Below are 57,671 nucleotides of genomic sequence, written 5' to 3' on the forward strand. Positions count from 1 at the left end.
GAGTCCGGGATCGTCCAAGAGACGGAAGGATTCAAGGCCGACCGCGATCTGTTCCATTCTTCCGGACAACATTTCCAAAACGAGAGAACTTTCTTTTTCCGTAATGTCTTCCGAATCCTTGGACAACTTGGAAAGATGTTTTTGAAGAATTTCGGTGATCTCGGAAAGGACATTGGCGAATGCTCCTCGATCCAGTTTCAAAGATTTTTTGATCCTCTGAGGGCTGTAAAAATTTAAAGGCACTTCTCCGGAAAGGGAATTGAAAAAAACGGTAAGGGCTTCGCCGGCTTTGGAAACTAGATTTTTCAGCTCGTTCGATCCGATTTCACCTGCGATTCCGGTGTTTTTGGAAGGAAGCCAGATTTGTTGTAAAAGTTTTTGAATTTCTTGGGAACGGATTTCCTGACGAAAGGACGAGCCGATAATGTCCGGAAAGTTATGCGCCTCGTCCAAGATCACTCTGCTGAACTCGGGAAGAATGTTAAAATCGCTCGCGATATGCGCCGCGAGGAGATGATGATTAACGATCAGAATATTACAACGTTTCCACTTTTCCCTTTCTAAAAAATAATAAGAATGGGAGAAGTTCGGGCAATTTCTTCCCAAACAGTTGTCGGCTTCTCTTGTGACCTTATTCCAAAAATCGTATGATGCGGTTCCAGTAAATTCCTGTTTTCTTCCGGACTCCGTATTTCGAATCCATTGATTGAAAGAATCCAGATGAGGAATCATCTCCGGGCCGAAGGTTCCATCGCGCATAACGTGATTCATCTTTCGTTTGCAGACGTAGTTCGAAGCTCCCATCGCGACTTCGGCTCTTAAATCCACTCCGAGAATTTTCGAAACCATCGGAATGTCCTTTAACAAAAGCTGTTGTTGCAAAGACTTTGTTTCCGTGGAGATGATCACGGGTTCTTCTCTTTCCATAGAATTCAAAGCAGCCGGAATCAAATAAGCGAGGGATTTTCCCACGCCCGTTCCCGCTTCCGCGATCAGATGTTTTCCCGAAAAGAGGGCCTCTTCGATTCTTTGGGAGAGCTGGATCTGCCCGGATCTAGGTTCGAAATCGTCCCAGATCGTGGAAAGTTTTTCAAAATACTCAGATGTTCGGTTCAATGGTTTCTGGTTCTAAAAAGTTTATAAATACAAAAAAGGGAAAGTCCCGTAACTAAAAGTAAGGAAAGGGACATGATCAGAGTTCCCTGTAGATTTAGACCGGTCATTTGTGCAAAAAGAATCATTCGGCTTTCAACCTCCTTTCCTTATAGATCAAAGCGTAGTGAACGAGAAGAACGATCAAACTAAAGACGATCAGAATTCCGAAAAACACGGAACGAGAAATCAGCGCTCCCATTCTCGCGATTTCCGCGGACGTTCCTTTTGCGATCGCCTTTGCAACCATCGCGTCCACGCTCATTCTTTCAAAATAGCTTGGAAGATTCTGAAACAAAAACGCGACAAAGACGACGAGGAGAAACGCGGGGGTGATGTATTGAATCACAAACCAGAAGAATTTCGGGAGTTCCAGATGAGAACCTTCGTTGCCGTCTTCGAGTCCTTTTTTCGCGCCGACTTTCCAACCGAATAAGAAAATTTGAATGCTCGCAAGAATAAAAATCAAAACTGTGCCAATCCAAAAGTCTGCGAGTTCCAAGGCCTGAAAGTTTTGGTTGAAGTAGAGAATCGGAAAACAAAGACTTCCGGTAAATACAAAGAGGATGATACTCGAAACCTGTCTTCGTAGGCCGAAGGATTCTTCTAAAAAAATGATTCCCGGTTGAAGCATCGTTACCGAAGAAGTGATGGCCGCCAGAAAAAGGACAAAGAACCAGATCGCACCGAAAAACTGGCCACCGGGCATCATCGAAAAAACGGACGGAAGCGCGATAAATCCCATTCCAAACGTTCCGAACTCGCTGATCGAGCCGCCTAAGAAGAGATAGGCGACCGGAATCGTGATCATCCCGCCGATCGCGACTTCCACGAATTCGTTCAAGGAAGCCGCGGAAAGAGAAGAGAGAACTACGTCGTTATCCCGTTTGAGGTAGCTTGAAAAAACGAGAGCGATTCCAAAACCCGCAGAAAGTGTAAAAAAGATCTGGCCCGCCGCCGCGATCCAAACCTCGGATCGGAGAAGCGCGGACCAATCCGGATTCCACATTCTTCCGAGACCTAAATCAATGTTGTCTAACGTGAGAACGCGGACCAAAATTAAGGCTGAGGAAGCCAACATAAGTGGGACCGCTATCTTAGCAAAGGATTCGATTCCTTTAGAAATTCCCCGATAAACGAGGGCGAAGTTCAAAGCGAAACAAGTGAGAGTCGCATAAAAAATTTTACCGGAAATTGCGTCTCCATTTTCTCTGGCGCCCGTCAAATTTAGGAAATAACTTCCGGCGGCTTTGATGATTTCCGGTTGAGGAGTTTGACCGTTTGTGTTAAATTGAATCTGTCCGGTTAAAAACTCGAAAGAGTAGGCGAGGCACCAAGCCTCAATAAAAACGTAATATACATAGATGAGAATGGGAACCGTAACACCGATGGCGCCTACGATTCTTAATGGAAAACCTGATAAAAAACTTTTAAAAAGAAAAGGTGCGCTGTGACCGGTTCTGCCCCCCATTCTTCCCATAATCCATTCGGTGATACAGACCGGGATTCCGACAAGGATGAAACTGATGATGTAAGGAACCATAAAAGCTCCTCCTCCGTTTGCAACCGCTTGACCTGGAAAACGAATGAAATTTCCGAGACCGATCGCGCCGCTCGCTACGGTAAGAATCAGTCCGGTTCTGGATTTCCAGCTTTCTTTTGGGGGTTCCTTGCTCATGTTCTGGTTCTTGCAAAACGTACGCCAAACCCCTCATTGTCAAAAGAAAAGCGGAGATTCCGGGAAAAAAGGGGACATAAGGAGGAAGGAAAGAAGTCACTCAATTTTAAGCTCTCGAAAAGGAAACTTGATAAATGTCAATATGGCAGAAAAAGTTGAAATTTCTAAAAAGAACTCAGTCTAAAATGAAAAGAAGTGTAGAAAGGCCAATGCAGATTTTAACCCTATTCGGAAGTTTCCTGACTTTTAAGAGCCAATGGTCGGAAATACGACGAATCACCGTGAAAAGTCGCGCGCCCCACCCTGATCTTGGGTGGAGGGGTGGGTGGTGGAAAACTTCCGGAGACTTTCCTCTATCACAGAATTCTACTTTTTGCAGCGCAAAGTTTTTCAGTCGGAGTTCCTACAAAAATCCTTCCGGGTTATTTTCGCAGAGTCCACTTCTTTACTTGTAGAAAAGGAATATCCATTAGGAAGAATTCAATGAAATTAGATAAGCTAACGACAAAACTGAACGAAGCCCTTAGGGACGCGCAGTCCTTGACAGAAAATTCCGGAAATCCGGAAATCAGCGAAGAACATATCCTGCGAGAAGTGATCGGCCAACCCGACGGCTTGGCTCCACTTTTGATTTCGAAGCTGGGTCTGAACCCGACCTCATTTTTAAAAAAGACGGAAGAATATCTGCAAAAGCTTCCCAAGGTAGGCGGCGCCCAGGCGGACGTAGGATTTTCCAGATCTGCGGTTGCGCTCTTAAAGGCCGCAGACGACCTAAGAAAAGAACTCAAAGATGAATATTTATCCACGGATCATATTCTTCTCGGGCTTATGAAGAATGGGACCGGACCGCTCAAAGAGGAATTTATTCGTCTTGGTTTAGAATATTCTAAATTACTCAAAATCACGTTGGAAAATCGAAAAGGAAAAACTATCATGGACGATTCACCGGAAAGTAAAACGGACGCTCTTGCGAAATATGCAAAAAATCTAAATGAGTTATCCAAACAAGGAAAACTCGATCCAGTTATCGGAAGGGATGAGGAAATCAGAAGAACCATCCAGGTTCTTTCCAGAAGAACCAAAAACAATCCGGTTCTCATCGGAGAACCCGGCGTAGGTAAGACAGCGATCGTGGAAGGTCTTGCAAACAAGATCGTACAAGGAGAGGTTCCGGAAGGAATTCTAAACAAAATCATCTATACCCTCGATCTCGGCTCGATGATCGCCGGCGCCAAATACCGGGGAGAATTCGAGGATCGCCTAAAGGCGCTTCTCGACGAAGTCAAGGCGAGTGACGGTGAAGTGATTCTTTTTATAGACGAGATTCATACTCTCGTGGGAGCCGGCGCGACCGAAGGAGCATTAGATGCTTCTAATATGTTAAAGCCGATGCTCGCAAGAGGGGAACTTCGTTGTATCGGCGCGACCACTCTTAAGGAATATCAGAAATACATAGAAAAGGATGCGGCCCTCGAAAGAAGATTCCAACCCGTGATGGTAAAAGAACCTTCCGTGGAAGAGACGGTAACGATTCTTAGAGGACTCAAAGGTCGTTACGAACTTCATCACGGAATTCGGATTACGGATTCGGCTTTGATCGCGGCGGCAAATCTTTCCAACCGTTATATCACGGATCGTTTTCTACCGGACAAAGCTGTCGATCTCATCGACGAAGCCTCCTCTAAGATGAGAATCGAGATCGATTCTATGCCGGAGGAATTGGATCGTGCGAGTAAACGAATTCAATCCCTCAAGATCGAAAGAGAGGCTCTGAAAAAGGAACAGGACACGGCTTCCAAAGATCGTCTAAAGAATTTAGAGAAGGAACTCTCGGAACAAGAACAGAACTTCCAGACTTTGAAAGCGAGATGGGATTTGGAAAAAACCAAAATTTCCCGTTTGAAACAGATCAAGGAAGAGATCGAAAAATACAAAAACCTCGAGGCCGAAGCCGAAAGAAGAGGGGAGATCAACCGAGTCGCAGAGATTCGTTACGGAAAACTCGTAGATCTTCAAAAAGAATTCGAAGTCGCAAACGAAGAATTAAAAAAACAGTCCGCGACCTCCAGACTTCTCAAGGAAGAAGTCTCGGAAGAGGATATCGCAAACATCGTATCTCGCTGGACCGGAATTCCCGTTTCCAAGATGTTACAAGGAGAAAGGGCAAAACTCCTTTTGATGGAGGACGCACTCAAGTCAAAAGTGATCGGGCAGGACCACGCGCTGAAACTCGTCTCCGAAGCGGTACAAAGGTCAAGAGCCGGAATCGCGGACCCAAATCGTCCGATCGGAACCTTTTTGTTTCTCGGGCCTACGGGAGTCGGAAAAACGGAAACCGCGAAGGCCCTCGCCGAATTCATGTTCGACGATCCGAATGCGATGCATCGTATCGACATGAGTGAATACATGGAAGCGCATTCCGTTGCCAGATTGATAGGCGCCCCTCCAGGTTACGTGGGTTACGACGAAGGCGGACAACTCACGGAAGCGGTTCGGAGAAGACCTTATTCCTTGATTCTTTTTGACGAGATCGAAAAGGCGAATCCCGACGTTTTCAATATTTTCTTACAGATCTTGGACGAAGGACGGTTGACCGATGGAAAGGGGCGTAACGTGGACTTTAAAAATACGCTCATCATTCTTACTTCCAATATCGGATCGGATATCTTAGGTTCGACCGAATACACATCGGAAGAGAAAGAAAGGCTCGTCGAACAAAGATTGAAAAAACAATTCAAACCGGAGTTCTTAAACCGACTCGATGAAGTGATTCTGTTTCATTCGATTACCGATTCGGTAATCCATAAGATCGCTGAGATCCAGTTGGAAATTCTCAAACAAAAGGCAAAAGAAAACGGACTTGTCGTCGAGTTTACAAAAGCCTTGAAGGACTACGTCTCCAAGGCTGGCTTTGATCCCGAATACGGCGCAAGACCGCTGAAGAGACTCATCCAAAGAGAAGTCGGGAATGCGCTCAGCCGTTACATTCTGGACGGAAAATTCTCCGAAGGACAAAAGGTAAGCATAGATTACAAAGACTCAAAGGTAAGCGTAATCTAATCTAAAAGAATCGGATCTTAAGTCGTTCTTCTTTCTCCGATTTCGGGAATGAGGGTCGGCTTAGGGTCTTCTTTTTTTAGAACCAAGTTTCTCAAATCCTTGGGAGAATATCCCGTAAAACGAATACAAGCCCTATGGAATGGAGAATACGAATTGAAACCGCATTCCAAACCGATATCGATGAGATTTTTATTAGTCTCTTCCAAGATCAATCGTTTCGCCTCTTCAACTCGGTTTTGATTGATAAAATCCGTAAAGCTTGTGTTCCGATACTGATTCAGATACAAGGACGCTTGGTGCACCGAAATTCCCAAATAAGCGGATAAATCCGGAAGTCGTAGCTCTTCGTCTAAAAACCTTTTTTCGTCTAGAAAAGATTTCAATCGGTCTTCGATACGAGCTAAATCGTTTTCCTTAAGCAATCCTTTGTTTTCTGAAGAGGAATCTGTCCTTTTTCGATTCGTTTTTTCCTGAATCAGCGCTACACTTTCTTTTCTTCTCTGGAGTCTTCTTTCGATCGAAAGGGAACTCATCGTCTTCTTATCCGTGATAACTGGAGCGTAGATTTCAAGTAAATGGAAGTAAACCAACAAAAGTCCCGGAATCACGTTGGAAAGCAAATGAAAACGCAGATCGTTTTTGAAGATGGCTATCATATCTAGTATCAAAGCGAAAGTCATAAAAAAGGCGATCACGGTTAGATGATAATAGATTTTTGGAAGTCTTCTCGTATGGATGGAACTTGTGATTTCGACAAAAGTATAGGCAGTGATCGTTATACTCACAAAATTTCCGGCGATGTTAAAGGTGATTTCGTCCCGAAAAATAAACGAAAGAACGAAGTTGATCGCAAACGTAAATAGAAGATTGATCCCGGCGTCGTTATTTCTAATTTCCAAGCCGATCGATTTTCGCATGAGAGATCGGCACATAAAACAGGAATAGATGATCAAACCAAAGAAGATAAGAGATAAATCGTAGTGGCTCCCGCTTTGAGCCTGTAGAAGATAAAAATCGCTTTCTCCGCCAATATAGAGAAAGAGACTGATACAGATAAACGTAATTCCATAGAATACGTTCATTCTATTTTTTTTAAAACGATATAATCTCAAGAGGCCGATCGAAAAACCAAGGTAAATCCCGATCAGATGAAGGTGGCTGATTATTTTATCAAATTCAAAAGTCATAATTCTCCGTAAAAGCTATCTTTTTAGATTTCGCTTACTCCCTGAAGTTTTCAAAATTTCTAATTTCATTCGGTCTTTTCAAACAATCCTAGGGTAATTTTGCTTTTATAAAAAAGGATTAAATGGCCTCTTCTTGTAAGTTGAGTCTCAATTCCTATTTTTTAATTTTAAACAACTACTCGTAAAGGAATCTAATTTTGCAATTAACTTGCTATAAACTAGAAAAGCTGATTTATAATTTAGTCTATAAAATCATTACAACTATAGATCGGCAAATTTGCTTACTTGTAATATTTTTATCGTTTTAACGGTTTTGATTCAAAAGTATCGAGGTTTGCGTTAGAGTGCTTTTGACATATTCGTGTCTTTGAAAAAGGAAATAATTATTTTCAAACATAGAATCCGAAGTGCCTCTTTTGGACTTTGCGGTCGGATCTTTCGCGATTCCGAATGGATTGGATTGAAAGCTTTGTATAACAATTCTGCTGGGATTTTTTGTATAGATATTTTTTCCTTTTTATAATCCAAGAAGAATTATCTATAAATCTGATTTATTCTGGCTTCCATGAGAGATTGTATTTTGAAGTGGGATCGGAAAAATTATAAACTCAATCCTTTTCGAATTCTTGGGATCTTGCTTTTTCTTTTTTTTACCTCTTGTTTGAAAGATTCGAGCCAGGATAATTTTAAATTTTTTTATCTGCCCACTTCGATTTCTAATATTTCCAATCCCTTCGGATCTGCCGGTGCTCCGATCTCCAATCCCAGCAATCTTACTTTTGGGGGAGGGAAGAGCCTTTTTAACGGAGTCTATTATGCTTCGGTGATGTCTTCAGGAGATTTTGGGGTCAATATCATCCTCAATCTTTCAAATGTGACGTCGGGGTCCGAACTGAAAGTTTGTCTGAATGATCCAGGGTGCTTTGGTGTGGGAACTCCTCTCTACAGCACGACTTTGTCCTCTTCGGTTTCAAACTTAGAACTGAATCTTCCGTTTCCGGAAGGATATCCGGTGAATATCGGAGGGAATTCTTTGCATGTCTCCCTGGTCAAGGATTCGCAGATTCTGAGTCAAAAATCGGTTTCCTTGATCTATGACAATTCCGCCCCAAGCCTTAGCTTTTCGATCTCGGGAGGAACTTATACTTCGGCTCAGAGTGTAAATGTGACCTGCACGGATGCGGTTTCAGGGTGTAAGGATTTGATTTATACGGTGGACGGCACAGATCCATCTCTTTCTCTTCTCTCGGATTTTGATCCATTGTCGATTCTTTTTGGCTCCGTTTTTCCGACATCTTCTCTTGGAATCGGAAATGGAACCACCACGGTCAAAGTTCTCGCGTCCGATCGAGCCGGTAATCTTGTTGGGCCGGTTTCGGCAACTTATACGATAAATCTTCCGCTGACTCCGGCTCCAACCTTAACCCTCAATTCAATTCAGAATGGAATTACGAATGCGGGGAGTGCGACTTCGATCAACTGGACTTCGGATTCATCAGGAAATTATTATATCGTCACGGCCACTACGGGTTGCACAAGTATTACTCCCGGGGTTACGATCACGTCGGGAGTTTTGGGGAGCGCCGGAACTCAGGACACGACGGTTCCTAACGCGAGTTTTTCCGAAGGGTTGAATTCTTTCAAACTTTGTCTATTGGATAGTTCCGGACAGGCGGGAAGTTTTAATTTCAGTGTTACCTTGGATACCTCGGCGCCAATTCTTTCTTCCACATCTCCGAATACCGGTGCTGTTGATATCGACGTTTTCAATCGGGAGCTCCTTCTTACATTTAATGAAATTATGCAACCCGGGACAACCGTTGAATTGCATCTCTTCGTAACCTACGGGAGTGGCGGGACCGTTACGACCACGGAGTTGACGCTTCCTTCAAGTCTTATCGTCCAATGGATCTCTGGAACCGTAGTGAAGATCGATCTCGATTCGATTCTTCCGGAATTTACATCGATTCAGGTGAAGTTGTCGGCTTCTCATTTTAAAGACCTTGCCGGGAATTCTCTTGTCGGAGACGGGACCGGACATTTCTACATAAACTATTCAACGGGTGGAATGGTTTCTTTGAGAAACATCATCGATTCGAATCAACCGGGTTGTTTTGATGCAAGCGGAGGCGTGGTCCTTTGCACAGGAACGGGACAAGACGGCGCCTTCAGCGGGACGCCTGCTTTACAATCGATTTCGGCTCCTACCTTTTTGGGTGGATATACGGACGATCCTGTTAGCATAGATTTTACGAGCGGTTTAACCTGGAGAACTTGTGTGCAAGGAATGGAATGGAACGGGAGCACTTGTGCGGGAACGCCGACCGAAGTCAATTGGACCAACGCCTTATCTAGTTGTAATTCACTCAATGAAAGAAATACAAATTTAGGTTATGCCGGTTTGAAGGCTTGGAGACTTGCGACCCTTGACGACTTTCATTCTTTGATTACATTTCCCTCGTCAACTTCCGGTTATACGTTTATCGCTCCGGCGAGTTTTCCGAATTTTCCGAGCAACGCTTCCAATCAAAGGTTTTGGAGCGCGACTACGATTCGGACGAATACGGGGAACGCTTATGTGATTCGAAATTTCGGCGCGAGAATTTTTACTTACAATAAAAATAATTCGAACGATGGATATTCCTATTACGCATTTTGTGTAAATGGAAATCCCTGAAGGAGAAAAATAAAAAAATGAGAGCGAAAGTATTTTTGTTATCCATCTTCTTATCCACTCCGTTCTTGTTGATCGCTTATACGGGGCCGTTTACGGATGTGGGAAATGGAACAATTTTGGATCAGAAGAGCGGTTTGGTTTGGCAGAAATGTGCTTCTGGTCAGGGAAGTATAGGCGATTCTTATTCGGATTGTACGATCGGAGCGGCAGTCAGCTTGGATTGGATCAGTGCCTTGGCTTATTGCAATTCTCTAAATTTAGGAGGAGGTGCCGGCTGGAGGTTGCCCTCCGTAAAAGAGCTCGTTTCTCTTGTGGACTACTCTAAAGCGACTTCTCCATTTATAAATCAGGTCTTCTTCCCGAATGCCTCGAGTAATTATTGGGCTTCTACCACTCATCCATCCGGAAGCTATAAATTTCAAGCTTATCAAGTTCTTTTTGCCAACGGAACTTACGATACCTTTGATAAAACAACGGCCTTAGCGCGGGTACGTTGTGTTCGCTGAAAGAATCCGTACACAAAAAAGGGAAGCGAATGCTTCCCTTTCTCTTTAGGAATTTAACCCTTTTTTAATATTCAACTTTTTGCAGGAAGAGTTCTTCTTTTTTCATTTTCAGAGCTTTGGAAGCAAGGTTTTTAAAATCTTCAGGCGGTTCCAAAAGTCCGAGTTCCACTTTCGAAAGAAAAGGGGTGGAAACTTTTAGTTTTTTTGCCATATCGTATTGTTTGATTCCCAATTCTCTGCGTTTTGCCCAGAGACGATTGGTGAGCCCTTCGGTAAATTCAGGATATACATCCTCTACGACTTGCTCGTTAAACAATTTATCAAGAGTGGTTTTCAAATATTTTGCACAGGAAATTTTAAACTTTTCTGTAGGATCCTGGCTTCCTGTTTCGATTTTAGAAAGGTAGCTAGGAGAAACCCCAAGCGCTCTTGCCATATCGTATTGTTTTATACCTCGTTTTTTCCGAAGCATGTAGATGTGGTTTTTCATTCAATTCCCCTCTCAAAGAACCAACCTAATTTTCTAAGACAAAAATTCAAGAAAAAATTTCCAACACTCTTGCCACAGGAATTGTGAATCTGTGTTAATTAAGCCAAAAAGATTACTGTAACTAACTATAATTCAGGAGTAAGATACAGGATTCTGTGGTAATATCGGAAATAATTAATTTCCAATACTTGCTTTTGGAAACGTGTTTTAACAGATTATGGAATTATGATTTAGGAATTCGATATTGTAAAAGATTCTTTTTTGAGTGGAAGCAAAAGGGAGAGTTTAGAATCGGGAAAAATCCCGGTGAAAACACCGGGATACAAATTATTATTTTTAGATTTGTCCCGCTTTTAGACTTTCAGAGGCAATTTTGAATTCATTCTCCGATTTCAATTTGGAGAGATAGTCTTGGAAGACGGATTGTTTTTTGGATTCCACGAGTTCTTGTTTGATTCGATCTCTTACCTTTCCAAAATCTTCCGGAAGCCTTTCGTTCGGATTGGTTGGAGAAGGTTTGGAATAAGCGTAGAGTTTTCCAGCTTCATAGGTATCTCTGATTTCCTTTTCCGTCACGTCGATATTTGCATCCGTGGAACGGTTGCGAATCAACATAAAAAGCACCGATCTTCCGAGCAAAGGAAGTGTTTTTTTAAATTCTTTTGTATCCTTCAGGGCTTGCACTTCTTTCGACTCCGCTGAGATTCGAATCGGAAGGTAGATCTGAGTGTAAAAAGAAAGTTGGTCGTTTTTTTCTTCTTCCGGATTTGTTTTTCGTTTTTGAAGAATCGGCGCGATCTTATTGAATTCCACAAGGAGATCTTTGAAAAGAAATTTATTTCCTGTTTTGTCTTCGAAAAGGACCGTTTCAGGCTTTAATCCTTTGATAAATTCAGGAGTTAAGTCCACGATTTTAAGTCCGCTCTGGACGCGAAGTCCGTCCATTTCCTTTTTCCAGGCTTCTTTGAGAAAACGGTTTCCGTAGTGTTCGGCCGTTTGATTTGCTTTTTCGTTCACTGCCAATTCAGAGTAGAAAGCGGCTTCTCTTTTTTCCTCTTCGGTAATCCCTTCTTTGCTTACGTACTTCGTTGCGAGAGATTTGAGTTTGTCCAATTCGTTTTGAAAGAATTTATCGATTTTTTTCGGATAGATTTTTTCAATTCTTTCCACTCGGAGAATATAATAATTTCCTTGTGCTTCTTTGAGGATAAAGGTCCCCTTTTTATCGGAAGCTTCTTTCAAGATTGCGGTAAAAGGATCGTCTCCGCAGTTGATACAATGCGGTTCGAGTCTTCCTCCGACGGCCTTTCTCTGAACTTCGTGCGTATTCTTAGCGATGAATGCCGCGATCTCCTTATCGGATTTTATCGCTGAAATTTCTTGAAGAATGGAGTTGGCTTTCACCGCCGCGTCGGGCGCCGCTTTGATAAAAAGAATTCTTCCAAACGCCAACTCGAGCATTCCGGATGTCATTAGTTTTTCGGAGAATTGTTTTCTGTAGTCGTTAAAAAGAATCTGAGGCTCGACAAATCCCATAATTCTCGCGTATTCGTCTTTTGTGACCACGTTAGAAGTGTTGTTTTGGATTTCGGCGATTTTCTGAATTCCGAGTTCTTCTATGATTTTGGCTTGGGTCGCGATCGACGCGTTATTCGCATCGGGTTCGACGCCGCGGAGTTTATAATACGCTCTCAATTCCTCTCTGGTTACGGTACCATTTTTAAAAGAGGCGAGAACATCGGAGTCCCTGCTGCAATTGGCTGCGGAGAGTACGATCAGGGTAAGGATGGTTAGAGATAGGGTCTTTTTTTTCATGAAGTTGTGTCTTGAATCTTAGTATTTGTGAATTGTTTTACGGGTTGTTGAGGGTTGTCGATCCGGGATTTCCACGGAAATTTCCCGGGTCAGGTTCTTTTCTCGGGAGCTGTATAAATTTTTCATTTCAGCGGGTGATTTTCCGGAGTTCTTTACCAGGCCTGTTTTGCCGAGTTCTTCCTTTATCTTTAAAGAAAGAATCTCGTTTTTTCCGGATTCTAAATTTGCCATTTCTTTTTGAATGGAGTCCTTTAAAATTCCGGAATAGTCTCGGTCTGAGGAAATTCTCTCCTGAATTTTTCCCAATTCAAGTATGTCTCGGTCAACTTCTTCAATCTTACGAAAAAGATGTGCAACCTTAACCTTCATACTTCAATCCCATCGTTGATCTTTTTTGATTCTACGTCGGTTTGCAAGAATGAAAATACGAGAAAATACGAAAAATTCAAGATTCCTTGCGAAGGATGAACGAGCAAAATTGTGAGAATCAAAATAAGGAATAGAACGGTCTTTCCTCCCGATTCTCCGGAACGGAAGTAGAGGAAGCTCAGGACTAAACCGAGAATCCCCGCTTTGAGAACGTAGAAGAAGCCGAGTGGAATCCAGAATGGAAAGTCTCCTTGATCCCAGATTCTAAAACCTGCTATGAGAAGAAGTGAGAACGGAAGAATTTGTTTTCTGAGAATTCGAACCGATTCATTTTCTCGGAAGAGATTGCCGGGTTCTTCCTTTCTTTTGGGTCTTCTTTCTTCTTTGAGAGAGAGAATTCCTGCGCAATGAATGCAGATTAAGTCCAAAATGTCCCCGGGTGTCGATCCGTCTAAGCCGGAGATTGTGAGAAGGATCAGAGTAAGAATCCCCGAGAATTCCAAATTCTGGGGACCACCCGAGATTCCTTTTTTTCGATAAAAAAGGATCGCTAGCCCCAAAACAAAAGCGCCCGGGGAAAGGAAAGAATAAGATCTCAAAACCAGAAATAGAATTGCTAAGAGGTGAAAAACCATTTGTCGTAGGGGGGAAATGCTTATAGACTGTCTTTCCGAGCCACTATGATTCTGAACGAAATCATCATTTCTACGGAGAAAATCGACAACGTTCAGGTTATGAAGCTCCAAGGTTCCATCAACTCATTTACTGAAAAAAAGTTCCGAGATCAACTTTCCAATTCGATCCGGACCGGACCTGTGATTCTCGATTTGGAAGAGGTGAGTTTGATCTCTTCTCGCGGAATCCAATCTCTGAAAGAAATGAATCAGTTGAGTTTTACTTCCCGGAATAAATTGGTTCTGATCCATCCGACCGATTCCGTAAAGAATGCGATCAAGATGGCGGCTCTCAACGGTCTTTTTCTGATCGCTCCCGACGAAGAATCAGCCTTAAAAATGACGATGAAAAAATAGGTAGGAAACAAGTGACAAATTCGGTTCGATTCAACTATGCGCGTAAACTCTGGCATCTCCTCGGATTGATTGTTCCTGTTTGTTATTATCAGGACGTATTTCAGGGAGCATTCGGTCTTTTGAACGCAACTCGCGCGGTGATTTCGGTAACTCTTGTTGTTTGTCTGGGAATCATTCTTTTGCTCGAATTTCTCCGATTTCGTTTTCCCGGTTTTCAAAAATTCTTTCTCTCCGTTGCGGGAGTTTTGATGAAAGAAGAAGAGAAAACAAGGCTCAACGGGACTCTTCCATACTTTCTTTCTTGCGCGTTTGTCGTTTTTCTTTTTCCTCCCGAGATTTCGATCCTTTCCATGCTTTTTCTTGTTATCGGAGATCCGACTGCGGCTTGGGTCGGGACGTTTTACGGAAGGAGAAGATTTTCCAACGGGAAATCCGTGGAAGGAATTTTGGCATTTATCTTTGCCTGCGCGATAGTAGGTTTCCTTTTTATGTTTATTTCCGATACTTACGGAAAACAAAACTTTTTAAAAGCTGAAGGTTTCGTATTTTATAATAACATTCTATTCTTAATTCCCGCAATTTTGATTTCCGCAGTTACGGAACTCTATTGTGGTACGTATTGGAACGGACTGATCGATGATAACCTTTTGATCCCGACGGTTTCGGCAGTTGTCTTGGGATTGACCGCTTGGCTGGTTTTGGGTGTGGAGCCATCTACGATTTTTTTAAATCCTGCGGAATTGTTTTTGAGGCTCTGAGGAAGCAGGGTAATTTAGTCGGAACTCCTACGCTCCTCCGTAAAAGTCGCGGGCCCCACCCTGATCTTGGGTGGAGGGGAGCGGTGGCGGGAAAAAAACCGGTGGACTTTGCTATATCAGAGAATTCTAATTTTGCAAGAAGAAAAACCTGTGTAGGAACTACGACAAAATTCCGCTTCTCGGACACTTTTGTCGGAACTCCGACAGTCCTCCGTAAAAGTCGCGGGCCCCACCCTGATCTTGGGTGGAGGGGAGCGGTGGCGGGAAAAACCCCGTGGGCTTTGCTATATCACAGAATTCTAATTTTGCAAGGACAAACCCCCATGTGGGAACTCCTGCAAAATTCCTTTCACGTAGGACGAATCTCTTTGCAATCCCTCTCAACATGCGGGTGAAAGGTAATACTTTCAAGGGAATGAGGTTCGGACAAAACGAATCTCACCGGACTACAAAAAGTGAGGGACAAAAAGATCCGGACTTGGTTTTGCAAAGAGGGATCTCCTTTCTGCATTTCTTTTTTTGCTTCCGGAATCATCTTCGAGTTTGGAAAGAACGTCCTCCAATCCAGGGGAAAACGGATTCTTACAATGAAAAAAACTCAAAACAAAACAATCCTGGGAGGTGCGGAAGGTGTAGACAAAACGGCGAAAGGAAGATTCGATTTTTTGAGTTTGATTTTGAAAACATCCCGAGAACCCGACGGGAAGGTTTTTGAATCGCTTCCATGACAAATGTCAGTTTATAATTTTGAAATAACGGTTTGTTTTCGTGTCCGGTTTATCCTTTGTGGAATAGAATGGATTTGATTTGTTTTCGAGTTTGAAAAGGTGTGTGATTCATTGAAATGAACAAAGCATTGGTTTTTGTAAAATTGATTTGGTCTTCTCGCTGGGGAAGAATGACCTCGATCGGGGTTTTGACCATAATTCTCGGTTTGGGATCCTTTCTCGTATTTCGAGAAAAAAGAACGGAGGTATCCCCTCAAATAGGTCCGATCGTAGAACTTGTCTATTCTTTAGGAACGGTTAAATCGGATCGAGTCTATCACCTCAAACTCGGAGTTACATCTTCGATTCGAAAGATCTTCGTAAAGGAAGGAGAAGTTGTTCGGGAAGGACAGGAACTCTTGGTTTCGGATTCCGGAACCGGTTTTCGCGCGCCTTTTTCCGGCACTATAACTTCGATTCCGTTTCAAGAGGGGGAAGTTGTGATGCCTGGGGCTCCGGTTCTTACGATGATGGATTTAAAAAAAACTTATATTCTTTTGTCCTTGGATCAGGATTCGGTTTTGAGAATTCGTCCGGGTCAAAGAGCCGAGTTGAGTTTTGAAACGATTCGAGGGAATAAGGTTTTCGGAAAAGTCGAAAGGGTCTACCCGTCCGACGGACAATTTTACGTTAGAGTAAGCGTGGATTCTATGCCGGAAGGTACACTTCCGGAAATGACCGCAGACGTAGCCGTCGAAGTCGCCAGAAAAGAAAATGCCCTTTTGATTCCGGTGAAGGCGGTTGAAAAAGGAAAGATTCGCGTTAGACGAAACGGGAAAGTTTTCTACGTGGAAGCCAAGGTCGGCGCGGTCGACGGAGAATGGTGCGAAGTATTGGAGAATTCCGTCTTGGAAAGCGACACCGTTTTTTTAAACGGGGGACGTTAGTCCACTCCCATGTTTTTTTTAGCAATCAGACAACTGATCAGTAGACCGCAGCAGACGTTCCTTACGTTTTTGGGAATTCTTTTGGGAACGGCGGGTTATGTAGTCTTTTCCGGAATGATGCTCGGTTTTCAAGAATACATCACGGATCAACTCGTCAACAACGACGCTCAGATTCGGATTTCTCCCCGCGACGAGGTTCTAAAAGAAGAAAGTTTTAGAGGAGTTTTTTTCGATGGAAACTTCGTACGTTGGATCAAACCTCCCTCCGGTAAAACCGATTCGACACAGTTGACGAACGTAAAGGGTTGGTTTTTGAAATTGGATCAGGATGAAAGAGTCGAGGCCTACGCTCCGCAGCTCAATCGTCAGTTGATTTTCAAATTCGGAAAACAGACCCTTCCCGGAAAGTTGCAAGGGATCGATCCCGTAAGACAGATGAGAGTGACCACGATCGGAAAATACGTGGAGAAGGGAAATCTGAGAGACCTTGACCGAGGAGGAGATATCATCTTTGCGGGAGCAGGACTTTTAGAGCGTCTCGGAGCGGAAGCGGGTGATATCGTTCAAGTGGTTTCGCCTAACGGTACTATATCAAACGTAAAAGTCGGCGGGATTGTAAGAGTGGGAAACCGGATGATCGACGAAGTTTCGGTCTATGCCTCGCTCCGTACCGTACAAAGGATCACACAGGCGAACGGAATCGTTTCCGAAATTGCGATCCGTTTGAAGGACGTTTCCAAGGCCGCGGACGTCGCGACCGAGTGGTCTTTTTTTACAAGAGACAAGGTTCAGAGTTGGGATCAGGCGTATGAAAGTATTCTTTCAGTATTCAAAACTCAGAATATAGTTCGAGATACCACGACGTTCACGATCATTCTGGTAGTCGCGTTCGGTATCTACAACGTCCTAAACATGGTGGTGAACCACAAAAAGAAGGAGATCGCGATTTTGAGATCGGTGGGCTTTGACGAAGGAGATACGATTCGATTGTTTATCATCCAAGGTCTTCTCTTGGGTTTGATAGGGGCGATTTTCGGATTGATGATCGGGGCCTTAGCCTGCTATTCTCTGGACGGATATCCTTTGGGTGGGGCGAACCAAAAAGGTCCGATGATCAACGTGATGAAAATCTCCTGGAATTATACGATCTATATAAACGCGTTTCTCCTTTCCGTTGTAACAAGCGGGATTGCGGCTTATATACCGGCTCGTTCCGCTTCCAAGTTGTCTCCGGTGGAAATCATTCGAGGTAGCACGTGAATTCAAAACAACATTTAAAAACGAATCCTTCAGACGAAATAAATTCGAAAGAATCTTATGCTTTGACCTGCGAGTCTCTCGTAAAATCCTTTGGAGAACCGCCGACGCAAGTGGTCAGAGGAGTTTCGTTTCAACTCAAAAAGGGAGAATTCGTTTCCCTTACGGGGAGATCCGGTTCCGGTAAATCGACGCTTTTGTATATGCTGAGCGGATTGGATCGGCCCAGTTCCGGAAAAGTATTTTTAGACGGAAGGGATCTGTTCGAACTCGAGAGTAAAGAGACTCACTCGTTTCGAAATCAACACATCGGGTTTGTATTTCAGTTTCACTATCTTCTTCCGGAACTTACTGCGATCGAAAATATTCTTATGCCCGCGAGAAAAACAGGAGCGGAAGGGACCAAAAAAGAATATGCGAGAAATCTGTTGAATCAATTCGATTTGGAGCACTGTAGGGATAAGTATCCTTCTCAGATGTCCGGAGGAGAACAACAGAGAGCGGCGATCGCAAGGGCCCTCATTATGAATCCCACTTTTATCTTCGCCGACGAACCGACGGGGAACTTGGATACGGCAAACGGAGATAAGGCGATGGAAATTCTAAAACATACCAATGGAAAAAACGGAACAACGGTTCTGTATGTGACCCACGATCCGGAATACGCGGCTTTGGCGGATCGAAGGATTCACATGGTGGATGGAAGTATAGAAACCGATCGTTCTCAAAACCACAAACGGGAAAAGAGCCTGAGTTGAGGTTGAAAACGATCTTTGAGTTCCGCTCGGATCAGAGTTGAATGTGGCGTTTTTCGTAGTATTTTTTTGCCGCCGCGATGATTTCAGGATCGGTGCTTTGGTCCATAACGATTTCTGCAAGTACCATTTTGGCGATTGCGGGATGTTGTTTTTCCAAGAAGGTAAGGAAATGGGTCTTGGCGAGTCCGGGGCCTGAAATCAACAAATCTTCGTTTGGGGAAAGTTTTGACGCAACGTCCTCAAAAAAATGTTTGAGATCCTCGTTCTGAATCAAATTGAAACGATCCGGGTGATGATCGTGATGTTCCGGTTTTCCTTTGTGGTGAATGATCTGAGCGTCCACCGTGTCCTTGCTCAAAACAAACTTCTTCGCGACGGATTGATCGATCCAGAGAATACAATGAGGCATAGTCTATCCTTATCCTTACTGATGCAGCAAGTCCGCATCGGATTTCTCTATGAGAATGGAAAAATAAATACTTTCAAGTTGTATTCGATCCATTCTAAAAAATGTGAATTACTTACGGGATTTAATTCTGTTTTTTAGATCTGTTTTTTGTTAACCGGAAAAAAAAGATTCTGTTTCCGTCGTTTATATAGGGAAATCAGGAGATGGTCTTTGACTTTCAGAATCAAAATGGGAGTATAGAAGGAAGATTGAGAAGATTTTTATCGAATAAAAACGATAAGAAATTCAAAAAAATAGAATATAATAAAAATATAAACGCAGTTATTTCGGGTAGGGGCCAAGAATATCGGTTCTTGCAGAAGCGAATAAAATAATTATTGCAATTGTTGGCAAAAGGACATCTGAATGGATAAAAGACGATGTTTTCCCTTCTTTGAATCCTTGGAGATTTTGTCAGCATTCGCGAATGATCTTCTGTTTCAATCGTTTCCTTTAAAAGTATAAAACCTTATAAAAATGGGGATGAAGCGTCGTAAGGAAGTTAAGTCTTATGAATGCGGACCCGGACGAAAAGAAAACAATTCTCCTCGTAGAGGATGAGCCCATCATCGGTATGACCGAAGCCATGCAGCTGAGAAATCACGGCTATAACGTGATCAACGCCATGAGCGGAATCAAAGCTTTCGAAATTTTAGGCGATAGACAAACAGAGGTCGATATCGTTCTGATGGACATCGATCTTGGACGCGGTATCGACGGAACCGAGGTCGCTTCGGAAATTCTAAAAGAACACGATATTCCCCTTTTGTTTCTTTCTAGCCATGTGGAACCCGAGATCATTCAAAAAACGGAGAACATCACTTCGTACGGATACGTCGTCAAAAGTAACGATATTACGATTTTAGCCGCTTCTATCAAGATGGCGTTTCGGCTTCACGATTCTTATATGGATGTAAAGTTCCAAAAACGGGAAGTGGATTCTAAAAAATTAGAGTTGGAGTTGATGGAAAAACGATATCGTCGTTTGTTTGAATCGGCAAAAGATGGTATTCTTATTTTGGATGCCGAAACCGGAATGATCGTGGACGTAAATCCGTTTCTTGTGGAGATGTTAGGTTATTCCAAAGAACAGTTTTTAAAAAAGAAAATCTGGGATATCAACGCTTTTAAATACATCGATTACTCCAAACAACTTTTTAAGGAATTACAGGAAAAAGAATACGTTCGTTACACGAACCTGCCTTTGGAGACAATCGACGGTGTTCTGATCCAAGTCGAGTTCGTAAGTAACGTCTATCTCGTCGACGGTGAAAAAGTGATTCAGTGTAATATTCGCGATATAACCGATCGGAATCGACATGAAAGAAGTCTTACAAAAGATATTCAGGAAAAGGAAGCTCTTTTAAAGGAGCTTCAGCATCGAACCAAAAACAGCTTTCAGATGATCACAAGTCTGATGCATCTGAGGGCAAATTCTTCGGATAATAAAGATACCAAGATAGTATTGGAAGAATTATCTCTTCGGGTCCAGTCGATATCGGATCTCTATTCTTTGTTATACGAAACCGATTCTTTTAATTTGGTCCAGATACGGGAATACTGTAATCGTGTGATCGATTCGATGCTTCAGTTGTCCGATTCCGTAACCATTCATAAGAATATCGAAGAGTCAATGATGACCGCAAAGGACGCGGCGACGATCGGAATGATTCTTATCGAACTCGTATCCAACTCGATCAAATACGCGTTCCCGAATCAAAAGAAGGGAAACGTTTCGGTCGTATTGAGAAAGGATAATTCCAATATGATTCTGATTGTGAAGGACGACGGCATCGGATTTGAAAAAGAACCGAATGTGATGAACGCCAAAACTCTCGGTTTGAAACTCGTAAACCTGATGGTCACTCAACTCTGCGGTCAAATCCTATTCGATACTTCCAACGGGACTCAAGTAACGATCGAGTTTCCGGCCGCGCTTTAGAACATTCCATAGAATTCTAAAATGATCATAATAAACTCTCGTGGATCGAGGGTTTTTACGTTTAAATATTGGAATCTCTTATTGTGATCGACAAGGTCGATTTTTTGGGAAAAAATAAGAGCTTCCATCAGTCAATGTTTCGAATTTCGGCATTTGTGATTCTATGGGAAGTTATCTCTGATACCGTTTTCCGAGTGATTCCAAATTTGACATAAATCACAAATTTCCTGCCGTCCAGTTCCCGCTTCAGTGGATTCTATTTTTGATCGTGTGTTCGTTTTGGGATTCGTCTCTCTTTATGGAAACATTTTTCAATTAGAAATTTATAAAATAATAAAATGAAAAATTGTTTATGAAGAATTTGGACCTGAGCCCCGATCGGAAGGTTGATTGAAGGAATCGTGATCCAAGGAGATGCGCGTATGGAAAAGAGTTTTGAGGTTTCGAACTTAAATCGAATCGCTTTTATCGGAAACTATTTGCCGAGGCAATGTGGAATCGCAACGTTTACAACCGATCTTTGTGAGTCGATCGCCGCGGCATTCCCCGAAAAAACGTATATAGCAATTCCAGTAAACGACGTTGAGGGAGGCTACACTTATCCGTCCAGAGTCCGTTTTGAACTTACGGAAAAAGACATCGAATCATACCGCAGAGCAGCCGATTTTTTAAACGTAAATAACGTTGATTTGGTTTGTCTTCAATTTGAATACGGCATCTTCGGCGGAAGATCGGGAAGCCATATTCTTGCGCTTTTACATGAACTGAGAATGCCGGTTGTTACCACACTCCACACGATTCTTTCTGACCCGGGGCCGGATCAAAGAAGGGTATTAAAACAAGTAGCGGCTTTATCCGATCGATTGGTCGTGATGAGCGAACGAGGAGCAAAGTTTTTAGAAAAGGTTTACGGGGTTCAACCGAGTAAGATTGATTTGATACCGCATGGAATTCCGGACGTGCCGTTTGTTGATCCGAGTTTTCACAAAGATCTTTTCGGAGTGGAAGGCAAAACTGTTCTTCTTACTTTCGGGCTTCTTTCTCCGAACAAAGGAATCGAACACGTCATTTCGGCCTTACCGGCCGTGTTGGAAAAATATCCGAACGTTGTCTATATCGTTTTGGGGGCGACACATCCGCACGTTATCCGAAACGACGGAGAAACTTATAGGTTGTCTCTTCAGTGGTTGGCTCACGAAAAAAAGGTGGAGGGGAGCGTGATCTTCTACAATCGATTTGTAAGTTTGGAAGAACTCAACGAGTTCATCGGAGCCACCGACATCTATATAACTCCTTATCTTGATCCGGCGCAGATAACGTCGGGAACGTTGGCTTATACGATCGGCGCGGGAAAGGCGGTTATATCCACTCCGTATTGGTATGCACTGGAAATGCTGGCCGGTGAAAGGGGAGTCATCGTTCCGTTTCGGGATACAAACGCGATTGCAGAACAGGTGCTTGCACTGTTGGCGGACGATACGAAACGGCACGCTATGAGAAAGAAGGCTTATATTTACGGAAGGTCCATGATCTGGTCGAAAGTGGCTAGAAAGTATATGCAAAGTTTTGAACGTGCCAGGGCGGAGCGTAGACACTACACACCTTCGGGTTTGATGATTAAACCGTTGGATCGTAGGCCGAGCGATCTGCCTCCACTAAAATTGGATCATCTTAGACACATGACGGACGACACGGGAATGCTTCAACACGCCTTTTTTACGATACCGAATTATGAGGAAGGGTATACGACCGACGACAACGCAAGAGCTTTGATGGTGAGTACGTTTATGCAAGAGCTCGGAAACGGAGAAGTTTTCGAACTTACGTTTCGTTATTTGGCGTTCGTATGGTATGCGTACAATGTGAAGACCGGAAGATTTCGAAACTTTATGGACTATCAAAGAAACTGGCTTGAAGAGAACGGCTCCGATGATAGTCACGGCCGCGCGTTATGGGCTTTGGGCACCGTTTTGGGAAGAGCTATGGCGCCGCAACTTCCCACTATCGCGGGGAGATTATTTGAACAAGCATTGCCTGCGATCCTAACGACATCAAGTCCGAGAGCCTGGGCCTTTGCTCTGATAGGAATCCACGAATATCTTCAAAGATTTGCGGGAGATAGGATGGCAAATCAGGTAAAGGAGGAATTGGCCGGGAGATTGCGGACTTTGTATCGAATGAACGATTCCGAAAACTGGCATTGGTTTGAGGAAGGCTTGAGTTATTGTAACGCTGTCTTACCGCACGCAATGTTACTATCCGGAAGATCGATGCAGAATCCCGAAATGACTCAAATCGGAATCGAATCTCTCGTTTGGCTTTCCGACTTACAACGCGCAGACGGAGGATATTTTGTGCCAATAGGCTCCAACGGATTTTATAAGAAGGGCGGAAAACGGGCGAGGTTTGATCAACAACCGGTCGAGGCACAGGCGACCGTATCGGCGTGTTTAGAAGCCTATCGAAGTACAAAGGATCTACGATGGCGCAAGGAGGCGAGGCGCGCTTTTGAGTGGTTTTTGGGAAGGAACGATCTGAATTCATCCGTTTACGATCCGACTACGGGAGGATGTAGAGACGGAATTCATCCGGACAGAGTGAACGAAAATCAAGGTGCGGAATCCACGCTTTCTTTTCTGCATAGCTTGTTCGAACTGCAGTTGGCGGAAAGTGAATTAGAGAACGAAGAAATAGGAACAAAATGAAATTAGAATATCCTGAATTATTCCGAAGGCACAAAACGAATCCGATCTTAACCGCGGCAGATTGGCCGTATCCGGTTCATAGCGTATTCAATCCGGGGGCGACTCTGTTGAAGGATGGGACGACGCTCTTACTCTGCAGAGTTGAGGATAGAACCGGAAAATCACATCTCTGTGCCGCGAGATCCGTGAACGGAGTCGATGGATGGAAGATTGACGCGCATCCGACTATGCCCTCGGAACCGGACCGATTTCCGGAGGAACTTTGGGGAATCGAAGATCCACGGATAACGTATATTCCGGAGATGGGAAAGTATGCGGTGGTATATACTGCGTATTCCAAGGAAGGCCCGGGGGTCGCGCTTGCGTTCACGGAAGACTTCTTGGAATATGAACGTTACGGAATGATCATGCATCCTCAAGATAAGGATGCGACTTTGTTGCCGCATAAAATCGGAGATCACTGGGCTTTGATACATCGACCTGCGGGACAAAACGGATCTCATATATGGATATCCTATTCTTCCGATCTGAGGCATTGGGGAGAACACAAGATGATGATGGAAGCGACATTGGGAGGTTGGTGGGACGCAAACAAGATCGGTCTATCACCGCCGCCGATTGAAACAAACGAAGGTTGGTTGATGATCTATCACGGAGTCCGACAGAATGCGTCAGGTGCGCTTTATAGAATCGGACTCGCGTTATTCGATCTGAACACGCCTGAACTGTGTTTGAAAAGAGGACAAGAATGGATTTTTGGCCCCGAAGAACCGTACGAACTTATTGGCGATGTGAATAACGTAGTATTCCCCTGCGGAATTACACTATTGCCGGACGGAGATACGATTCATCTCTACTATGGAGCGGCGGATAAGACCATCGCGCTTGCAAAGGGAAGTTTGAGCGAACTTCTTCGATGGTTGCAAAAACAATAGAAATCGATTTCGGGCGTGCCCCTTTCCCATTCTAAAAATTCAGACATGAGGAGAAATGGACTCGAAAAAACGAATGGGAAAGGGTCGCGTCCCTCCAGGCTCGGGCGTTCGCCCTCGTCCTCTCGAGAGGACGCTTCGCGCCTTCCGGACCGCTCACGCAAAAAGAAACTTTAAACAAAGAATGTTTTTTCTCCGTATAGAAATGGAGAACGACCTGAGTTGATAAACGGACTGGAAGCGATTTAATTTTTGAGACACTACATTATAAGTAAGTTCTTTCTTGGAATTCATTCGAATAAAAATCGATTGAAATAAATTATTTTGGAGGGATACTTCTGCGGAAAATTGCGGATTGATATCGATCCAAAGAGGAACAAAACGAAGTTCCTAACAAAAGAAAGAGAATAGAAAGTTAGAGGAGAATGGAAAAGAATGCGAGTGTTTCCCATAAATTTACTGATTCGAACGTTGGCGATTACCTCATTGTTTTGGATCGCATCGTATCCGAACGCGCAAGGACTGGATTTGCAGAACTTGGTCAGTGGAGCGGATTATCCCGTCGAGAACGTGGACTACTTTTTACAGAATGTGGGAACTGCTACGCTCGGTTCGGATCAAAACGGATGTCATTCACAAGGAATTAAGTTCGATGGAAACTTCTTTTACACTTCTTGTATGGATACAAACGGAAACGATACTGCATATCTATTCGTTCACGACAAGTATGGAAGACTGGTAAAAAAATTCAATGCAGGTTCTTCTTACGATCATCCGAGCGGAATATTTTACTACAAAGGATGGGCTTACGTCGGATTTACGAGCAACGGGATCGACATGAAATCCCAATTGTATCGTTTTAACGGAGCCGGAACGGTTCAGAATCAGGGATTTTTTGATCATTCCGTGGGTTTTGTAGGACAAAGCATACCGTATCCCAACGACACAAATTTTACCGCTAAAACCCGGTATTATTCCTACGATCAATACTACGAAAGACAGTGTAATTATACGGATGGAAGCTGCGGAAGTTATAACAACGTAACCACGGGAAACAATATCAACAGTGCAGGCCAGGACGGAGTCCAAGACTGCGACGTATATTATAAAAATGGAGGATGGTACAAGGCCTGTATTTTATTTTCCTCTAACCCAAATCGGATTCGAGTTTGGAAAGGAAATCAGACGAAGTTAGGACCCGATAATTCTTTGACTACTTATACGATGGCCTATCAGCCTGGACATTCGGGCGGGTTTTCATTCTATACGGATCCCAACGGAAAAAAATGGATCGTAACAACGCCGGCCCCCGATACGAATAGAAGATATTGCCAAGGTTGCGCTCTTGTGGGCGGCAACAACTGCGCTTGCACCGACAAGAACAATCGTCAAAGGGTTCGATTCTACGCGTTTGATCGTTTTCTTTGGCCGTCCGGTGCGAACTGAAATTATTTTTCAGTAAAACCCGGTGATTTTCAGATAAAAAGGTGGGGGCTTTTTTAGAGGAGTTCCCACACTTTTCATTCCTACAAATTGCAAAGAGGGAAATTCTTTATCCCATTCTAAAATTCCCTTCGTTTAACAATTCGTTTAGTTCTCTTTTTGAGAGGGAACGCGGTTTTTCTAAAGGACCTTCGCTATCAAACGATTCTTAAGAATGGTTTTTAGGCACAAGGTTACAATTGGGAGAAGAAGGATTTGAAGTTGAGAGCTGGTTTCCCTAAAACTGGCAGTCTACAAAGCCTTTTTCAGAAGAACTCAAGCGTTTGACAAATCCTTAAAATTGTGGGAACTCCTCGACCTTTTCAATCCATAACCTAACCCACAGGTTGTCTTCGATCTTAAGACAAATTCGTCGTAGTTACGACGCTACCGTGAAAGTCGCGCGCCCCGCCCAAATTTCGGGTGGAGGGGAGTGGAGGCGGGAAAAAATCGGATGATTTTGCTCTATCATAAGATCAAATTTTTTGCGAGCACAAATTCCCGTGTAGGAGCTTCTACAAAATTCCTCTTCTCGGAGGCGATTCTCGTCGCACTCCCCCTGAACTTGTGGGAACTCCTCCGCCTTTTCAATCAAAAGGATCAGGCTTGCAAAGACCAATCTTTCCGAGAACAGAACTGAGCCCAAAGGAAGACCTGATGTGGGAACTCCTTCGGATTCTTTTTTTCTGTTCTTCTTTGGGATCGGTTTTGAGAGTGGAACCGATTCTCCAGAAATCCGGAAGGAACATCGAAAGAGGAGGAGAGGTTCTAACGAATCTTTCTCCTTTTTAAGAAAACGTGGTATGAAGAATTGATTATAACTGGCATTTCGCCTCTTATAATCAAGGAAGAATCTAAGGCTTCTTTATCGTATCTTCTTTGCAGACTTTCCTTTGAAAATTCCCACGACTTGTGAGATCTCGGAAAAAGGAAACAACTCTCAAAGAGAAAAGAAACGGGAGGAGAGCCGATGCAAAAAAGAAAAATTACAGTATTCGTCTTTTCCTTCTTCCTCTTCTTTTTATTTTTCTTCACCGGTTGTCTTACCGAAAATCGGGATGGAAACGATTGGATCATTCCTCTCGGGAATGTAAACTTCGGGACATCCAACGGCGATCCAGACGTCAAAATTCATTTTAGCTATCCTTCTTCTTCCTATCAGTTTGTAAAAAACGAACCCATAACGATCTTTAGACCCACGAGCGTTGAACCGGTAGATTTCTATTCGATCTCACCATCGATCCCGAGTGGTTTGTCATTCGATTCGACGACCGGTGAAATCTCGGGAACTCCGACTTCGGATTTTCCGTCGACCTCCTTTTCTGTTACGGCCTTTGATTTGGCAGGGAATTCTTCGCAAATCCGTATCTCTTTGGAATCCAAGGCTCTCGATTGGGGGAATCAGTCTTTTCTCAAAGGTTCGAATCTGCTTTCCAATCATTTTCTCGGTGTTAGCGTTTCCTTATCCGGAAACACGGTTGTCTCTGGCGCTTTCGGCGATTCTACTTTTACGGGTGCTGCTTATGTTTTTACAAGAAGTGGTAATACTTGGACCCAAGAGGCTTATCTTACACCACCTTTTCCAACGAACACCGATATTTTCGGTATCAGCGTTTCTATCTCGGGAGACACGATTGTCGTCGGTGCGCCGCTCGAGGATGGAAATCAAAATTTTATTTCCACAAACGGCATCAATGATGATTCTCTCTTAGCTTCGGGAGTTGCGTATGTTTATCGAAGAAGCGGAGCGACTTGGAATTTAGAAGCGTATCTCAAACCGACGAACCTGGATGCGGGAGATAATTTCGGAAGATTTGTAGCGATCGACGGAAATACGATCGTCATCGGATCTCCGAGGGAAAAAAGTATGGATCCAACTCTTTTGTTCGGCGCGAATGCCAGCGCGGATAATAGTGGAACGAATCCCGGAGCCGTTTATGTATTTAAAAGATCGGGAACTACCTGGACTCAGGAAGCGTATTTGAAGTCGAATAACCCGACTGCAAATGATCAGTTCGGTTCGGAGATTGCGATTTCAGGAGATACTCTGATCGTAGGAGTGAGCCAGGATGATACCGTTGCCGTGAACTCCGGAGCTGCTCATGTTTTCAAAAGAAACGGAAACGTCTGGTCGAGGGAGGCTTACTTGAAGGCTTCCAATCCGCTTGCAAACGCGATATTCGGCGTATCGGTCGGTCTATCCGGAGATACCGCCATCGTAGGAGCATCCGGTCAAACCGGAGGAGGAGCTTCTTATATTTTCAAAAGGACAGCTAACGTTTGGACGGAGGAAGCGGTTTTAACCGCGCCTAACGCGGAGGCAAGCGATCAATTTGGAAAGGCGGTTTCGGTCTCGGGGGATACGGTTGCGATCGCGGCTCCCAACGAATCGAATTCAATAACTACGATTCTCAATCGTGGGACGTTGCCTAATTTGTTGGACAATGGCTCTTTGAATTCGGGAGCGGTGTATGTCTTTCAAAAGGAGAATAATGCCTGGGTCTATCGATCTTTTATCAAAACCTGGAACGCAGATCCCGGCGATCGGGTTTCCAATACGGTCGGAGGTCCGGCAGGAGAATATGGAAGTCTTGCGATCGAAGGCAATTCGATCGTATTGGGTGTCTCCGAAGAAAAAAGCGGAACGATCGTCCCTTCTCCTTTGCCTCCGATCGGAGACAATACAAGAACAAGATCGGGCGCGGTCTACGTTTTCGTTCGGTAAGAACTATAAGGTGTTCATAAGATTTTTAGAATATAGAAGCGTTGGGGCGTTTCGAAGTATTTCAGCCAGTCCATATTGAGCGAATATTCTGCGCTGAAGATCGAAGTATTTTCCTCTTCGGTTCTTCTGTTTCACTTTTTCTTTGCTCGATTTTGTAGAAAGAAATGTTCAACCGAAGAGCCATCCAAGCGCAACAACCACGTTTTCGAGTTCCGGCTTTTCGGGGTGTTCCTTACCGAAAATTCAATCGTCGGTATCTAAAAAATTTTCAAGCGGATTGACTTGTGGACAATGGGGTAACTCCTGCGGATACGATCTTATAAGCGTTTTCACATTCCAACACAACGGATTCTTCCAAAAGAATCCGAAAAGCACGGCTGATCGACTCGGGAGTCGTTCCGAGCAAAGAAGCTAATTGTTGTTTGGTGATGGGCAGTGATACGAAATTTTCCGCAGCGCCCGATTCCGTAAGAAAAATAAGAATCCTTTCCTTCACCGAGTAAAGTTGATTTTCCAAAACCTTGCTACGAAAGTAGCTAACGTGTTCGATCGCGAGCGCTGAAAACGAAAAAAGCGCTTCTATATTCTTAAGCAAAAAGGATTTGAATTCCCCTTTTGGAAAGTGGATCAATTCTCCTCCGTTTAAGGCTTCGCAAAACAAAGGATAAAAACAGGGTTCTTCGGTTTGAAAGAGGAGCTGTGTTGCAATAAATTCTCCGGGGTAAAAGATCTTTAATATCATTTCCTTTCCTTCGGAATTCAAAGAATATACTTTAAAAATTCCGGACACTACTTCAAAAAAACCTAAATAAGGATCTTTGGCGCTGTAGACTCGATCCGTTTTTTGATATTTTTTTCGAATCCCTAACAATGCGAGTTCGTTTCTGAATTTTTTTTGAATCTCCGCCCAGTGTTTGTTTCGAATGGATTTCAGGATCGGTTTGGCTGTTCGCATCGTGGTTCCTAAGTATCGGCTCTCTCAAATTCCCAGGTGAGTATAGTAAAATACTATAAAGTTGATATAGATCAAGGACAAAAAATAAATTTCTGTTATTGTACCTGCCTGCAGATTTCTTTCAAAGGAATCTCTAGTATCTATATACTTTGAAAAAAGGAATGAAACATGCTTACTAAGTTCCAGGCAAAATTATTTTTTCTACTCGGAACCGCTTTGTTTTCCGCCGTATTCTTATTTCTCACTTTCGATTCTATGAGATACGTTTATGCTCACAATTCGAATCAGAACCTTTCTCCCGCCGTGATTCGAGGAAAAGAGATCTGGGAGAAGAACAATTGTATGGGATGTCATACGATTTTAGGCGAGGGCGCTTATTACGCTCCGGAGCTTACGAAGGTTTTTGAAAGAAGGGGCGCAGAATGGATCCGAGTTTTTTTAAAGGATCCGGAAGCGATGTATCCCGGTGAAAGAAAGATGGTAAAATATAATTTTACGGAAGCGGAGATCGAAGACGTCATCGCATTCTTAAAATGGAATGGAGAATTGGATCTGAAAGGATTTCCTCCTAAACCCGACTTTAAACAGGAAACAAAAACCGTCGATCTTCAGTCCGCGAGTATCACTCCTCCCGAAAAATTCAAACAGATCTGCACAGCCTGCCACGCGGTCGGGGGTGCGGGAGGAAACGTCGGGCCAGCCTTGGACGCAGTCGGTAATAAATACGACGTCGCTTATCTTGAAAACTGGCTTAAGGATCCTCAGAAGATCAAACCCGGAACGGCGATGCCTAAGTTACCTCTGAGCGACTTGGAAATCAAAGACCTTACGAAGTATTTATCTCAGTTAAGATAATCAAAGAAAAGGATTCATAAGTGGAGCGATCATGAAATATAAATCTCAGAAAATAGCCTACTGGTTTTTTGCAACTTGTATGCTACTTTTATCTTTACAGTTAGTTTACGGATTTCTAATGGCATTTGCGCGGATGGGTTTTGACGGATTGCACGAATGGATTCCTTTTAACACGGCTAGGGCGACTCACACCAATCTTCTGGTAGTTTGGCTTCTCACAGGTTTTATGGGGGCCGCACATTATATCATTCCGGAAGAATCGGGTAGGGAGCTCTATTCCGAAAAGTTGGCCTACGCCCAACTCGTGTCGCTTATCATCGTAGGAGTGGTTTCCATCATCGGATTTCATTTTAATATCTGGGAAGGAAGAAAGTTTTTGGAAATACCGAGACCTCTCGATTATCTCGTGGTGATAAACGTTCTTACGTTTCTTTTCAACATAGGGATGACCGTTTGGAAGGGGACTAAAAGTTCCACAACGGGCCTTGTGTTGTATTTCGGTTTGTTCTCCGCGGCACTTTTGTATCTACCGGGAATGATTCAGTTTAACAGTCAGACCGTGGATTCTTACTTTCGCTGGTGGGTCGTTCATCTTTGGGTGGAAGGAGTTTGGGAACTCATCATGGGAGGTATTCTTTCTTTTCTTCTGATCAAATTGACGGGAGTGGATCGTGAAGTGATCGAAAAATGGCTCTACGTGATCGTCGGCTTGACTTTTCTTTCCGGGATCTTAGGGACCGGACATCACTACTATTTTATCGGCGTTCCCGAATACTGGAAATGGATCGGAGGTTTTTTTTCCATGCTCGAACCGCTTGCGTTTTTGGCAATGGCGATGTTTGCGATTTCCATGTATCGTAAAAGCGGTCGAAACCATCCGAATGCGATTTCTCTCTATTGGACCATCGGAAGTGCGATCATGTCCTGCGTAGGAGCGGGGTTTTTAGGATTCGCACATACTTTACCGCAAGTGAACCTATATACCCACGGAACTCTGATTACGGCGATGCACGGACACCTCGCGTTCTGGGGAGCTTACGCGATGATCGTGCTGGCGATTGTGACTTACGCGATGCCTCTTCTAACGGGTAGAAAACTCTGGAATAACCCGATGGGTCTTTATGCGTTTTGGGCTTCTAATATCGGTATGTTGGGAATGACGGGCGCTTTCGCAGTCGCGGGGATCGCTCAGGTTTATTTGGAAAGAAAATTCGGATTGGACTTTCTGGTGGTTCAAAAAGAGATTCAAGTCCACTTCCTCGGACTCACGTTAGCCGCAACCCTGTTCACCTCTGGGATCATCGCCTTTCTCGTCAATTTTATCCGTTTCGGGCAACCGACGGACGAGGCGTTGAATGCGGAGGACGTTTCGGGGGATATCGTTCTTAAGTTGAAATGAAAAATTCTCCGAATAACAAAGACACGATTCAACTGTTCGAAGCGGTTGAATTGCCCTTTTACAAAGAGACTGGTCACGAGGTTGTCACATTCGAACACGCGCATAAAAACAAACTTCCACTTTTGATCAAAGGGCCCACTGGTTCGGGAAAGTCTCGATTCGTGGAATACATGGCCGCGAGAATGAAACTTCCCTTGCTGATCGTTTCTTGTCATGAAGAGACTTCTGCCGTGGATCTTCTGGGTCGTTATCTCATCCAGGGAACGGAGACGATCTGGCAAGACGGTCCTCTGACAAGAAGTATAAGAATGGGAGCGATTCTTTACATCGATGAAATCGCCGAGGCAAGACCGGATACGATCGTAGCGATTCATCCTCTTACGGATTATAGAAGGGAAATTTATCTGGATCGAAGAAACGAATCGATCAAAGCTCCGGATTCTTTTATGCTCGTCGCGTCCTACAATCCGGGATACCAAAAAGGTTGGAAAGAATTGAAACCTTCCACAAGACAAAGGTTTGTCTCTTTACAATTCGATTATCCGAAGTCCGACGTCGAAGAGACGATCGTAAAAGGTGAGACCGGAATTTCATCCGAGCTCGCAGGTAAACTTGTAAAACTGGGTCAGAAGATTCGAAATCTAACCGAACTGGGGCTGACTGAATCCTGCTCCACACGTTTGCTCGTGGACGCTGGGAAGATGATCGTAAGCGGACTTCCGCCCCGTTTGTCCTGCGAAGTCGCGATCGTACAACCTTTGTCGGACGATCGAGATATCGTAAATGGACTCAAAGATTTGGTCTCTTTGTTGATGTAATTTCCGAGTGAGCTGGGAAGAATTTACATTCAAACATCTTTATGGATTCGTACAACGATGGATCGGAGAAAAAGAGGATCCAACCGAGACTCGTGTAACGCTTTCACAGGTAAAAGACCGGCTTTCGGTTCTCGCAAAGGCTCTCACCGGCGAAAATATAGAAATTTTGACCGCGGAAAAAGTGGGCGGTTATCAGAAGAATCGATTCTTTCTTCCGAAGGATTATTCCCACGGACCAAACAAAATTAATAATTTAGAATTTTATATTTTCAGAATATTGTATCTCAGTATGCAGAAAAACCTGAACTTAAACTGGAAGGACGGGCTCGATAAAAAAAAAGAAGAGTCCCTGCAAAAAGCGCGGGAAAACCATTTTTTGGTTTTGGAAAATCTCCGGAGAGTTTATCCGGATTCCTGGGACACCGTTTCTTCCGTGATCGAAACGGAAATCGCATTCCAAAAAAGGAATATTCCTGATTCTAAATTCGAACCAGACCTTAGCTATTTACACGGATTGTGGATGTCCGCGCCGTCGGATCAGAACGATCGGAAAGATAGGGCTCCTTTGGAAACCGGGCCGAAACGTAAAGATTTGATCGAAACTGAGATCGAAGGATTCGCGAGGGAAAAGATCGAATCCGTCGAAATTGATAAAAAGTCGCAAGCGGATTATACACTTCAACATCATTTTGAAAAGGTGGATACGATCGAAGAGTTCAACGGAAATTGGAGGGACTTCGACGGATCGGACGAACTTTCGGAACAAAAGGACGCGCTTCAAGAATTGGATTTGAGGAATACGGTCCGATCCGAAGATCCGACACATTCCATCTTTCGGACGGATTTTTTATTCGGATCGATACTTCCTGAAATTCAGAACTCAAAACCGACTCGGGATTCGATTCCTTACGACGAATGGGACGCGTCCAAAAAAAAATATAAAATAGGTCATTGTAGGGTTTTTCCTCGGGCACTGGACGAGGAGGATCCGGCTTTTGGCGCGAAGGCGCTTTCGGAAAACAATTCGGTTTTAAACGTCTTAAGATCCCGTTTTAATCGATTTGTAAATGAACGCACCGCAGTCAAACGCCAGTTAGACGGTGAAGATTTGGATTTGGATTCGATCGTCGATTATTTTACGGATCTTCTTTCCGCACGAAGTCCCTCGGAAAGAATTTATATTTCCAGAAAAAAGACGTCGAGGGATATATCGATCCTTGTTCTAATGGATACAAGCCTTTCCACGGATTCCTTTGTTGAAAATCAGAGAATCTTAGACGTGGAAAAAACTTCTTTACTTCTATTCGGTCAACTCTGTTCGGAATTCGGAGATCGATTTCAGATCGATTCCTTTTCTTCCAGAACTAGAAATCACTGCGATTACTTCTCGATCAAAAAGTTCGAAGATTCTTGGTCGAAGGCAAAAAATAGAATCGGAGCTGTTCAGGCGAGCGGTTATACGAGAATCGGTCCAGCGATTCGTCATGCTCTGATACAAATCAAAAAGGAAAGGAGTGCAAAACGTTGGATTCTTCTTTTATCGGACGGAAAACCGAACGACTACGATCGATACGAAGGTCGTTACGGAATTGAAGACGTAAAACAGGCGATCCGAGAATGTGAAAAAGACAAAGTCGGTTTTTACGCGCTTGCGATCGACAAACAGGCTAAACAATATCTTCCAGCGATGTTGGGACAAGGTTCGTATCGAATTCTTCCGAATCCTTCGCATTTACCGGACGCGCTTACCGACTTTTATATGAAACTTTTAAGATAGTTCTTTCGATTTCGAAACGTCCGATTTAAGGCAGGAATTTGAATTTTAGAATATTTAAAAAATTGAATTCGTTAAAAAGCGTGGTAGAATTCTATCCGATACCCAAAAAATAGAATGGAAAAAAAATTACTCAGAAAAACCGCTTTCATCAACGAGGACGTAAAGGCCATTTCGTCCCTGGCCTTCGGAATACGCGTAAAAGCCTTGAATTCTATCATTCTATCGGTTCATGCCGGGAGCGCCGCAAAAGGTTTTGGCGTTGTCGCTCAAGAAATTATTTCTTTTAGCAAAGCAACGACTCAAATCACCGAGGAACTTACAAAAGTAATGTATTCTTTGAGCCGAGAAGCGAGTCATCAGGTCAAAAACCGAATCTCTTTTGAAAAAGCCAAAAAGATAGAGAATTACGGAAACAAATCCGAAGCCCTCAAAAAAATGATACAATCCTTCGAATCTAAGGAAGTCGACTTTGAAAAAACTACCCTTTCGATTCAAAATTCGATGTTGATTCGAACCAAAAATTTAATCCGACAATGTCTGGATGGAAGGGTGATCAGTCTTCAGGCAAAAATCGAAAGCGAGTATATCGGAGAGGACAAAGCGAAAGCGGGTATAGTCGCTGAAAAATTCTCCGCATCAATCGAATCGATCGAAAATCTGGCTAAAAAAGTTTTGGATGGATGGAAAAATGAAAAGAATGGAAACGATTTATTCCAATCAGGATTATAGTTGGTCTGTAATCGCGAGAGATCCCGATAAGCCGGGTTATATCATCGACACGAACGAGTATCTTATCGTTTCCTCCGGTCAGGGTTTACTCACCGATCCAGGCGGTAGTGAAATTTTTCCGGAAGTGTTTTCGGCGATCTGTGAAAAATTCGATCCGACTCAAATCACTAAAATATTTTCAAGTCATCAGGATCCGGATATCATTTCCTCCCTTTCGCTTTGGCTCGAGGTCAATCCGGATCTCAAGTGCTATCTGAGTTGGTTGTGGTCCAGTTTTGTTCCTCACTTCGGAGGAAAGGAGGATACGTTTATTCAGATTCCCGATTCCGGGATCGACGTTGTGATCGGAAACCATACGTTACGCGCGATTCCCGCTCATTATCTTCATTCTTCGGGAAATTTTAATTTGTACGATCCTACCTCAAAAATTTTATTCAGCGGAGATATAGGAGCATCTCTTTTGCCTCCCGATCATACGGATCTATTCGTCACGGATTTTGACAAACACGCGGGCTATATGAAGAAGTTTCATCAGAGATGGATGGGATCCAACGAGGCTAAAAAAAAGTGGATCCGGGAAATTCGAAATCTAAAAGTCGATATGATGGTTCCTCAGCACGGGGCGCTCTTTTCGAAAGAACAGGTTCCAAAATTCTTGGATTGGTTCGACGATTTGGAAGTTGGTATTACGGAAATCTAATGCGTCTTTTTTGATAAAATCATCGGATAGAACTCTTACGATTTGAAAACTCTGATTGTGGAATACGGTCCCGGATAAAAATTTTGTGAGGTGAGCTTTTATTCTTATATAGTCTTTCTTTTTTCTCATATATTCGCCGCGATTTTTTGGATCGGCGGAATGGTCTCTATGTATTTGTATTTTGGGCAGTTTTAAAAAATCCAGCTTATGGAAACATAAGGATCGATTTGTTTTACGAACTCGCGTTTCCATTTAGAAAAATCGCCTATTCTATATTTGCCGTTTTCTTTGCTAGCGGGATCTCGATTCTTTATTTGAAAGATATCGATCGAAGGATTTCGGACTTTTACTTCAAAATCCGTTTTATACGATCGTTTGTAAAATAGTCCTTTTTGTGTTTTGGTTTTCAGTTTGATTTTCCACGACTTCTTTTTTGCCCGTTGACTCAAAAGTTGATCCTCGAAAACCCGATCCTTGGGGAAAGATACCGCCGGAAGGCGGCTTTTCTCGGAGGCGTGAATCTTTTTCTATCCATTCTCATCGCGATCTTGGGAATCTTATTTTCGAGAGGTCAGAATTCACTTTGATAAACGGAGGTTCGACTCTTTGAAAAAAAAATCGAAATTCAGGCCGAGAAAGTATTTCTTTCTAAAAAATACTCCTTTATCTTTGCGAATCGATTCTCGGGCCGAGGAGTATATTCCAATATTCGAATATTACAAGAGCGAAGGAAAGGATCCAAAGAATCCCCGAAATCCCGTATCCGATGGCCGCAAAGCCGAAAATCGGAAATAAAACTCGCACAACAAACGAAAGTATAATCATCCAATATCCGAAACTGATCGTTTTGGAGGCGACTATCTGTCTTCCCGTATGCCCCAGCGACACACGAGTGATCATTCCGTAGATAAAACCTCCGATTGCACCCACGGTTAGGATGTGAAAGGCGGCTGATACGGGAAACAAACCCAAATGGGAAAACCCGTAGAAAACGATTCCAAGGATCAGCCAAAAATACGATAAGTGTAGAATTCGCAAAATCGGTGTTTTGTGAGATTTCCAGGGCTCCCATAAATGCCAGCGATAAATTTGTAATGCCGCGAATGTAAACGCAAAAAGGCCGGCCCCGGTTCGGAACGTCGGAAACCAAAACAGCAACGATTCGATTCCTACAAAAAGAAACGATCCGTAATGACTCCAAGTTTCGATTTTCTGAATTCTCCTCGGATTGGAACCGGCGACGGCGACCGAAGTAAAAAATGGTAAAATTCTTCCAGCGATCAAAATAATAAAGATCAACACGGAAAAGATTGAAATGTGAATCCAGTGTAATGTGAGTGCGGAAGGAATCACTTCTAATATCGAGAGGATCGTAATTCCGTGAGCAAGGCCGAATAACGTGTAACAGACGACGATGACCCGATTGTGCTCTTGTCCTTTTTGTATCAATTTTGGAGCGAGCAAATACAAGGCCATTAGGTCGCAGAAAAAATCACTCAAGAAGGAGAAGTAGGAGATAAGGGGGACTTCGATCCAATAAAATCTTCCCAAAACCCAAAGAAAGAATAGGAGAAGCAGTGATCTTTCTCGGATCAATACGCTCTTTGTCCAATTTTGAGCGGCTGTAAATAAAAATCCTAATATTGCCGCCCTCGCAAAGCCGAAAACCATTTCGTAGGAATGAAACGACACCAAGCCTATAAACGACGGAGGTTTTACGAATGAAAAAAGAATCAAGATCCAGATAAGAATCGATCCCACCGCATGAAGTGACGCTCCGAGAAAAAAAGGGCGAAACGCATTCGTCCACAGATGAGTTCTGAAATTCAAACTTAAATTCATACTTTCATTCTAAGATAAACTCGCGATTTTTCATTGATTTGTATCAAAAGACAATTAGAGAAATTGTTTGAGTCCGTCTCTGTTTAGAATTTTGATCTGTCCCCTTTCCGGATCGATGATCTGAAGATCTTTCAATTGTCTTAGGATTCTGGAAAACGTTTCCGCCCTCAGAATCAACATGGATGCGATTTGACCGTGATTGAGAGGAGGACAGTCGGCAGGAAGATGATATAAAAAGTGAGCCACTCTTTGCATCGAATCCATGGTAAGTCCGCGATTGATCGTCATATTCAAAGACTGCATTTTTTGAAATAATGACTGTAGGAGCAGGTGATTGAGCGCAATATTGTTTTTGATTTCATCTTTTAGCTGAGACAGTGGAAGGCGGATTATCTTAGAATCGACGATAAACCTTCCCGAAGCAGGATACGGCATCCCTGTGATGATTGGCAATTCGGCGATGAGAGAATTGGAAGAAAAGAAGTTCATCGTGATCTCGTTTGAATTTCCGTCGTATTTAAAGATCTGCACGGTTCCTTCCGTTAGGAGATCCAAAGAATTCGGCGTGTCTCCTTCGTGAAAAAGAAATTCTCCCTTCTTATAGTGTTCCACTTTTCCGTTGGCGAAAATGGAAAGAATCTCTTTGTCTTCTATTTCTTCAAATATATTCAGTAACATGATCGTATTTCTCGCTATTATTGGATAAAATCATTCTTTTTTGGATTCTCTCTATACCGGAAAATACACTTCACTTTTTGTTCTTCGTCTCATTCTTTTGTAATTGGGGAAACGATGATAATTGTCAATCGAATGTTTTACATCCACTTGATTTGGATCAATTGAGAAATTTTTATTTAGACTATAATCAGATCATAATTCTGCGACGTGTGGATCGGATGTTTTCACCTGCGGGAAGGATTTAAGTTAGAGTGAGGATTCAGATGAGTATTCGATTTTATAATCAAAAGTTTGGAGGTGGATGGAAGGGAAACGCGGTCATGATCGCAATTTCTGTAATATTAGGAGTTTATTGTGGAAAAGCGGAAGAAAAACCCAGTTCCTCCGAAAATTCCAAAGGAATAGGTCCTGTGGCCTCGGTTTCGTTGGCGGCGTTGGATGAAACCCTTGCAAACAAGGGGAAAAAACAATTCGAAGCAAAGTGCAGCGCCTGTCACAAATTCGAAGAGAAGGTCGTTGGGCCAGCGTTATCGGGAGTTACTCTTCGGAGAACTCCGGAATGGATCATGAACATGATTCTGAATCCCGTTGAAATGACTCAAAAAGATCCGATCGCACAAGGCCTCCTTGCGGAACACCTGACTCAGATGACCTTTCAGAACGTTCAGGAAAGTGAGGCTCGGGAAATTCTCGAGTATTTTAGAAAAATGGACAGTAAGAAATAGGAGAAATTTTTATGAAGATAAGATCGATATCCATCCGATGTCTTTATCTATCCTTAATCGTCTTCGCTCTGGCGACGGGCTGTAAGGGAGGGGCTTCCACGGCTACGCTTGCTTCCGACGCCGCGAAACGAGTCTACATAGCTCCCGGCGATAAGGACGAAGTCTATGCATTTTTATCCGGAGGTTTTAGCGGGCAGATGTCGGTTTACGGGGTTCCATCGACTCGTCTCTTTAAGATCATACCGGTTTTTTCAGTCTTTCCTGAAAACGGGTACGGTTACGATGAAGAAACCAAGAACATGTTAAAAACTTCTTACGGATACGTTCCTTGGGACGATAGCCATCACATCGAGGCGTCCATGACCGACGGAAAACAAGACGGCCGTTGGTTGTTTATGAACGCAAACAATACTCCTCGTTTGGCGAGGATCGATTTGAAATCTTTCGAAACCAAAGAAATCATCGAAATTCCGAATACGGCGGGAAACCACGCTTCTCCGTTTGCGACCGAGAATACCGAATATTTGATGGCCGCCACCCGATTCTCCATACCGATACCACAAAGCAGCGTTAAGGTGGAAGAATTTTCGAAAGGCGCCTTCAAAGGAACGATCACGATGGTGAAGGTCGATCCGAAGTCGGGAAGACTTTCGATCGAATTACAGGTGTTAGTTCCCGGATTCGATTACGATCTTTCTCATTGTGGAAAAAATAAGTCGCACGACTGGTGTTTTTTTACGAGTTACAATTCCGAACAGGCCCACAAGATGTTGGAAGTCGGCGCTTCTAAAAACGATAAGGATTATATTTTAGCGTTTAACTGGGTGCGTGCAAAACAATGTCTGGATCAAGGAAAGGCGAGTAACTTCGGCGGAGAATATTATAGAAACTTTCTTCCCGAAAACCAACCTGCGATCTCTGAAAAGTTAAGCGGAGTTAAGATGCTCCAACCGAAGGACTGTCCTGGTATCATGTATTATATGCCGACGCCGAAAAGTCCGCACGGAACCGACGTGGATCCAAGCGGAGAATATATCGTGGGCGGAGGTAAACTCGCAACCGTGATTCCAGTGCATTCTTTTTCTAAACTGATGGAAGTTAAGGATAAACCGGACCATAGATCGGGAGAAATTTCGAATATTCCAGTTTTGAAATATGAATCCACTTTAGCGGGAGAAGTTAAAAAACCGTGTTTAGGCCCTTTACATACCGAGTTTGACGGAAAAGGCTTTGCCTATACTTCTTGTTTTGTGAGTTCGGAAGTGATCAAATGGGAATTGGGAACATGGGATGTGGTTCAACACCTTCCCGCCTATTATAGTGTAGGTCACTTATCTATCGTCGGAGGCAGCTCCAAAGATCCTTATGGAAAGTATCTCATCGCTTTAAATAAGATCACAAAGGACCGATACCTTCCCGTTGGAATGGAACTTCCTCAGAGCGCCCAACTCTACGATATTTCCGGAGGAAAGGCGGAACTTTTGTCCGATTTTCCGACCGCGGGAGAACCTCACTATTCACAAATGATCCCCGCTAAACTTTTGATGGATAAGGCCGCAAAGATCTATCCTCTGGAAGATAACAAACATCCTTACGCGGTTAAGAATGAAAAAGACGCCCGCGTCGTGAGAGAAGGAAACACTGTGAGAGTCTATATGACTCAGATACGGTCACACTTCAAACCGGATATCATCGAAGTCAAAAGAGGAGACACCGTTTATTTTCATGTGACCAACTTGGAACAAGACTTTGACATCCCTCACGGTTTTGCGATCGGAGGAGCTCCGGATATGCCGAACCTTTTGATCATGCCAGGTCAGACAAGAACCTTTAAATGGCAAGCGGCCAAACCGGGCATCTTTCCTTTCTACTGCACTGATTTTTGTTCCGCTCTTCACCAAGAGATGCAGCAATACATCAGGGTCAGTCAGTAAATAGGCCGAGTGATGAAAGGTTTTTTCTTTAATAAGCTAACTAAAGTTCATCGACTCCTAATCTTAGGGGTCGGCGTCTTTTTGTTAACGGTGTTCTTAATTCCTATCTGGCATATCTCTTTAGCCGCCCCGCAGTATCCGGAAGGTTTGGCAATGCAGATCTGGATTTATAAAGTTACCGGAGCTACACCTTACGATTTACAAAATATTAATTTACTAAATCATTACATTGGAATGCATGAGATCGTTTCGGATTCGATTCCTGAACTCTTGTTTATGCCTTACGTTCTTGCGTATTTGATAGCAGGCGCCTTTTTTACGGCTTTTTTTCCAAGGGTTTATATGGTTTTATTGGGAATTTTTAATTTTGTATTGTTAGGCACCGTAGGTCTGGTGGATTTTTGGCGCTGGGAATATAACTACGGTCACAATCTTAACCCGGATGCACCGATCATCGTTCCCGGTATGGCGTATCAGCCTCCGTTGCTCGGTTGTAAGGAAATGTTGAACATCACGGCTTGTAGCTTTCCTTCCTGGGGAGGAATCGTTTTGTTGATATCGCTTTCGATTCTCATCCTGATCATAGTTCGGGAGAGGAACAGGTCAGAAAATGAAGTTTAGAATTTCCTTATGGATGCTGGTTTTTGTGTTAGGAGGTTCTCTTTCTTGCGGACCCAAGGAAGCGCTGATTCCGGAACGAGGAAAGGAGAAGTGTAACCATTGTTCCATGGCAATCGTGGACATGAGATTTCATTCGCAGTTGCTTACCGATAAGGGAAGACGATATTATTTTGATTCTATAGAATGTTTATATTCTTACAAAGAAAGTTTGGAATTGGAGAGGTTTCGTACGTGGGTTACGGATTACGAAAATGTGACTCGAATGTTAAGCGAAGAGGAAGCAGCAATCGTTCAGTCCGAGGAAATTCATTCTCCGATGGGAAAGGGATTGGCTGCGTTTTCGTCTTTGGAAAATGCGCGCGAGTATCTAAAAAATCATAAAGGTTCCATCCTAACATCTGAGGCAAATCAAAAAAGAAGCGATCGATGAAAGATATAAAGCGGAATTTTTTTGCGAACCGGAGGATTCGATACGGATTCTTTTTGTTCTGTTTCTTTTGGAAGATCGGACCTACGGCGGATCTGGACTCAAAAGAAATCCGAGTCTGCTCTCTTTGTCCATTGAATTCGATACAGAAGGCGATCGATTCCGCGAATCCCGGTGATAAAATCCGGATCGAGGCCGGATTGTACGAAGAGGCTTCGATCATCGTAAACAAGTCTCTTGTGATAGAAGGTTCTTCGGAGAGCGTAATCGATGGAAAAAAAAACAAACACGTAATCGACGTTCAGTCCGATCGGGTCACGATTCGAAATCTAAAAATCAGAGGAAGCGAAGTTTCCGATACGAATGAATTTGCGGGAGTTCACGCCGAAAAAGTGCAAGGTTGTATTTTTGAAAATCTCGTTTTTGAAGACAATGCTTATGCGCTCTATCTTGCAGAAGTGGACGGATGTAAGCTGCTGGACAATCGTTCGAACGGAAACGCTGAAAACGAAGTCTCGGGCGGAAATGGAATTCATCTATGGTCTTCAAAAAACGTTCGAATCGTAGGGAATCATCTGGAACGACATCGGGACGGAATCTATTTGGAATTTTCATCAAATCTCAAAATTGAAAAGAATTTTTCAAAAAACAATATTCGTTACGGAATGCATTTTATGTTTTCTTCGGATAATGATTTTAGAAAAAATACATTCCAACAAAACTCCGCGGGAGTCGCAGTCATGTATAGTAAGAATATTCTTATAGAAGATAACGTATTTGCAGAAAACTGGGGAGACAGTTCCTATGGATTGCTTCTGAAGGAAATTTCGGACAGTATTCTTATTAAAAATACTTTCCAGAACAATACGATCGCCGTCTTTGCTGACGGCTCGAATAGAAATTACTTTACTTACAATGAAATCGTAAACAACGGATGGGGGATCCGTGTTTTGGGAAACAGCGATCAGAATCAATTCGTCAAAAACGATTTTAAGAGCAACGTCTTTGATATCAGCACGAATACAAAGAGGACCACGAATACGTTTCAGGAAAACTATTGGGATGGTTACAAAGGTTATGATTTGGATCAGGATCGGTACGGAGACGTTTCGCACAAGCCGGTTCATTTTTTCGGTTACTGGGTTGCTGTGTATCCGTTTTTGATGATTCTTTACCAGTCTCCCGTGGTGATTTTTTTACAGGGAATTGAAAACGCTTTTCCGATCGTAACTCCGATCGATTTTGAAGACCGAATGCCGAGTATGAGAGCGAATCGATGATTCGGGTGAATGACTTAGAGGTTGTGTACGGAACGACCGTGGCGGTTCGAGATCTTTCCTTTATTGCGGAAGGCGGTTCGATTCTTTCCATCATCGGCCCGAACGGATCCGGAAAAAGTTCCCTCTTAAAAAGTTTAATCGGACTTGTAAAACCGAAGGAGGGGAAAATCGAGATCAAAGACAGTGCAATTTTTAATCAGGATACCGGCGTTTCCGCGATCGGATATATGCCTCAGTCTCCGTTCTTCCCGAAAAATCTAAAAGTGAAAGAATTGATCGAATTTTTTAAAAGACTGGAGCCTGTGGATTCGATCGATTTTCCAGCGTTATACGAAATTCTTGGTTTAAAAGAATATGAGGATCAGAAGTTCGGCGCTTTATCAGGAGGTACTAAACAAAAAGTGAATATACTTCAATGTTTTTCCGCAAAAAAGCCGATCTATATCGTGGACGAACCGACCGCTAGTTTGGATCCCTATATATCGCATCTATTAAAGAATTTATTAAAGCGAAAAAAAGAAGAGGGAGCTTTGGTGATTTTTTCAACTCATATCCTAAACGAAGTCGAAGAGATTGCGGATCGTTTTTTACTGATGGCTGAAGGACGATTGTTGATCGACGATTCTCCCAAAGAATTTATCAGAAAGAACCAAAAAGAAAATTTGCAATCCACTCTGATGGAATTTTGGAACCAAGAGTTTTCGAAAACACAATGATAGAGATCCTTTTATTCGAAGTAAGAGAGAATGTCCGAAGCCGCTGGTTGTTTGTATTTACTGGTTTTTTGGCGCTGTCAGTTTCCGCGCTCAATTATTTCGGAGACGAAAACGGAACTAGGCTGATCACGAGTCTGATGAACATAGTCTTACTAATTGTTCCTTTGTTCGCGATTTCCTTTGCCGGTCTTTCCTTTTTGGATTCGCTTCCGTTCGCCGAGGTTTTACTCTCGAAGTCGGTTACAAGAAGAGAATATTTTTTCGGGAAATATTTTGGGATTTCGCTTTCCCTTTCTTTAGGACTCGTTGTGGGAGTTGGAATTCCAGGAGTTATTACTTTTTATTCGGATTCTGCTTTTTTGCTTCTATTTTTCGAACTGATCGTCTTCGGTCTTACATTGATCTTTATCTTTGTTTCACTAGCGTTTTTGTTGGCTTCTTATTTTAAAAAGGGAGAATTGATCATTTCAGGGGCTCTTCTCATCTGGTTGTATTTTTTTGTATTCTTCGATTCTATCGTGTTTATGTTCAGCGTTTATTTGGGAGAGTATCCGGTCGAAATTCCTTCTTTAATCATCATTTTACTCAATCCTATCGATTTGGTTCGAATCGTTATGATTTTGCAGACAAAGGCGTCTGTTCTTCTCGGTTTTTCCGGAGCGTTTTTGTTGAAGACGATCGGGTTCCAATCCTTACTAATTCTTTCCGTGTTTTTTCTTTCAGGTTGGATTTTGATTCCCCTCTGGATCTCCTACAAAAGATTTGTCAAAAGAAATTTTTAGAAAGATTATAAATTTAAAATATATGAATATTTAAATGAATCGTTAGCAAAGCTCTAAAAAAAAGTCCTCTGGAAAGTTTATAAATGGGCGCGCCTTGGATTGTGTCGCTATTTAAGGTCCGTTTCGATGGTGTAGGAATGGTATTCCTGCCTCCTTCTAAGTATTGCGCTGCGAAAACGTCCTTCTGGGATTAAAAAATTCATTCCTAAAAAAACTTGTGAACCGATGCTTGTTTCGTCGAATGACATTCGACTTTTTTTCGATGGTAAGAGTCTGATGAGCGGTCTTATACTTACTAAGTTTAAAAAAGAGATCCTCTTTGCTTTTACTTTTTTTATCTTAGAATCGTGGTAAACACCCACGGAACGAGAGCTCTGTTATGAAATTTAGAGACACGATCGTTTCATAATAAATGAGGATTGAGGGGATTATCGAAAATAAAAAACTGTGTCAATCGAAGTTTTCATACACTCTGGAAATGTTCTGTCCTTATTTTCCTTTTAGCCTTACGACTTTTTAAATTTATTTTCATCGACCCGGGCCAACAAAGGCCGATTCGGAAAGATTTTTCCCGTTGATATGGATCAATGCGGAAGAATGGATTCGGTGTTATATTTTCATGAAGATTCACTGAGTTTAAATCTGTTCGACCTGCAACAAGGCCAACGGGAGGCGAATATGACTCACGATGCTTGTTTTATACAAAACGAATTGGGAAAGGCGGAGGCACGTTTAAGAAAACGATTGAGAACGAGTCAAAGAAAAAATCAGGACCGCTTTGAGATCGAATGCGCTTTGGATTCGAAGGCGATTATCATCGAAATGAATCCTCAGTCTTGGCCGCTTCTCCGATTGAGTCCTTCGGAAATGATCGGAACTAATTTTGAGAATTTTATTTGCAGCGGCGATCTTTCTAAGTGGAGAAAGATTTTTGTAAAAATTTTAGAACAAAGTGCGGTGATTCATACGGAACTCAGCCACGGTAAAAAAGACGAAGAGGCGGTCGTGTTGCGCTGGTCTTTTTTTATGGACGAAGACGCGATTATTCATTGTAAGGCGAAGGATGAAACCGGGTTCTTAAAGAATGTATTGAAAGAATTGATTCTTTCCAAAGAGATCGAAATTATTAAGACTCTCGTTTAGAATACAAATTTATATGTGGGGGCGAAACGGCTAAAAGTTCCTTTATGCAGATGAAATGATTTACCGGGAAGAAACCGGTGATAACGAGTTACCCGGAAGTTTTCAATATCCGAGCGATCCTTGTTATCCCTTCGGAGGTAAATTATGAATTAACGAAATGTATACGGATTGTCTATTCTTACACATTAAGAAATGTCCTACACTGAGACGGAAAAGTGAATGGGCCAGATTCCTATCTTGGAAATTCGATTGATACAAGGGTTTCTCGTTTTTTGACCTGGTCGGACCCGGATACATTAAAAATATATTATATACTTAAAAACTAGATCCTTGATTTTTACGTTAAGTTCATTTTTTGGTCCGATTATTTCCGTACCGGTAAGTTTGTTTTGGAACAAACCTTGATTTAAACTCCGATACGCGCTGAGACAAACACAATGCAAATGAATTTTCGTTCGAAAGATCGGTATTCGTTTGCTTTTGGAGTGGAATTCGACAGAGGTCAAATTCTTAAATTTAGGATGGGTTATAGTTACGGTAAATTTCCGATACTGGAACGAGGTTTAAGTCCAATCTTAGTGAACACCAACGAACAACATTTAGCGGGTGGATCGGATCCTATTGGAATATAACTGTGCGTTTCACCCGGCAATGGAATACGGATTCCTAAAACGTATGAACGGAAAGCCCTCTTCGGATTAGAGTCGCACTCCGTGTTTACGTCGAACGTCGTTTTGTTATATTCTTTTCAATTTGATACGTATGTGATCGTTTTGGTCTTTATTTCGGCTATGAATGGAATACATAGAGGTGAAATTATGAATCTAAGAAAAATTCCGTGGGGATTTATTTCGTTTCTATTTTGGATGGGAACGACTGGGGTATTGGTATTTTTCTTTGTAAAAGGAAATAGTGAAATTTCAAAGGACGGAAGGACCGCGATTCGCTTAACGGAAGAAGAACGAATGTTAGTCTTGTCTGAAATGAGAGGACTCCTTACGTCGGTGAACGGAATTTTAGGAGGTCTTGCCGAAAAAAAATTTGAAAGGGCGGCCCAAGCGGCTTCAAATTCGGGGATGGGACTCGTGAAAAGTTTGGAAAACGAGGAGAAGAAAATTCTGTTAAAACTTCCCCTTGAATTTAAACGTCTCGGTTTTGGAACCCACGAACAATTCGACAAGATTTCGATTCAAATCCGCGAGAAACAAGAGATCAAAATCCTTCTTTAAGGAATGGATGATCTAACAAAGAAATGTGTCGCTTGCCACGCTGCATATAAAATCGAGGAGATAGAATGATAAAGCTATTAGTTTCTATAGGCTTCGGTCAGCCACCATCGGATTCCCATAAATGCAATTCCGAATGCGATCAGGTAGAACGCGATCGGTAGCGTGAGGGTCGGTTTGATCGCTCTTTCTTGACTAACGATCACTTGGACCTTTGCGCCAAGGTCGTCGGAGTTTGCGTTTTCTACTTCTCCAAACTGGACTTTGTTATCATAAGTCCAAAATCCATTGCAGATTTCTGCGCGACGAATTTTAGTGCAGGCAGTTACGCTTGCGGTTGAATTCGCTCCCGTTTTCTGGTTATAAATAAGATACGTCCCGCCCATAAGGAACGAAATACTAAAAAGACTGATGAGAACGATCGTGATAATATTCTGAGTTTTGTGCGTCATATTTTAATCCCGGTTCTGTGTTTATTCAAAATATTGAATAAACAAATTGGAAGCGTTCGTTACTTTGATTTCATAAATAAGTAACCGTTCTGTTTTGTGAGCTTTTCAAAAAAATTGATAAAAATAAACACGTTATCCGATCATAAATTCTTTCTATAACTGCTTTGAAAAAAGAGATTCTTTGTTTCCTTCGAATTCTGCGGTTTGTTCCTGAATTTACGTTGTATGTTCCTTTGAATTCCAGGCCGTTGACTTGGGAACGGATTTTCTCTCTTTCCATTTTTGTCGATTGATAGTGTGGTATATTAAGAAATAGAGAGCTTTGATCGTATTCAGGATCCTTACACGATGGGTTGAATCCGTTCTGTTTTTTTTTTCGATCTCACTGATAAGCCAATGAAGGGGAGATGGATCTGCTGATTTACGTTCAAAATTCTTTTTATTCGAAAAAACAGTGGTTTTGAATTCGCTTCGATCTAAGAGACGGGGATCTCTGAAGTCTTTTTGAGAGCTTCTTCTCTTCAAAGATGTATTTCAAGGAGTCAGATTCTATTTCGGTAGAGAGAGGTCCTCTTGAGTGAGTAATTCTTTTAGAATGGGATTCGAATCTCTTCTTTTCTATTTTAAGAAATTTCAGTTTCACGTGTAATGATTGTGGATTTTGAAATCGGCTTTTTTTATTTGCGAATCTCTATATCTCGTTTGACGTCTCTCTGGAAGCAGGTCTCAAGAGTGATTTATTTGAATTAACCCCGATTCTGGTTTTTTGTATATCACCTCGGTTTGTCTCATCGGTGAATTTTGGAGCGGGCCTGAAATATAAGAAAAAGCATTGGTTTGAAGGAATATTCAATAATTATAATTCTATTAAAAATGGGGTTTGTCTAGAAAATCTGCTTTTGTGTTTAATAGTTTTGAGATAGAACTAATCTTTGATTCTTGTTTGGAATGAGATTGAGCTGGTAAGGAATGAAGGTGCAGAATCTACGAGTAAGTCGATCCACGTTTTGTCTCTTCGCGTGATATACTGATTAGAATCTATATTTAAACAATGGGCTTTTTCGGAGAAAAAATGAATCAGAAAATTAGGATCTTTGTATCGATCATCAGTGTCTTTTGCTGCGTGGGATTATTCGGACAGACGAAGGAAGAGGCGGAAGTCAAACTTTTAGAAAGTAAGGATAAGATGAATTTGATATTTAAAAAGATCAATGAGTTGCCAACCCAGAAAAAAGGGGCGCCTTATGGAAGATATGTTCAAGTAAGGAGAGAGTGTGAGAGAGGAGAGGATTATGTTAAACACTATAATAATTTCAAGGGCGCGGTGCAAATCTTAACTCAGTGTATTGCGGACCTTAATGTGATCTCAACCCAATACTCTTTAGGGATTTCGGATGTCGCCATTGCTGTGCCGATTCAAACACAGACAACTTCTAATAATGCGCCACCACCGCCTGAAACGCAAACAAAACCTTCCGAACCACCGGCGCAAAATGAAAAGCCTAAGGTAGAAAATTTCTGCGGTGACGATAAAGCTTTGTACGTATTTAGCAAGAGAAAGCGTTGTGCCTTAATCGGTAAAGAGCTTATGAATTATAAGGCGGCCGAAAAGTATTGCAACAGTCAGAATATGCGACTTTTGAGTTCTGTTTGGATGGCGAATAAGGCGGTTCTATCAACATTGGGAGAATTTTACAAATCGAAAGGATGGGATTTTAAAGATCAAAATCTGTGGCTCGAATTCTATGATAATAAATACTCTATGGCGAAGGCTTCAAATATTACTGACATGTTTAGTTTTAAGATTGAGGAGTCTGTTCCCGGAATTTTAGGTTTTCCTGTTTGTGATGACACTCGAGGATTCTAAGGGGTCGTAATGTTTCAAAGTTGTTTCAAGGGATGGGAAACCCCGTCCCTTGAGATTCCGCTTACACTGGATTTGTTCGTTTGCGAACTTGCAACCAAAGAGCTGGAGGAAATCACAGATTCCTGAAATCGGCTTTTGCTTCTTACTGTTATATTCGTCCTGAAAACGCTGCTCGTTACTTGAATGAGTTTTCCTTTCTCAAGAATGCTCCTATGTTTGGGTGCATGGGATTTGTGAGAATGCGTATCAGGATTATGTAAGTAAGTGTGATGCTGGACGCGCTGTCAAAAATGTTGCGGATGATGGTGAAGGTGTTGATCAACGAAGAGGGGTGGGTAGAGTATCCTTTGGTTCCGATCCCCGAGGGCCGTTAGGTCCAGCAGTTGGGATCGGAAGGAAGGGATGTCTATCTATCCCGTATAACCATTGTTCAAAACCCGCATGCAAACGAAGGACAAAGCGGAGTTCGAACGAGCAAACGAAGTAAGAAATCAACCTCCAAATCTCCACCGAAAAAATACAAACACGCAGGAATCCAGATTCCATTTTTCGAACAGATCACAAAGAAGATTCTCAATGATTTCTACGCAAAGACGTGCGAGAATTGCGAAGATCAAATTCTTACCAAAGGAATCTCTACACGACCGGATGTTGTTCGCTGTCCGGTTTGCAATTACCAAACGTCAAGGATCTCATATACACCGCTTCATCATTTCAAACTTCCAAAGTGGATGTTTGGATACGTGTTCTACGAATCTCTCATTCAACATCCGAAGGTTCTCACGACCGTAGAGATCTCTAAGCGACTTTCCATATCTTACAAAGGCGCAACACTTCTCAAAAGAAGATTTCAACTGTTCGCATCACAACAGCTTCCTAAATACAAAGAGATCACCTTCAAGGCTCTTGAAGAAGAATTTCGTGACTTCTCACTTCCACCAGACGAGAATATCGACATTACAAGCAAAATGAAGGATCGTTCGTATATTTGTGCGGATACAGCCGTTTTGTATTCTGCATCGGAGAGAGCGAACAAAGGAAGAAAGAGATACCGTCATGGAGGAGCCACAGCGTCGATCTATCTTTCAGACAAACTTGGAGGAAAGCAGGTTGGAACGTTGGTTCATACGATTGCAGTAAAGGGTGGTCCTGTATTCTTTCACTCGGTTCCAAATCAAAAAGCAAACACACTTGGACCGATTCTCAAAGACCATCTTCCAATGAGAACTCCGCTGTTTACAGACCAAGGATACCAATGGCTTTGGGGGATTTACAAGAATCATCGTTCAGTAAATCATTCTGCAAAATCAAAAGAGGGTAGATATCGATGGGCGAAAGATCGCTGGAGCAAGAATGGAGTTCACTCACAAGTAGCGGAAGGCAACCAGAGACTGCTGAAAACTTCGTTCGGTACTTATTGCTATCTAAGGCCGGAGAACTCGACGCTCTATTTAAACGAATTCTCGTTTCTCAAAAACGCCAGAGTTCTCGGTCTTGATATTATATCAGAAAATCAAGGTCTGTTGGGGAAAAGTTTGAGTAATTGTCTATCTGTTTCTCAGAACCAATCCCAACCGACAGATTCAATTTCTTACTCAAGTCCCCGAAACACAGAGTAAGAAACCTACTAAAATGAGGATCGCTCGGGATCTGAATTTTAGTACCGCAAAAGTTTCCACCCCCATTCAGCCATCACGCCCTCAACCACTAACGTCAGAACAACTGAAAGAGAAACGTAAGAATCCAGCAATCAACATCGACTTCTTTACGAACTTAACTAAGAAAATCCTGAATGACTTCTACCCAAAATACTGTCCGAATTGCCCCGACACTTTACTAACCAAAGAGATCTCTACTCAGCCTGAATTGATCCGATGTGAAGGATGTAGGTATCTAACGTCACGTCTGAGTTACACCCCCCTTCATCACATGAAACTTCCGTTGTGGATGTTCTCTTACGTTTTCTACGAGAGCATGATTCAGCATCCGAAGGTAGTTACTGCAACTGAGATCAGTAAAAGACTGAGAATTTCATACAAAGGTGCTGCAATGTTGAAGAAAAGATTTCAAGTCTTCGCCTCACAGCAACTTCCTAAATACAAACAACTTACCTTTGATGCACTCGACAGAGAGTTCAAGGACTTCTACTTACCACCTAATGAAGATACTGATATTACTGAAATCATGGAAAATCGTCCATACGTCTGTGCTGATACAGTAGTTTTGTATTCAGCAAGTCAGAGAGCCAATCAAGGACGTAAGCGGTATCGCCACTCTGGTTCTACATCTTCTATTTATCTCTCCGAAAAACTTGGCGGAAGACAAGTTGGAACCTTAGTTCACACAATTGGGATTAAGAATGGACCTGTCTTCTTTCACTCAGTCCCAAATCAAAAAGCAAACACACTTGGACCAATCATCAAGGATTATCTTCCTTTACGAACTCCCTTAATGACTGATGAAGGTTATCCTTGGCTTTGGGGCATCTACAAAAATCACCGAAGTGTAAATCACTCAGCACATTCTAAAGATGCTCGCTACAAATGGGCAAGAAACAGATGGAGTAAGAATGGAGTCCATTCACAAGTGGCAGAGGGAAATCATCGGTTACTCAAATCTGCTTTTTCTTCTTACTGTTACATTCGTCCTGAAAACTCTACTCGTTACTTGAATGAGTTTTCGTTTCTCAAGAACGCTCATGTGTTTGGTTTGGATGTGATTTGTGAGAATGGAGAGATGCTTGCTGGGGAAGTTGATGAGGGAAGAGGGGTGGGTAGAGTATCCTTTGGTTCCGATCCCCGAGGGCCGTTAGGTCCAGCAGTTGGGATCGGAAGGAAGGGATGTCTATCTCAGAACTTCATTGATGAGTTTTCCGAGCAAGCTATCCTGAGTTTGAACGGTCTTTTGATTGGCCTCGTAAGAACGGTTTACTTCAATCATTTCTACCATTTCGGTGACTACACTCACGTTAGATGCTTCAAGATAACCTTGAAGAACAGAGGGTTCGTCTTTGAGTTCGAAAGGAACCGGCTCTCCAGACTCAGGGGTATCCGCATAAAAGGAATCGCCTTCCTTATCTAGATGACGAGGATTCTCAACCGTTCTAATTTTAAGTTTATCGAGCAGAACGGGAGTTTCAAAGCGGTTCTTTTCAAGAGAGGTTCCATTGACCGGATCGTTTCCAATTTCACCGTTGATCCAAACTTCTCCATTCTCTTTGATTAAAAAGTTTCCTCTTGCGACTCGAATCGGACCGTTTTCTCCCAGAAGAGGAAATCCTTGCGGTGTGACTAAATAGCCGTTTGTATCCATAACGAATGCTCCGCTCCGAGAAAGTCTTTCTCCTCGGTTAGTCATAACGCTGAAAAACGCGGGATGTTCGTTTCCGGGTTTATCTTGGAGCATGATGTCGAATGGATTTTCGGTCTTCTTTACGGCGCCTTGTTCAAACCGTGTGTAAACCTCGTTGACTTCTCCACCTAACCCAAGTTTGCCGACTACCGGAGCGGTGTCAAAAGATCCCATCGGAACCTTCCCGACTCCGTCTTCGTCGAAACGATGAAGTAGAAGTTCGGGAAATGTTTTAAACACAGTAGTATCTCTTTTGAAAGCGGTCTTATCAACGTTTGCCAGATTGTTTGAAATCACATCCATTCTTGTCTGTTGGATGATCATCCCATTCGCGCCCGTGTACATTCCTCTCAGCATTGTCCTTTCTCCTCTACCTTCTTAGGATCGGCGAATTTTTAAAATTCAGTAGGAAATTTGAAGACATAAACCGGAAAAGAATTGAGTTTCACGGCTGTTTTTTAGTCGAAAGGGGCATCACCTGATGCCAAATCGAGGAAGCTGCGACAAAAATCGCCCTGAGGAGAGAGATTTGTAGGAGTTTCTACAAAGGAATTTTTTTTTGCAAAATTAGAATTTTGTGATAAAGGAAAGTCACCCGAATTTTTCCACCACCCGCCCCTCCACCCGAAAATTTGGGAGGGGCGTGACTTTCACGGAAAGGTGTCGTAGTTCCGACAGATTTCCGTTCGGGGCCGGACAACTTATGGTTGAAGGGAGGCCGAGAGGTTAGGGCGTTTGCGACTTTTCGGAGCTGCAAAGTTTGTTCTTAGGAGATTCAAATCGTACCAATTTCTTATCTTAAGGATTGTAAGTTCGTTTGCTATTTTTTTTTGGGGATTCTTTCTCGTTGAATGTCTGTCTATGACAGACTTTTTTTTTTGGGAAAAATTCAGAAGGCGATTTTTGGAAGGTTCTATTTTTGGCTTCTAAAATCTAAAGGGGTGATTCCGAAATCGGAAAAAGAACATTAGAATTTTCTAAAATTCCCATTCCTTTGAATGAGGCTTACGTCATCGGAGCCGAATCGCGTCTTATCTCCTTTTGCCTTTCAGAGTGATCAAGAGATTGCAATTTTCAAAGGAACTTCCTGTTTTTTCTTCGAAATCTTTTTTAAGTTCAGAAAGAATTTTCTCTTGCAGTTTAGAATCCAACTCGATATCAAAAATTTCCCCGGTCTCTTCGTCGAGGGCATGATGGTGATTTTTCACATTCGAATCATAGAGAGTGATCCCGGATTTAAGTTCCAGAAGATTAACAATGCCTTTTTCCGCAAAAAGTTTCAGGTTGTTGAAGATGGTGGCCCGGGAAGCGTTCGGAAAGTGTTCGTTTATTAATTGAAACACTTGATCCGCAGTCAAATGTTGAGGTTCTGAAAGCAGAAGATTCGCCATCTGCAACCTTTGAACGGTAACGTTGATTCCCGCATCCTCCAGAATTTTTTTGCTTCTTTCGAAAGAATTCTTCATAAGAACAATCTCCCAGATTTCCTTTTTTTTGTCATTAATTTAGACTAATTCTAAAAAAAGACTTGGCCTAATTATTTACTATATTATACTAAGTCTAAATTTAAAATAAATCTCATAAATTCAAAAACAGAGCAGTTTTAGACTTTTGATAAAGATTTCTTTCGGAGGTAAAAATGGAGACAGTACAAAAGAATACGGTGGATAAGAATTTTTTAGATTCTCCACAAACGAAATCTGATGCCTGGGAAGAATTTAGGAAGAGCATGAATTCGGAAGATCCTTGTTTTGATCTATCGAGAAAGGGAAATCTCGTCGCATTGTCTTCTCGTCTTCAAACGTTCGGCGACCTCGAACGGAAGAACCAAAAGGGTTACACCTTACTCATGTTAGCTGCTTACAGCGGTCGAGAAAAGACGGTTCGTTTTCTCATTTCGAAAGGAGCGAACGTCAACTCCACAGATCATTCTGGAAATTCGATTCTCATGGGTGCGGCTTTCAAAGGTTTTGAGAAAGTCGTCCGGATTCTTCTCAATGCCGGAGCTGATCCGAATTATCAAAACTCCAAAGGTCAAAACGCATTCCAATTTTCTGAAATGTTCGGACGAGTGCATGTCAGCGATCTTCTCTCCAAAAGTAAACGAAGTCGATTCTCCAGGCTCGGGTCGTTTATCAATTCTTGGTTTCAATATTTCACTCAAAACGTGCTTAAAGGAGGCAGACAATGAGTAAGAAAATCCTAACGACGTCCGGAGGACATCCGGTTTCTCAAAATCAACATTCTCTCACGGCAGGTCCGAGAGGACCCGTTCTGATTCAAGACACTCACCTTATCGAGAAGTTGGCTCACTTCAATCGCGAAAGAATTCCGGAAAGAGTGGTTCACGCAAAAGGAGCGGGAGCCTACGGAACTCTTATGATCACTCAAGATCTTTCCAAGTATTCGAGAGCCTCCGTATTCTCAAAAGTTGGAAACCAAACTCCGCTTTTTCTAAGATTCTCCACCGTGGCAGGCGAAAAAGGATCCGCGGATACGGAAAGGGATCCGAGAGGATTCGCGATCAAGTTTTATACCGAAGAAGGAATCTGGGATCTGGTGGGAAACAACACTCCCGTGTTTTTTGAAAGAGATCCTTTGAAGTTTCCGGACTTCATCCATTCTCAAAAACGAGATCCGGTTACGGGTTATAAGAATCCGTTTCGAATGTGGGACTATTGGGCGAAATCGCCGGAAGCTTTACACCAGATGACGATTCTTTTTGGCGACCGTGGAATTCCGGATGGTTATCGTTTTATGAACGGTTACGGAAGTCATACTTTCGGTCTTTGGAACACAAAGGGAGAACGCTTCTGGGTAAAGTTTCACTTTAAGTCTTTGCAGGGAATCAAAAATCTCAGCGTAGAAAAAGCGGCCGCGTTAGCCGGAACCGATCCGGATTACGCGACGAGAGATCTTTTCGAGGCGATAGAAAGAAAAGAATTTCCGAAATGGAGATTCTGCGTTCAGATCATGCCGGAAGAAGAAGCCGAAAAAACCAAATTCAATCCTTTCGATCTCACAAAGGTCTGGTCTCATAAAGACTATCCGTTGATCGAAGTCGGGATATTGGAGTTGAATAAAAATCCTAAAAACTATTTCGAAGAAGTGGAACAGGCTGCGTTCTCTCCCTCAAATATGCCTCCCGGTATCGGTGCTTCTCCGGACAAGATGTTGCAAGGAAGGCTCTTTGCATATCCCGATGCACAGAGATATCGTCTTGGAGTTCAGTATCAGCAACTTCCTGTCAATCGATCTAAGAATCAGGTAAACGTTTATCACAGAGATGGGAGCGTAAAGTTTCAATCCGATGGAGACTACGACAACTACGAACCGAACGGGTTTGCAGGGCCTTTTCAAGATTCTTCTTTCGCCGAGCCTCCTTTGAAAATTTCAGGAGACGCTGCTCGTTACGACTCTCACTCGGATAATGACGATTATACGCAAGCAGGAGATCTTTACCGTTTGTTAAAACCTGAAGAACGGGATCGATTGACTTCAACGATCGCTTCTACGATGAAAGGTCTTCCGAAAGGATTGATCGTCGCGAACGTAAAACATTTCTACCGCTGTGATCCCGAATATGGAACGAAACTTGCCGAAAAGACGGGAGTTAGCCAAAGCGAAATTACCAAAGATTAAAAATTATTAGTTCTATCTGAATCCAATCTGTTTGAGCGAGTGAAAGGCCGGCCTTTATCTTAGTAAAAGGAGTCTTTTCTCGCTCTTTTTTTATTATGCACCCTAAAAAAGGATAAAAAGTAGTTGCGTAATTAAACCAGAATGAGTCCAAGATAAGTAGTTTCAAAATTAAACCAGTATAAAGGAGGGTTTGTTTATGAGATTTAAGGACAAGGTGGTTTTGATTACGGGCGGAAACGGAGGTATCGGTTTTGCAGCGGCTAAATTATTTTTGGCTGAAGGTGCTAACGTGATCATAACCGGACGGGATCGAGCCGCGTTGGATGCCGCGGTAAAAAACCTGGGGGATCGTGCGAGGGCTTATCGAGCGGACGTTTTAAACAAGGACGAAAGGGAGTTTCTCTTTCAAAGGATTCAAGAAGAATTCAAGACGTTAGACGTCGTTTTCGCGAACGCAGGGATTCTGAAACCGACTCCGGCGGCGAACACAACGGAAGAGATTTTTGACGAAGTCCTCCGAGTCAATGTAACAGGAGTTTTTATGACGATCCAAGCGGCTCTTCCCTTACTCAAAAACGGCTCCTCCATAGTTCTCAACGGCTCCATTATTAGCACGATCGGGTCCATCGGAACTTCCGCGTATGCCGCGAGTAAGGCGGGTGTAAGTTCCATGACGAGAGTCCTCGCTTCCGAATTGAGTCCGAGAGGAATTCGTGTTAATATAGTAGTTCCGGGTGCGACTATGACTTCGATCTGGGGAACGACGGAGGCTGCGAACGAAAGATTGGAGAAGATCAAAGTTTCGATTCCTCTTCGAAGAATCGGAGATCCAGAAGAGATCGCAAAAGCGGTTTTGTTTCTCGCATCGGATGATTCTTCCTATATGCAAGGAACAGAGATCGTCGTCGATGGAGGAGCTAGCGGTTTGCCTGCGGGAGCTCCAATTTATCTTGCCAAGTAAGTAGAATCTTTCAGACCTATATTATACTCGATGAAGGAAGGGGGCTTTTGAGTGAAGCGCAAAAATTTGGATGAAGACGACTGCCCTATCGCAAGGTCCCTTTCCGCAATCGGAGAATGGTGGTCCCTTTTGATTCTCAGAGACGCCTTTATGGGTAAAAGAAGA

At 42.8% G+C, this 57,671-nt stretch carries 52 protein-coding genes and 2 pseudogenes (1 of these 54 running past the window's edge); 38 read left to right on the top strand and 16 right to left on the bottom strand.

The genetic code is table 11. From position 1 onward, the window contains the following. The 3 genes from JWG45_RS21410 to JWG45_RS21415 all read right to left on the bottom strand — a co-directional run. On the bottom strand, nt 1–1,116 hold a 1,116-nt coding region (locus JWG45_RS21410), incomplete at its 3' end, for an ATP-dependent DNA helicase (protein ID WP_205281642.1). Continuing rightward, nucleotides 1,113–1,241, bottom strand: coding sequence for a hypothetical protein (locus JWG45_RS22445; RefSeq protein WP_269750306.1), 129 nt, complete (start codon nt 1,239–1,241; stop codon nt 1,113–1,115). The genes JWG45_RS21410 and JWG45_RS22445, both read right to left, overlap by 4 nt. Next, a complete protein-coding gene (locus tag JWG45_RS21415) occupies nt 1,238–2,830 on the bottom strand; it encodes a sodium-dependent transporter (RefSeq protein ID WP_205281643.1) in 1,593 nt (530 codons plus the stop codon). Before JWG45_RS21415 ends, JWG45_RS22445 begins: the two co-directional genes overlap by 4 nt. Nucleotides 2,831–3,313: 483 nt before the next feature. Between JWG45_RS21415 and clpB the strand changes: the two genes are divergently transcribed. Then, complete coding sequence (gene clpB / locus JWG45_RS21420; RefSeq protein WP_205281644.1) at nt 3,314–5,890, top strand: ATP-dependent chaperone ClpB; 2,577 nt, start codon at nt 3,314–3,316, stop codon at nt 5,888–5,890. A 17-nt stretch (nt 5,891–5,907) separates the two neighbouring features. Here clpB and JWG45_RS21425 read toward each other — a convergent pair whose 3' ends face one another. Then, nucleotides 5,908–7,077 (bottom strand): helix-turn-helix domain-containing protein, encoded by a 1,170-nt coding sequence (locus JWG45_RS21425; RefSeq protein WP_232380817.1) that lies wholly within the window; start codon nt 7,075–7,077, stop codon nt 5,908–5,910. 580 nt (nt 7,078–7,657) lie between these two features. Between JWG45_RS21425 and JWG45_RS21430 the strand changes: the two genes are divergently transcribed. Together JWG45_RS21430 and JWG45_RS21435 are read left to right on the top strand one after the other, a co-directional pair. After that, nucleotides 7,658–9,754: an Lcl domain-containing protein gene (locus JWG45_RS21430; RefSeq protein WP_205281645.1), complete on the top strand. Its 2,097-nt coding sequence runs from the start codon at nt 7,658–7,660 to the stop codon at nt 9,752–9,754. A gap of 17 nt (nt 9,755–9,771) precedes the next feature. Beyond that, nucleotides 9,772–10,260 carry an Lcl C-terminal domain-containing protein gene (locus JWG45_RS21435; RefSeq protein ID WP_205281646.1) on the top strand — a complete coding sequence of 163 codons (489 nt, stop codon included), beginning with the start codon at nt 9,772–9,774 and terminating at the stop codon, nt 10,258–10,260. Nucleotides 10,261–10,324: 64 nt separating this feature from the next. Here the strand turns inward: JWG45_RS21435 and JWG45_RS21440 are convergent, their stop codons facing one another. The 4 genes from JWG45_RS21440 to JWG45_RS21455 form a co-directional block, all read right to left on the bottom strand. Further along, nucleotides 10,325–10,732 (bottom strand): helix-turn-helix transcriptional regulator, encoded by a 408-nt coding sequence (locus JWG45_RS21440; RefSeq protein ID WP_069609247.1) that lies wholly within the window; start codon nt 10,730–10,732, stop codon nt 10,325–10,327. 354 nt (nt 10,733–11,086) lie between these two features. Further along, nucleotides 11,087–12,565 carry an LIC12015 family putative lipoprotein gene (locus JWG45_RS21445; protein WP_205281647.1) on the bottom strand — a complete coding sequence of 493 codons (1,479 nt, stop codon included), beginning with the start codon at nt 12,563–12,565 and terminating at the stop codon, nt 11,087–11,089. An 18-nt stretch (nt 12,566–12,583) separates the two neighbouring features. After that, nucleotides 12,584–12,934: a hypothetical protein gene (locus tag JWG45_RS21450; protein ID WP_205281648.1), complete on the bottom strand. Its 351-nt coding sequence runs from the start codon at nt 12,932–12,934 to the stop codon at nt 12,584–12,586. Then, nucleotides 12,931–13,569: a hypothetical protein gene (locus JWG45_RS21455; RefSeq protein ID WP_205281649.1), complete on the bottom strand. Its 639-nt coding sequence runs from the start codon at nt 13,567–13,569 to the stop codon at nt 12,931–12,933. Before JWG45_RS21455 ends, JWG45_RS21450 begins: the two co-directional genes overlap by 4 nt. Nucleotides 13,570–13,614: 45 nt before the next feature. Between JWG45_RS21455 and JWG45_RS21460 the strand changes: the two genes are divergently transcribed. The 6 genes from JWG45_RS21460 (at nt 13,615) to JWG45_RS21485 (ending at nt 18,392) form a co-directional block, all read left to right on the top strand. After that, nucleotides 13,615–13,965 carry an STAS domain-containing protein gene (locus JWG45_RS21460; RefSeq protein WP_205281650.1) on the top strand — a complete coding sequence of 117 codons (351 nt, stop codon included), beginning with the start codon at nt 13,615–13,617 and terminating at the stop codon, nt 13,963–13,965. A gap of 11 nt (nt 13,966–13,976) precedes the next feature. Beyond that, the gene (locus JWG45_RS21465) at nt 13,977–14,723 is read left to right on the top strand and encodes a diacylglycerol/polyprenol kinase family protein (protein WP_205281651.1); all 747 of its coding nucleotides are present in this window, start codon (nt 13,977–13,979) and stop codon (nt 14,721–14,723) included. A gap of 587 nt (nt 14,724–15,310) precedes the next feature. Further along, nucleotides 15,311–15,451 carry a hypothetical protein gene (locus tag JWG45_RS21470; protein WP_205281652.1) on the top strand — a complete coding sequence of 47 codons (141 nt, stop codon included), beginning with the start codon at nt 15,311–15,313 and terminating at the stop codon, nt 15,449–15,451. A gap of 116 nt (nt 15,452–15,567) precedes the next feature. Continuing rightward, on the top strand, nt 15,568–16,377 hold the full coding sequence (locus JWG45_RS21475; protein ID WP_205281653.1) for an efflux RND transporter periplasmic adaptor subunit: 810 nt from the start codon (nt 15,568–15,570) through the stop codon (nt 16,375–16,377). A gap of 9 nt (nt 16,378–16,386) precedes the next feature. Beyond that, the gene (locus JWG45_RS21480; protein WP_205281654.1) at nt 16,387–17,637 is read left to right on the top strand and encodes an ABC transporter permease; all 1,251 of its coding nucleotides are present in this window, start codon (nt 16,387–16,389) and stop codon (nt 17,635–17,637) included. A gap of 38 nt (nt 17,638–17,675) precedes the next feature. Continuing rightward, nucleotides 17,676–18,392 carry an ABC transporter ATP-binding protein gene (locus JWG45_RS21485; RefSeq protein WP_205281719.1) on the top strand — a complete coding sequence of 239 codons (717 nt, stop codon included), beginning with the start codon at nt 17,676–17,678 and terminating at the stop codon, nt 18,390–18,392. Between the two features lie 31 nt (nt 18,393–18,423). Here JWG45_RS21485 and JWG45_RS21490 read toward each other — a convergent pair whose 3' ends face one another. Further along, complete coding sequence (locus JWG45_RS21490) at nt 18,424–18,801, bottom strand: eRF1 domain 2 (protein ID WP_205281655.1); 378 nt, start codon at nt 18,799–18,801, stop codon at nt 18,424–18,426. A gap of 550 nt (nt 18,802–19,351) precedes the next feature. On the opposite strand from JWG45_RS21490, the gene JWG45_RS21495 reads away from it, so the two are divergent. From JWG45_RS21495 to JWG45_RS21515, 6 genes are all read left to right on the top strand, one after another. Then, nucleotides 19,352–20,782, top strand: a complete 1,431-nt coding sequence (locus JWG45_RS21495; RefSeq protein ID WP_205281656.1) for a sensor histidine kinase — start codon at nt 19,352–19,354, stop codon at nt 20,780–20,782. Nucleotides 20,783–21,204: 422 nt separating this feature from the next. Then, nucleotides 21,205–23,487 carry a glycosyltransferase family 4 protein gene (locus JWG45_RS21500; RefSeq protein ID WP_205281657.1) on the top strand — a complete coding sequence of 761 codons (2,283 nt, stop codon included), beginning with the start codon at nt 21,205–21,207 and terminating at the stop codon, nt 23,485–23,487. After that, nucleotides 23,484–24,422 carry a glycoside hydrolase family 130 protein gene (locus tag JWG45_RS21505; RefSeq protein ID WP_205281658.1) on the top strand — a complete coding sequence of 313 codons (939 nt, stop codon included), beginning with the start codon at nt 23,484–23,486 and terminating at the stop codon, nt 24,420–24,422. The genes JWG45_RS21500 and JWG45_RS21505 overlap by 4 nt, the downstream gene beginning before the upstream one ends. A 432-nt stretch (nt 24,423–24,854) precedes the next feature. Beyond that, nucleotides 24,855–25,865, top strand: coding sequence for a hypothetical protein (locus JWG45_RS21510; protein ID WP_205281659.1), 1,011 nt, complete (start codon nt 24,855–24,857; stop codon nt 25,863–25,865). 693 nt (nt 25,866–26,558) lie between these two features. Further along, nucleotides 26,559–26,693 (top strand): hypothetical protein, encoded by a 135-nt coding sequence (locus JWG45_RS22450; RefSeq protein WP_269750305.1) that lies wholly within the window; start codon nt 26,559–26,561, stop codon nt 26,691–26,693. Between the two features lie 178 nt (nt 26,694–26,871). Next, nucleotides 26,872–28,626, top strand: coding sequence for a putative Ig domain-containing protein (locus JWG45_RS21515; protein ID WP_205281660.1), 1,755 nt, complete (start codon nt 26,872–26,874; stop codon nt 28,624–28,626). A gap of 268 nt (nt 28,627–28,894) precedes the next feature. Here JWG45_RS21515 and JWG45_RS21520 read toward each other — a convergent pair whose 3' ends face one another. Beyond that, complete coding sequence (locus tag JWG45_RS21520; protein ID WP_205281661.1) at nt 28,895–29,581, bottom strand: Crp/Fnr family transcriptional regulator; 687 nt, start codon at nt 29,579–29,581, stop codon at nt 28,895–28,897. Nucleotides 29,582–29,749: 168 nt separating this feature from the next. On the opposite strand from JWG45_RS21520, the gene JWG45_RS21525 reads away from it, so the two are divergent. The 6 genes from JWG45_RS21525 (at nt 29,750) to JWG45_RS21550 (ending at nt 35,859) form a co-directional block, all read left to right on the top strand. Continuing rightward, nucleotides 29,750–30,436 carry a c-type cytochrome gene (locus JWG45_RS21525; protein WP_205281662.1) on the top strand — a complete coding sequence of 229 codons (687 nt, stop codon included), beginning with the start codon at nt 29,750–29,752 and terminating at the stop codon, nt 30,434–30,436. Between the two features lie 31 nt (nt 30,437–30,467). Beyond that, complete coding sequence (locus tag JWG45_RS21530) at nt 30,468–31,835, top strand: cbb3-type cytochrome c oxidase subunit I (RefSeq protein ID WP_205281663.1); 1,368 nt, start codon at nt 30,468–30,470, stop codon at nt 31,833–31,835. Beyond that, complete coding sequence (locus tag JWG45_RS21535) at nt 31,832–32,653, top strand: CbbQ/NirQ/NorQ/GpvN family protein (protein WP_205281664.1); 822 nt, start codon at nt 31,832–31,834, stop codon at nt 32,651–32,653. Before JWG45_RS21530 ends, JWG45_RS21535 begins: the two co-directional genes overlap by 4 nt. Nucleotides 32,654–32,660: 7 nt before the next feature. Beyond that, entirely contained in the window at nt 32,661–34,430 is a 1,770-nt protein-coding gene (locus JWG45_RS22540; RefSeq protein WP_205281665.1) for a nitric oxide reductase activation protein NorD, read from the top strand. Between the two features lie 114 nt (nt 34,431–34,544). Then, nucleotides 34,545–35,159, top strand: a complete 615-nt coding sequence (locus tag JWG45_RS21545; RefSeq protein WP_205281666.1) for a methyl-accepting chemotaxis domain-containing protein — start codon at nt 34,545–34,547, stop codon at nt 35,157–35,159. Next, nucleotides 35,128–35,859 (top strand): oxygen-binding di-iron domain-containing protein, encoded by a 732-nt coding sequence (locus JWG45_RS21550; RefSeq protein WP_232380818.1) that lies wholly within the window; start codon nt 35,128–35,130, stop codon nt 35,857–35,859. Before JWG45_RS21545 ends, JWG45_RS21550 begins: the two co-directional genes overlap by 32 nt. 191 nt (nt 35,860–36,050) lie before the next feature. Here the strand turns inward: JWG45_RS21550 and JWG45_RS21555 are convergent, their stop codons facing one another. From JWG45_RS21555 to JWG45_RS21565, 3 genes are all read right to left on the bottom strand, one after another. After that, nucleotides 36,051–36,308, bottom strand: coding sequence for a hypothetical protein (locus JWG45_RS21555; protein WP_205281668.1), 258 nt, complete (start codon nt 36,306–36,308; stop codon nt 36,051–36,053). Nucleotides 36,309–36,522: 214 nt separating this feature from the next. Further along, nucleotides 36,523–37,701: an NnrS family protein gene (locus JWG45_RS21560; RefSeq protein WP_205281669.1), complete on the bottom strand. Its 1,179-nt coding sequence runs from the start codon at nt 37,699–37,701 to the stop codon at nt 36,523–36,525. Nucleotides 37,702–37,755: 54 nt separating this feature from the next. After that, nucleotides 37,756–38,379 (bottom strand): Crp/Fnr family transcriptional regulator, encoded by a 624-nt coding sequence (locus tag JWG45_RS21565; RefSeq protein WP_205281670.1) that lies wholly within the window; start codon nt 38,377–38,379, stop codon nt 37,756–37,758. A gap of 320 nt (nt 38,380–38,699) precedes the next feature. On the opposite strand from JWG45_RS21565, the gene JWG45_RS21570 reads away from it, so the two are divergent. The 9 genes from JWG45_RS21570 (at nt 38,700) to JWG45_RS21610 (ending at nt 47,236) form a co-directional block, all read left to right on the top strand. Further along, the gene (locus JWG45_RS21570; RefSeq protein WP_205281720.1) at nt 38,700–39,104 is read left to right on the top strand and encodes a c-type cytochrome; all 405 of its coding nucleotides are present in this window, start codon (nt 38,700–38,702) and stop codon (nt 39,102–39,104) included. An 11-nt stretch (nt 39,105–39,115) separates the two neighbouring features. Then, a complete protein-coding gene (nosZ, locus tag JWG45_RS21575) occupies nt 39,116–41,038 on the top strand; it encodes a Sec-dependent nitrous-oxide reductase (protein ID WP_232380819.1) in 1,923 nt (640 codons plus the stop codon). A gap of 12 nt (nt 41,039–41,050) precedes the next feature. Then, complete coding sequence (locus JWG45_RS21580) at nt 41,051–41,659, top strand: hypothetical protein (protein WP_205281671.1); 609 nt, start codon at nt 41,051–41,053, stop codon at nt 41,657–41,659. Further along, on the top strand, nt 41,649–42,089 hold the full coding sequence (locus tag JWG45_RS21585; RefSeq protein ID WP_205281672.1) for a nitrous oxide reductase accessory protein NosL: 441 nt from the start codon (nt 41,649–41,651) through the stop codon (nt 42,087–42,089). The genes JWG45_RS21580 and JWG45_RS21585 overlap by 11 nt, the downstream gene beginning before the upstream one ends. Continuing rightward, entirely contained in the window at nt 42,086–43,366 is a 1,281-nt protein-coding gene (locus JWG45_RS21590; RefSeq protein ID WP_205281673.1) for a nitrous oxide reductase family maturation protein NosD, read from the top strand. Before JWG45_RS21585 ends, JWG45_RS21590 begins: the two co-directional genes overlap by 4 nt. Next, nucleotides 43,363–44,082, top strand: a complete 720-nt coding sequence (locus JWG45_RS21595; RefSeq protein WP_205281674.1) for an ABC transporter ATP-binding protein — start codon at nt 43,363–43,365, stop codon at nt 44,080–44,082. The genes JWG45_RS21590 and JWG45_RS21595 overlap by 4 nt, the downstream gene beginning before the upstream one ends. Continuing rightward, nucleotides 44,079–44,864, top strand: coding sequence for an ABC transporter permease (locus JWG45_RS21600; protein WP_205281675.1), 786 nt, complete (start codon nt 44,079–44,081; stop codon nt 44,862–44,864). The genes JWG45_RS21595 and JWG45_RS21600 overlap by 4 nt, the downstream gene beginning before the upstream one ends. Nucleotides 44,865–45,461: 597 nt before the next feature. Further along, the gene (locus JWG45_RS21605) at nt 45,462–46,007 is read left to right on the top strand and encodes a hypothetical protein (RefSeq protein WP_205281676.1); all 546 of its coding nucleotides are present in this window, start codon (nt 45,462–45,464) and stop codon (nt 46,005–46,007) included. Between the two features lie 818 nt (nt 46,008–46,825). Beyond that, nucleotides 46,826–47,236 carry a hypothetical protein gene (locus JWG45_RS21610; protein WP_205281677.1) on the top strand — a complete coding sequence of 137 codons (411 nt, stop codon included), beginning with the start codon at nt 46,826–46,828 and terminating at the stop codon, nt 47,234–47,236. Between the two features lie 77 nt (nt 47,237–47,313). Here the strand turns inward: JWG45_RS21610 and JWG45_RS21615 are convergent, their stop codons facing one another. Further along, a complete protein-coding gene (locus JWG45_RS21615; protein ID WP_205281678.1) occupies nt 47,314–47,685 on the bottom strand; it encodes a hypothetical protein in 372 nt (123 codons plus the stop codon). Between the two features lie 1,072 nt (nt 47,686–48,757). Here JWG45_RS21615 and JWG45_RS21620 point away from each other — a divergent pair. The 4 genes and pseudogenes from JWG45_RS21620 to JWG45_RS21630 all read left to right on the top strand — a co-directional run. Next, on the top strand, nt 48,758–49,552 hold the full coding sequence (locus JWG45_RS21620; protein WP_205281679.1) for a hypothetical protein: 795 nt from the start codon (nt 48,758–48,760) through the stop codon (nt 49,550–49,552). A 92-nt stretch (nt 49,553–49,644) separates the two neighbouring features. Continuing rightward, nucleotides 49,645–50,039, top strand: a pseudogene (locus JWG45_RS22360) (transposase); the annotation flags it as partial. Beyond that, nucleotides 49,936–51,171: a transposase gene (locus tag JWG45_RS21625; protein WP_205281680.1), complete on the top strand. Its 1,236-nt coding sequence runs from the start codon at nt 49,936–49,938 to the stop codon at nt 51,169–51,171. The pseudogene JWG45_RS22360 and the gene JWG45_RS21625, both read left to right, overlap by 104 nt. Then, nucleotides 51,113–52,393: pseudogene (locus JWG45_RS21630) on the top strand (transposase); the annotation flags it as partial. The gene JWG45_RS21625 and the pseudogene JWG45_RS21630, both read left to right, overlap by 59 nt. A 3-nt stretch (nt 52,394–52,396) precedes the next feature. On the opposite strand, the gene JWG45_RS21635 reads toward JWG45_RS21630, so the two are convergent. Further along, a complete protein-coding gene (locus JWG45_RS21635) occupies nt 52,397–53,260 on the bottom strand; it encodes a flagellar hook-basal body protein (RefSeq protein ID WP_205281681.1) in 864 nt (287 codons plus the stop codon). Between the two features lie 674 nt (nt 53,261–53,934). Then, nucleotides 53,935–54,369 (bottom strand): peroxide-responsive transcriptional repressor PerRA, encoded by a 435-nt coding sequence (gene perRA, locus JWG45_RS21640; RefSeq protein WP_205281682.1) that lies wholly within the window; start codon nt 54,367–54,369, stop codon nt 53,935–53,937. A 173-nt stretch (nt 54,370–54,542) separates the two neighbouring features. Between perRA and JWG45_RS21645 the strand changes: the two genes are divergently transcribed. From JWG45_RS21645 to JWG45_RS21660, 4 genes are all read left to right on the top strand, one after another. After that, a complete protein-coding gene (locus JWG45_RS21645; protein ID WP_205281683.1) occupies nt 54,543–55,094 on the top strand; it encodes an ankyrin repeat domain-containing protein in 552 nt (183 codons plus the stop codon). After that, complete coding sequence (locus JWG45_RS21650) at nt 55,091–56,545, top strand: catalase (protein WP_205281684.1); 1,455 nt, start codon at nt 55,091–55,093, stop codon at nt 56,543–56,545. The genes JWG45_RS21645 and JWG45_RS21650 overlap by 4 nt, the downstream gene beginning before the upstream one ends. Before the next feature lie 196 nt (nt 56,546–56,741). Next, nucleotides 56,742–57,506, top strand: a complete 765-nt coding sequence (locus JWG45_RS21655; protein WP_205281685.1) for an SDR family NAD(P)-dependent oxidoreductase — start codon at nt 56,742–56,744, stop codon at nt 57,504–57,506. Between the two features lie 51 nt (nt 57,507–57,557). Then, on the top strand, nt 57,558–57,671 hold the beginning of the coding sequence (locus tag JWG45_RS21660) for a winged helix-turn-helix transcriptional regulator (protein ID WP_205281686.1). The gene runs 393 nt beyond the window's last position; only the first 114 of its 507 coding nucleotides appear in the window; it begins with the start codon at nt 57,558–57,560; the stop codon falls past the right edge of the window.

Source organism: Leptospira ainlahdjerensis (assembly GCF_016919175.1).
Lineage (GTDB): Bacteria > Spirochaetota > Leptospiria > Leptospirales > Leptospiraceae > Leptospira > Leptospira ainlahdjerensis.

Excerpts from the sequence above, each read along its gene's own strand:
- JWG45_RS22445 (WP_269750306.1), bottom strand. The coding sequence starts at position 1,241 with ATGATTCTTTTTGCACAAATGACCGGTCTAAATCTACAGGGAACTCTG.
- JWG45_RS21415 (WP_205281643.1), bottom strand. The coding sequence starts at position 2,830 with ATGAGCAAGGAACCCCCAAAAGAAAGCTGGAAATCCAGAACCGGACTG.
- clpB (WP_205281644.1), top strand. The coding sequence starts at position 3,314 with ATGAAATTAGATAAGCTAACGACAAAACTGAACGAAGCCCTTAGGGAC.
- JWG45_RS21425 (WP_232380817.1), bottom strand. The coding sequence starts at position 7,077 with ATGACTTTTGAATTTGATAAAATAATCAGCCACCTTCATCTGATCGGG.
- JWG45_RS21435 (WP_205281646.1), top strand. The coding sequence starts at position 9,772 with ATGAGAGCGAAAGTATTTTTGTTATCCATCTTCTTATCCACTCCGTTC.
- JWG45_RS21440 (WP_069609247.1), bottom strand. The coding sequence starts at position 10,732 with ATGCTTCGGAAAAAACGAGGTATAAAACAATACGATATGGCAAGAGCG.
- JWG45_RS21445 (WP_205281647.1), bottom strand. The coding sequence starts at position 12,565 with ATGAAAAAAAAGACCCTATCTCTAACCATCCTTACCCTGATCGTACTC.
- JWG45_RS21450 (WP_205281648.1), bottom strand. The coding sequence starts at position 12,934 with ATGAAGGTTAAGGTTGCACATCTTTTTCGTAAGATTGAAGAAGTTGAC.
- JWG45_RS21455 (WP_205281649.1), bottom strand. The coding sequence starts at position 13,569 with ATGGTTTTTCACCTCTTAGCAATTCTATTTCTGGTTTTGAGATCTTAT.
- JWG45_RS21460 (WP_205281650.1), top strand. The coding sequence starts at position 13,615 with ATGATTCTGAACGAAATCATCATTTCTACGGAGAAAATCGACAACGTT.
- JWG45_RS21470 (WP_205281652.1), top strand. The coding sequence starts at position 15,311 with ATGAAAAAAACTCAAAACAAAACAATCCTGGGAGGTGCGGAAGGTGTA.
- JWG45_RS21475 (WP_205281653.1), top strand. The coding sequence starts at position 15,568 with ATGAACAAAGCATTGGTTTTTGTAAAATTGATTTGGTCTTCTCGCTGG.
- JWG45_RS21480 (WP_205281654.1), top strand. The coding sequence starts at position 16,387 with ATGTTTTTTTTAGCAATCAGACAACTGATCAGTAGACCGCAGCAGACG.
- JWG45_RS21490 (WP_205281655.1), bottom strand. The coding sequence starts at position 18,801 with ATGCCTCATTGTATTCTCTGGATCGATCAATCCGTCGCGAAGAAGTTT.
- JWG45_RS21495 (WP_205281656.1), top strand. The coding sequence starts at position 19,352 with ATGAATGCGGACCCGGACGAAAAGAAAACAATTCTCCTCGTAGAGGAT.
- JWG45_RS21500 (WP_205281657.1), top strand. The coding sequence starts at position 21,205 with ATGGAAAAGAGTTTTGAGGTTTCGAACTTAAATCGAATCGCTTTTATC.
- JWG45_RS21505 (WP_205281658.1), top strand. The coding sequence starts at position 23,484 with ATGAAATTAGAATATCCTGAATTATTCCGAAGGCACAAAACGAATCCG.
- JWG45_RS21510 (WP_205281659.1), top strand. The coding sequence starts at position 24,855 with ATGCGAGTGTTTCCCATAAATTTACTGATTCGAACGTTGGCGATTACC.
- JWG45_RS22450 (WP_269750305.1), top strand. The coding sequence starts at position 26,559 with ATGTGGGAACTCCTTCGGATTCTTTTTTTCTGTTCTTCTTTGGGATCG.
- JWG45_RS21515 (WP_205281660.1), top strand. The coding sequence starts at position 26,872 with ATGCAAAAAAGAAAAATTACAGTATTCGTCTTTTCCTTCTTCCTCTTC.
- JWG45_RS21520 (WP_205281661.1), bottom strand. The coding sequence starts at position 29,581 with ATGCGAACAGCCAAACCGATCCTGAAATCCATTCGAAACAAACACTGG.
- JWG45_RS21525 (WP_205281662.1), top strand. The coding sequence starts at position 29,750 with ATGCTTACTAAGTTCCAGGCAAAATTATTTTTTCTACTCGGAACCGCT.
- JWG45_RS21530 (WP_205281663.1), top strand. The coding sequence starts at position 30,468 with ATGAAATATAAATCTCAGAAAATAGCCTACTGGTTTTTTGCAACTTGT.
- JWG45_RS21535 (WP_205281664.1), top strand. The coding sequence starts at position 31,832 with ATGAAAAATTCTCCGAATAACAAAGACACGATTCAACTGTTCGAAGCG.
- JWG45_RS21545 (WP_205281666.1), top strand. The coding sequence starts at position 34,545 with ATGGAAAAAAAATTACTCAGAAAAACCGCTTTCATCAACGAGGACGTA.
- JWG45_RS21550 (WP_232380818.1), top strand. The coding sequence starts at position 35,128 with ATGGAAACGATTTATTCCAATCAGGATTATAGTTGGTCTGTAATCGCG.
- JWG45_RS21560 (WP_205281669.1), bottom strand. The coding sequence starts at position 37,701 with ATGAATTTAAGTTTGAATTTCAGAACTCATCTGTGGACGAATGCGTTT.
- JWG45_RS21565 (WP_205281670.1), bottom strand. The coding sequence starts at position 38,379 with ATGTTACTGAATATATTTGAAGAAATAGAAGACAAAGAGATTCTTTCC.
- JWG45_RS21570 (WP_205281720.1), top strand. The coding sequence starts at position 38,700 with ATGATCGCAATTTCTGTAATATTAGGAGTTTATTGTGGAAAAGCGGAA.
- nosZ (WP_232380819.1), top strand. The coding sequence starts at position 39,116 with ATGAAGATAAGATCGATATCCATCCGATGTCTTTATCTATCCTTAATC.
- JWG45_RS21580 (WP_205281671.1), top strand. The coding sequence starts at position 41,051 with ATGAAAGGTTTTTTCTTTAATAAGCTAACTAAAGTTCATCGACTCCTA.
- JWG45_RS21585 (WP_205281672.1), top strand. The coding sequence starts at position 41,649 with ATGAAGTTTAGAATTTCCTTATGGATGCTGGTTTTTGTGTTAGGAGGT.
- JWG45_RS21590 (WP_205281673.1), top strand. The coding sequence starts at position 42,086 with ATGAAAGATATAAAGCGGAATTTTTTTGCGAACCGGAGGATTCGATAC.
- JWG45_RS21595 (WP_205281674.1), top strand. The coding sequence starts at position 43,363 with ATGATTCGGGTGAATGACTTAGAGGTTGTGTACGGAACGACCGTGGCG.
- JWG45_RS21600 (WP_205281675.1), top strand. The coding sequence starts at position 44,079 with ATGATAGAGATCCTTTTATTCGAAGTAAGAGAGAATGTCCGAAGCCGC.
- JWG45_RS21605 (WP_205281676.1), top strand. The coding sequence starts at position 45,462 with ATGGATTCGGTGTTATATTTTCATGAAGATTCACTGAGTTTAAATCTG.
- JWG45_RS21610 (WP_205281677.1), top strand. The coding sequence starts at position 46,826 with ATGAATCTAAGAAAAATTCCGTGGGGATTTATTTCGTTTCTATTTTGG.
- JWG45_RS21615 (WP_205281678.1), bottom strand. The coding sequence starts at position 47,685 with ATGACGCACAAAACTCAGAATATTATCACGATCGTTCTCATCAGTCTT.
- JWG45_RS21620 (WP_205281679.1), top strand. The coding sequence starts at position 48,758 with ATGAATCAGAAAATTAGGATCTTTGTATCGATCATCAGTGTCTTTTGC.
- JWG45_RS21635 (WP_205281681.1), bottom strand. The coding sequence starts at position 53,260 with ATGCTGAGAGGAATGTACACGGGCGCGAATGGGATGATCATCCAACAG.
- perRA (WP_205281682.1), bottom strand. The coding sequence starts at position 54,369 with ATGAAGAATTCTTTCGAAAGAAGCAAAAAAATTCTGGAGGATGCGGGA.
- JWG45_RS21645 (WP_205281683.1), top strand. The coding sequence starts at position 54,543 with ATGGAGACAGTACAAAAGAATACGGTGGATAAGAATTTTTTAGATTCT.
- JWG45_RS21650 (WP_205281684.1), top strand. The coding sequence starts at position 55,091 with ATGAGTAAGAAAATCCTAACGACGTCCGGAGGACATCCGGTTTCTCAA.
- JWG45_RS21655 (WP_205281685.1), top strand. The coding sequence starts at position 56,742 with ATGAGATTTAAGGACAAGGTGGTTTTGATTACGGGCGGAAACGGAGGT.